A 57,201-nucleotide genomic window follows, 5' to 3' on the forward strand; every position below is an offset into this window, starting at 1 on the left:
AACCGGCCTGGGCTATAACGAACAAGCCACCAAGGACGCCTGGAAGCGAATCTTCGCCTTCTTCGAGACGCACTTGCGCTGACCCGGCGGACTGCAGCGCGGAGGTCATTCCGAGGGTCTGGTTCTCGCCCGGAATATCGATGAGTTCGGCTCCCGGCCTCATCGGCCTGGACTGCCGCAAGGCACTCCAGGAGCCGCCGGGTCATCCTGGGCCAGGACATGTTCTAGGCTGCCCGGGAGCGGCTGACAACGGCCAGGCACACAGCGCAGGCCGCCGCGAGCCCGCCGAGCATTGCCGGATAGCCGAGGCCGGTGCTGTCGTGGCAGATCGCCATGACCGCCGGGACGCCGAAGCCGAGGTAGCTGACCGCGTAGAAGACGGCGGTCAGTCCCGCCAGATCGTCGGGCCGGGCCATGCGCTCGATTTCGAGCAGGCCGGCGACCAGCCCGCTGCCGAAGCCCATGCCCAGGGCGATGGCGGTCAGCACGGTCAGCCACATGGTCAAGGTGGCGGAAGCCGCTGCGGCCAGCAGCATTCCGAGGATGACCAGGCTCAGCGCCAGTACCGGCAGGCGCAGGGATCCGGGCCGATCGATGCGGCGGGCGACGGATTGAATGCCGAAGCCGCAGCCCAGCGTGATGACGGTGATGAGCGCCGAGAACGCGATGGGCGCATTGTGAACCTTGGGCATCATGAGTGTCGGCATGATGGCATAGGCCACCGCGGACGAGGTGAACAGCCACAGGCACACCGGCAGCGCCACGGTCCGGAAGCGGTGGTGCGCGGCGACCGGGACCTCGAGGTCATCCCGCAGTCGACCCGGATTCGCCTGCGGCGCGATGGATTCCGGCGCGCGGAACACCAGCGCCGCCGCCACCAGGCACAGCGTCACATTGATCAGGTAGGCGAGGGTGTCCGGCCACGGCGCCCACTGCGCAAGCACCCCGGCCACACCCGCACCGACGCCGAAGCCGCCGGTGAGGCTCATGGCCGAGCGGCGCGCCCCGGTGCCGGAGGCGGTCGCGGCGGTGAAGGGCGGCTGCGACAGCTCCTTGAGCCAACTGCTGCCCACCGCCATGGCCAGGCCCAGCGCGATGCCGCACAGCACGCGCCCGGCGGAAAGCATGGGGACGGAAGCGGATCCGAAGGCCAGCAGGGTCGAGCCGGTGGCCGCGATGAAGGGCGCGGACCGCATGAGTGGGCGGCGGCCGTAGCGGTCCGACAGCGGCCCGCCGATGAGCAGCGCGGGGACGATGCCCAGTACGTATTCGAAAAGCAACAGGTCCACGGTGGTGACGGGCAGCCCGTCGCGCTTGTACATGACCAGCAGCGGGGTGAATTCGTTGCCGCCCCAGGCGATCGCGAAGATGGCGGTGGCTACGCCCAGCCACGCCTTGGGATGGGTGCCGATGCCGGTGGTGCGGGAACCGACGGCCGTCAGCGTCGCCATCACACTCCTCTCAGGGTCACGCCGTGCACGTCGGTGAGGTGCACGGCGAGTGCTTCGGCGAAACCGGCGGCGTCGGCGGCTTCGATCAGGTCGGCGAGCCGCGTGTGCTGCTCGATGATGTGGTGCGGGTTGGTCTCGCCCCGTTGCAGCGCAACGCTGTTCATGCGGCGCTGGCGCTCGCGCAGCGAGTCGTAGAAGCCGATGAGCAGCGGATTGTCGGCGGATACCACGTACTCGCGATGGAAATCGGCGTCCACGATGGCGAATTCGTCGAGGTCGCCCGCATCGGCCAGTTCGCGCTGGCGGTCCAGGGATTCGCGCAGCCGGGGGATCAGCCCCGCGCGGGCGATGCGGGTGAGCGCGTCGACCGCGCCAGTTTCCACGATGTAGCGGGCATGGATCACATGCTCGGCCTCATGTGAGGGCACCGGCACCACCAGCGCGCCGCGCTTGGGATAGAGCCGCATCCAGCCCTCGGTCTCGAGCCGCAGGAAGGCCTCGCGCACCGGGGTGCGGGAGGTGCCCAGCTCCGCGGCCATCTCGTTCTCGCTGACCAGCTCCCCACCCGCCAGGTCGCCGCTGAGGATGCGTTCCTTGATCTCGCGGTAGGCCCGCTCGGCGGCGGAAAGAGTCTTGGACACGACTTGCATACTAGAGGGGACATGGGATGATTTGCCCGGATGTGGCGGGTTTCACGCCAGGGCTGAAAGAGTTGCGCCGCGACCCTCTCACCCATGATGATTCACGTTGTTGGCAGCACGTCAGTAAGTTGCCCCATTTCCGGGACGAGGAGGTCCGCATGGCGAATGACGCCCCGCCGCTGAACGAAGTCGTGAACGGTGGTCTGGAATTCACGATTCCGATCGCGCACAAGATGGGGGTGCGGGCCGAGGAGGTGCGCCCCGGATTCGCCGCCACCACGGTGCCGGTCGAAGGAAATGGCAATCACTTCGGCGTCATGTACGCCGGTGTGCTGTTCACCGTCGCGGAGATCCTCGGCGGCGCGATCGCCATCGCCAGTTTCGACACCGCCAAGTACTTCCCCCTGGTGAAGGACCTGCAGATCTTCTTCCGCAAGCCCGCCGCCACCGATGTGCGCGCCGAGGCGTCGCTGTCGGAGGAGGAGATCGCGCGCATCACAGAGGAGGCCGACGCGAAGGGCAAGGCCGACTTCACCCTCGAGGCCGTGGTGACCGACGCCAACGGCGTGGTCGTGGCCGAAACCAAGGGTCTGTACCAGTTGCGCTCTCACGGCAAGTGAGCCGCTGAGCGGCCGAGTCCCGGGATTCCGGGACTCGGCCGCTCTCGCGGACCCGTCAGGCGATGATGATCCAGCCCTTGCAGCCGGTGCCGGCGCTGCCCGGCCACTCCGAACCGGAGATCTCGAAGGGGACGACCCCGGGCATCGGGGTGCCGAGGTCGATCTGGGTGGTCTGGGCGCCGTAGGTGTCGGGCAGCGGGGTGCGCTGGCCGTTCATGTCGATCTTGGCGTCATCGGTGAAGTTGTCGGAGGTGGTGATCTCCAGCGTGGTGGGCGTGAACGAATGGGCCAGCAGGACGGTCTGGCCGCACCGGCCCTTGGAGTAGTCGAGCGTGATCCGCTGCGGGGCCGCGTCGGCGGACGCCGGTGCGGCGAAAGCGCCGGAGACGGCGCAAGCGAGCGCGGCCAGGGTGATGCGGCGGAGATACACGGTCTTCACGAACAGAACCCCTTTCCTATGGTCACGGCTGTGGCTCCCCCTCGGTCGACGACGATCATGCCGTGACCGAGCCCCCGGCACGCGGCGGACGCGCGGAAGAATCCGGGCGGGTTGCGTGAGTCAGCGCAGGCGCAGCGCCTCGTCGAGGAAGGCGGGCAGCAGCGCGTTCGTGGCGAAGTCCGTCCCGGCGGCCGACGGATGGCCGGCCGCCGCGAGTCGGCGATCAGCCCGGCGGTGGATTCGCCGCCCGCGCCGACGAGTTGGACCGGGATGAGCACGGCCACCACGTCGGTGATCTCACCGGCCGCGCAGGCGCGGTCGGCCCGCCGAGCAGGTCGTCGCCCGGATCCTGTTGGGCGGCGGTGAACTTGGTGCGCAGATGGGCCGTCGCGCATGGGCTCACGGCTTCCCGGCCCGAATCGACGGTCGAGGACCATCTCGTCGTGAGATGGACGATGCGCGGTGTCCCGCTCCCGCACAGGGGTTTTGCTCGCTTTCCGGACTCGGAACCCTCCTCCCCGATAGCCGATTAGTATTGAACGACTACGCGATAACGCTGCTGGCCCAGGAGGCTCGGGTGATCGTGCGTGACCGGGAGTGGATGGGATGGGGAGCCGGGGCGGTGTTCTCGGCGGTCGTTCTGCTGGTGACGGTCTTCGCGCTGAACGGTCCGCCGGCGCGCGCTCTACCACCGGCTGCCCCCGACATCGTCGCCATCGACAGCGGCAGTCTGCACGGCGTATCGGCCCAGCACTACCGCCTCTTCAACGGGATTCCTTACGCCGCACCGCCGGTCGGCGCACTCCGCTGGCGGCCGCCCGCACCGGTATCACCGTGGACCGGCATCCGCGAGGCCCGCGACGCCGGGCCGAAGTGTGCGCAGGCCACGGGCGCGGGCGGGCTGCGCTCGACCGATGAGGACTGCCTCTACCTGAACGTCTGGACGCCGCGCACGCTGCCCGCCGACGGGCGGGGTCTGCCGGTCATGGTGTGGATTCACGGCGGCAGCCTGCAAACCGGCACCGGAAGCATGTACGGTGCGGCGCCTTTGGTATCGCAGCCCGACGGCGACAGCATCGTGGTCACCATCAACTACCGGCTCGGGACCTTCGGCTTCCTGGCCGCCTCGGCGCTGGACGAGGGTGCGGGCTCGGGGGACTACGGGCTGATGGATCAGCAGGCCGCGCTGCGCTGGGTCCAGCGCAATATCGCGGCATTCGGCGGTGATCCGGACCGGGTGACGGTGGATGGTGAATCCGCGGGCGGGATTTCGATCTGCGCGCAGATGGCCGCGCCCTCGTCGGCCGGGCTGTTCGCGGCGGCCATGATGCAGAGTGGCCCGTGCGCCGGGCAAGCCCTGCCGGAAGCGGAAGCCGAGGGCGATGCCTGGGCGTCCGGAGCCGGTTGCGCGGGAGCGGACGCCGCGGCATGCCTGCGCGGTCTTTCCGCGGATGTCCTCGTGGATCACGCGCCGGATTCGGCGAATGTGGTGTACGGCAATGACTTTCTCCCGCGCGATCCTGTCGCCGTGTTGAAAGCCGGTGGGATGGCGCATGTTCCGACCTTCATCGGTTCCAATCATGACGAGATGGCGCTGTGGGTGTGGATCAAGTACGGCAATCCGCTCGGCGCCGGGATGACGGCCGCGGATTACCCCAATCTGCTCACCACCCAGCTGAGCGGGGTGGATCAGGCACAGGTCGATCGGATCGTGGGGGAGTATCCCCTCGGTGACTACGCGCAGCCCGCGCTGGCGCTCACCCGGGCCTGGACCGACAAGGTCGTCTGCAATCTGGTCGACCAGGCCGGGCAATTCGGACGCCAGAACCCCACCTACATCTACGAATTCGACGATCGAGGCGCGTTGGCCCCGCCGAGCAACTTCCCCATGGGCGCCTACCACGCCGCGGAACTGCCCTCACTGTTCGACCTGGCGCAGGTCGGATGGCTGCTGCACGGCGCCATGACCCCGGACCAGCAACGCCTGCAGGACGAAATGCGGCGCTACTGGACGCGCTTCATCACGGCGGGCAGCGCCGACCCGCAAGGATTACCGGCCATTCCGCGATACAGCGAGTCCGCACCGGCTTTCCTGTCCTTCCGGCCCGCCGGCAACCAATTCTCCGAGGCCTTCGCCGCCGACCACCGGTGCGAATTCTGGAGCAGCCTAGCGCGGTAGCAGTCGTGGCCGTACATGATCCGCACCGATCGCCCCCGGCTGAGTGGGAATCAATTGTCCGACAGCGGCGGCGTTTTCAGTGTCGGCGGAGCCGCTGTGGGTGCGCGCGGTCAGCGTGGTGCGATCGAATCCGCGCCGTATACCGGCAGCGGCACCGGGCGTTTGGGTTCGCGCCGGTCACCGGAGGAGATGCCACGCAGGCGGCGCATCACCCACGGCCCCAGCGCGGTTGCCGCCCACTGGAACTCGGCCGCGAGCGAGCGCAGCGGCCCGTGCTCGGGCAGCGCGGGCGAGAGCGGGCGGGTCCAGGCATCGTCCGCGCCGGGCAGCCGCAGCGCCTCGGCCACAGCGTCCGCGATGCGCTGGTGGCCCAGCGGGCTGGCGTGCAGACGGTCCGGGTCCCACAGGCGCGGATCGGTCACCACGCGGTGATGGCCGATCTCGGCCACGAGCACCCCGTGCCGATGGGCCGCCGCCCGCAGCCGGTCATTGATCACGGCGATCCGGCCTCGAATCGGCCGTGCCAGCGGAATGGTCTCGGCGACATCGGGGAAAGTCAGCGTCGCCACCACCGCCCCGGCGGCGGTGAGCGCCGCGAACATGGCCTCGACATGCTCGGCGATCTCGTCCGGATCGAAATTCGGCCGCAGCAGATCGTTCATGCCGGCCAGGACGGTGGCGAGATCCGGGCGCAGTGCGAGCGCCGCGTCCAGCTGGTCGTCGCGGATCTGGTGGGCCAGCTTGCCGCGTACCGCCAGATTGGCATAGCGCAGTTCGGGATTGGTGACGGCGAGTCGCTCGGCCAGCCGGTCCGCCCAACCTCGCAGGCCGGTCAGGTCGTCGCCGTCGCCTACGCCCTCGGTCTGACTGTCGCCCAGCGCGACGTAGCGGGTGTACGTGCCATCGGTCATGGCGGATCGGCCTTTCGGTGACTGTTCGTGGATCATCCCAGGAAATCGGTCCGCGCGGGGCCCGGGCCGAACTCGTTCACGAGCCCGCCGCCTGGCGTTCCTCCGTCGCTGCCTCCCGTTCGATTTGCGCGACGGCCTCGGCCTGGATCTGCTCGAACTGTGCGGCCATCGCCTCGGCCAGCGCCTGCGCCCCGGAGAGCGGACGGACCATCACCATGAACTCGTCGATCCGGCCGTCGGCGTCGAAGTGCAGGAAGTCGCAACCGGTGATCCGCTTGCCCGCGACGGTGGCTTCGAAGACCAGCGCGTGATCGCCGCTGTCCGCCGCGCCGATCTCCTTGATGTAGCGGAAGTCCTCGAACACCCGCATGACACCTCGCAGGATGGCGGCGGTGATCGCCTTGCCGAGGTAGGGCTTGAAGGCGACCGGGCTGGTGAACTCCACGTTGTCGGCGAGCAGGGCCTCGATGGCCGCGGCGTCACGAGCCTCTACGGCTTTACGGAACGAATGCATGATCCCTCGCGTTTCATAGTCAAATCATTGCCTAAAGACCTCGAACAATATCGCGCTTCAGTTGAAAGTGTCCAGGACTGTGTTAATCAATAAATTGGCTATTTGGCCGTGGAGTGCTCGTTGCTCGCGGCGGTGTATCGCCGGGCCGATGGCTCATCGGGTGCGACATGGGCAGGCTGATGGCTCCATGGATCTGCCGGTCTTCCTGGCCCGCCGCGTCGGCGGCCCGGTCCGCCTCCACGTCGAGCACGTGCGCGCCCGGCTCCAGGATGCGGCCCGCGAACGGCGGGACCGCGCGGACTGACCTTCCGTGACAGTGGGGTGACGAATCGTGTCGATCGGCAAATCCCCAGGCACGTATGACTATTCGTGCCGTACGCACTCTCCTGCTGTGCCAGAGATGCCGAAGGTCTCCTGGTGATCTACCGATTTCGCTATCGTCCAGAGCGGGGATCGTGGAAGTGCGTCGGCAGTGTTTCCGAAGTTGGTTATCTGCCAGCATTGGCCCTTTCGCGGCCCCGGGGCCGTTCCATGTGCGGCCCAACCGGTCTCGCCTCCGCAACCAGGCGGGACCGAGCGTGAGATCGCCCGCAGTCCGGTGGGAGAGCCCGCAGACAACGTCCTCTCCCACCGGGTCTCTCGGACCGGAACCGCGTCGCGAAGGACAGCGGACCGGTTGTGAGGACCGGGCCGCAATGGGGTGTGTGGTTATTTCCCGACGATGCCGTACTGGGTGAGCAGCTCGCCGATCTCGTTGTTGCCGAGGCGCTTCGCCAGGCCGCGCCAGAGCAGGTCCGGACCCGGCAGATCGACCGGATCGCCGTCCCGCAGCCGGGTCATGGCGGCCAGCAGCGTGCGGACGTCGTAGGTGGAGTCGAAGACCTCCGGTACGCCGCGTTCGATGTCGAGGAGCTGGTAGGCGGCTTCCATACCGGTGCGGACCGAATACTCGGTGGTGAAGATGCAGTCGCGGCCGGTCTCGGCGAACTGACCGATGAAGGCGAAGTTCACCGAACCTCGCGGCACCACATCGGGGCGGTCACCGGCCTTGCGGGGCATGAAGAACGCGGTCACGTAGGGCATCATGACCGGCACGCACTGGGCCGAATTGGCGGCCAGGTCCGGAATCTCGGTCTCGGGAACGCCCAGGTGGTAGAGCCACTCCCGGGTGATCTCCTCGCCGGTGCACTCCTGCATGGTCTTCTTCACGTAGTCGCCCGGCTTGTCGACGAACAGCGAGTACACCCACACCACGATTTGATCCTTGGGCTGCTGCTTGAAGTGCGGCTGCCGGTTGACCGTCCAGCTCATCAGCCAGCTGGAGTCCTTCACCGTCACGATGCCGCCGGTGACGACCTTGCCGCTGAACGGATCTCGCTTGCAGATCTTCTGAATGTATTCGGGAATGCGCTGATCCAGCGTGGTGACCGTGGCCGATTCCCACTTGGTCTCCGGAATGTGCGAGCCGAAGACGTCAGGGTGCCCGAAGGCCTTGTCCTTGGCGGCGATCCGACGCCACAGATCCCAGGCGGGGGCCGGGCCGTCATTGACCTTGGCGGGCGTGTGGTGGTCGCCCTCATCGGAGTTCTCGGTCAGCGAGCCGATGGTCATCAGCAGCAGATCGTTCGGGCCCAGGTCCACGCCGCCCTCGACGCCCTCGCAGATCCAGTGAATCCTGGTGGCCTGCTTGCGATCCGCGGTGAGGTCGAAGTCGACATCGGTGACCGTGGTGTCGAATTTGAAGGTCACGCCCTGGTCCAGCAGCCAGCGGTACAGCGGCAGCACCAGCGACTCGTACTGGTTGTACTTGGTGAACTTCAGCGCCGAGAAGTCCGGTAGGCCGCCGATGTGGTGGATGAAGCGGTGTAGGTACAGCTTCATCTCGAGGGCGCTGTGCCACTCCTCGAAGGCGAACATGGTGCGCCAGTACATCCAGAAGTTGCTCTCGAAGAAGTCCTCGGAGAACACCTCGTTGATGCGCTTGCCCTCCATCTCCTCGCGGGTAGCGAGGAAGATCTTGGTGATGTCCTGCTGCGCCCTGTTGTTCAGCGTGAAGAGGTTCTTGGTCTGCGCGCTCTGGCCACGGTTGACGGTGGCGCGCTCGAGCGAGAAATTGGGATCGTCCTTGTTGAGCCAGTAGAACTCGTCGAGCACACTCGCGCCCTCGACCTCGAGGGACGGGATCGTGCGGTACAAGTCCCACAGACACTCGAAGTGATTCTCCATCTCGCGCCCACCGCGAATGACGAAGCCCTTCTTCGGTTTCTTGATGCCGTCGAGCGCGCCACCGGGTAGCTTCAGCTCTTCCAGAATGGTGATCTTTTCCCCGGGCATCTGCCCATCGCGGATGAGGAATGCCGCACCCGAGAGCGAGGCGAGACCCGAGCCGACGAACCAGGCCGTCTTCTCGTCGACGCCCGCCGGCTTGCGCGGCCGCGCGAAGGCTTCGTAATTGCCACTGCTGTAGAACATGCGAACTCCTATCCGTGAAATGACTGGAAGCCCGGGCTTCAGAGGTTTCGCCCCTGAAGCCCGCTCCCGAGAATCACGCCGTGTACTTGTAGAAACCCTCCCCGGTGGCGATGCCGAGTTTGCCCTGGTCGATGTAGTTGTCCTTGAGCCACTTGGCGATTCGCTGCGCGGATTCGTCGCCGTTGGCCAGGATGTTGTAGGGCGTGGTCAGGCCGATGATGTCGAGGATCTGGAACGGTCCCGCCGGGGCGCCGGTGCCGATGCGCCAGGTCTTGTCCACCGCGTCGGGCTCGGCGTAGCCACCCTCGGCCAGGTTCATGGCCGCGTTCAACAGCGGCACCAGCAGCGAGTTCAGGACGTAGCCGGCCTTCTCCTTGTGCAGCTCGATGGGCACCATGCCGATGGCGGTGGCGAAGTCCACGACGGCCCGGTAGACGGCCGGATCGGTCTCGGCGGTGCCCATGATCTCGGCGGTATTGAAGTGCCACACCTGATTCGCGAAGTGCAGCGCCAGGAACTTGTCCGGGCGGCCGGTGAAGTCCTTCATGGCGCTGGGCAGCAGCGTGGAGGAGTTGGTGGCGAAGATGGTGCGCTCGGGCGCGAGCTTGCCCAAACGCTCGTAGGTCTCCTGCTTGATGGTGAGCACCTCCGGCACCGCCTCGATCACCAGGTCGGCGTCGGCGACGGCCGCGCCCAGATCGGAGGTCAGCGTGATGTCCGCCGCGGTCGTCTCGGCCTTGCCGTCGTCCGCGCCCGGCACCACCTGACGGTAGGTGGCGGCCAGTTTGTCGAAACGGTCGCGCGCCGCGGTCAGGGCCTCGTCATTGATGTCGTAGGCGGTGACGGCGAATCCGTGGAACGCGGTCTGGAATGCGATCTGGGAACCCAGAACTCCGGTGCCGAGCACGGTGACTTTGCCGATCTCGATGCTCATTGTCATTGCCTCCCTGGGGATGTGAAGAATCCAGCGATAATCTGTGCGATCTGCGCCCGCAGATCCGCCATGGCGTCGTGGCCGGGACGGGTCCCGGTGGACGGTTGTACCAGTGCCAGGTGCAGGACGGCGAAGATGCTACGTCCGGCCACCCTGGCCCGCTCTTCCGAACGCTCCGAGCCGATTCCGTCGCGCCGCGCGTCGGCGACGAGCCGCTCGGCGATCATCGATTCCAGCCGTGCCACCAGCGCGAGCCCTGCGGAGCGGTACTTGTCGGTGGGCGAGCCGAACAACAACTCGCGCTGATAGACGATGGTGTTCTCGGGTTGTTGCGCGGCCGCCCGCAGCAGCGGCCGGATCATCGCGAACACCGCCTCGACGGTGTCGGTCCGCCGCCGCGCCGCCACGGCACCGTCCTCGAGTGCGGTCCGCAGTTCCTCGTTGTAAACCATGAGCAGCAGTTCGCCTTTGGACGCCGCGTACCGGAACAGCGTCCCCGCGGCGATATCCGCGCGATCGGAGATCTGCTGCGTGGTCGTGCCTTCGAATCCGTGTTCAGCGAACATCGCTGCGGCGGCCGCGAAGATGCGTGACTGCTTGTCGTGCATCTTCCGCTGCCGTCGGCTGACGTGCACCGATCTAGCCTGTGTGACCATCGGACACCTCCAACCCTGCGTTCAGAACTGAGTGGACTCAAAAATGAGCGTACTCCCGGTTATCGGAAGCGCAACCCGGGTGTCTGCGGCCGGGCGTATGTTGGTTGAATGGCCACGCATCTCACCCACTGGGGCGTTTTCGAGGCGAGTAGCGACGGCGACCGGCTCACGGCGGTGCGGCCTTGGCGCGATGATCCGGAACCCACCCCGCTGATCGGGAATGTGGCATCGTCCCAACATCATCCGGCGCGGATCGCGCAGCCCTATGTGCGAAAGGGCTGGCTGGAGAACGGTCCAGGGCCCGCGGCGCGTGGCGAGGACGAGTTCGTGCCGGTGTCGTGGGAGACCGCGCTGGATCTCCTGGCCGATGAATTGACCAGGGTGTATCGCGAATTCGGCCCGTCGGCGGTGTACGGCGGATCCTACGGCTGGGCCAGCGCCGGGCGATTCCATCACGCGCAGAGCCAGGTTCACCGCTTTCTGAATTGCCTCGGTGGTTATGTCTCGCACCGCAACAGCTACAGCCTGGGCGCGTCGACCGTGCTGCTGCCGCACATCCTCGCCGATATGGGCACGATCATGTCGCACGCCACGACGAAGTCCGTGCTGGCCGAGCATTCGAAGCTGGTGGTCTCGTTCGGGGGTCTGGCGCCGAAGAACGCGGCGGTGGCGCCGGGCGGGGTCTCCCGTCACAACGGCCGGGGCTGGATCGAGACGGCGCGGGGGAACGGCTGCCGGTTCGTCACCGTCAGTCCGCTGCGCGACGATATTCCGGCCGAGGCGCGGGCCGAATGGATCGCGTCCCGGCCCGGCACCGATACCGCCCTGATGCTGGCGCTGGCGCAGGTGCTCGACGCGGAAGGTCTGGCGGACAACGCTTTCCTCGATCGGTATACCGTCGGTTACGAGCGCTTCGCCGACTACCTGCGCGGAGCGGTCGATGGCGTCGTCAAGGATCCGGAGTGGGCCGAGCCGATCACAGGCGTTGCCGCGGAACGGATTCGAACGCTGGCCCGTGAGATGGCGGGCACCCGCACGCTGATCACGGTGAGCTGGTCGCTGCAACGCGCCCGATACGGGGAGCAGCCGCTATGGCTCGGCGTGGTCCTCGCTGCCATGCTCGGCCAGATCGGCGTGCCCGGTGGTGGATTCGGGCACGGCTACGGTTCGTCCGCGAATGTCGGTTTGGCCGTGCGACTCACGTCGCCGCCGCGCCTACCGCAGGGCGTCAATGGCGTCGACGATTTCATTCCGGTCGCGCGCATCGCGGATATGCTGCTGAACCCCGGCGCGCCTTACGAATACAACGGTGAGCACCGCGTGTATCCGAGTATCCGGCTGGTCTACTGGGCAGGCGGCAATCCCTTCCACCACCACCAGAATCTGGCCCGGCTGCGCAACGCGTTCGGCCGTCCGGACACCGTGGTGGTGCACGATCCGTTCTGGTCGGCGACGGCCCGGCACGCCGACATCGTGCTGCCCGCGACCATGACGATCGAACGTGACGACTACGGCTCCGGCGAGGGCGACCGCTTCCTGTTCCCGATGCCCGCCCTGACCCGCCCGCACGGTGAAGCCCGCGACGACTACTGGATGTTCGGTGAGCTGGCCGAAAGATTGGGCTTCGGAAAGGAATTCACCGAGGGTCGGACGACGCAGGAGTGGCTGCGCCACCTCTACGAGCAGTGGCGGGAGCGGCTGCGAAACCATGGCCACGAGGTGCCGGACTACGACTCGTTCTGGGCTGGGGAATCGATAGAGCTGCCCCTCGAGGCCGAGCAGCACATCGCGTTCGCGGATTTCCGCGCCGACCCGTCGGCGCATCCGCTCGGCACCCCGAGCGGCCGAATCGAGATCTTCTCCGAGACCATCGCGAGCTTCGGCTACGACGATTGCCCGGGCCACCCGGTCTGGCTCGAGCCCGACGAGTGGCTGGGCAGTCCGCTGGCGGCGCGGTTCCCTCTGCAGTTGGTGGCCAACCAGCCCCGAACCAAGCTGCACAGTCAGCTGGATATCGGCGCGCACAGCCAGTCCACGAAAATCTCCGGGCGCGAACCGGTCCGGCTGCATCCGGACGACGCCGCCGCACGCGGCCTCGGCTCGGGTGACATCGTCCGGATCTTCAATGACCGCGGCAGCTGCCTGGCCGGACTGGAAATCAGTGAAGCCGTACGGCCCGCGGTCGCGCAGTTGTCGACCGGAGCCTGGTACGACCCCGACCCCGACGACCCGACATTCTGCCGCCACGGAAACCCGAACGCGCTGACCGCCGATCGCGGTACCTCCCGCCTGAGCCAGGGCTGCACCGGCCAGCTGTCCCTGGTGGAGATCGAGCGCTACACCGGCCCGATCCCGCCGCTGACCGTCACCGGCCCGCCTGCGATCGCCGATTCCTGAGCTCGCCGATGACTCCGGGTGGGTCGGGGCATGGTGGCCCAGCCGCTCTGTGGGAGAAGAGGATATGGCTCGAGGCGGCGCCGGGCACCATCTCCAATAGCGTGGTGATTTTGGTGGTGGCGGGCATTCGCCACGGTTGATTCCACGTACATTCGCATGTGTCCCGCATCACTGGTCAGGAGCTGTCGCGGGGGTCAATGGATGGAGTCAACCTCGATGCAAACAAGTATCCGAGCCTGTTCGGCAGCGTTCGCGGTGATCTGCGGTGTGCTGTTCACCGGAGTCGGTACGCCACCGGCCTCGGCGAGTCTCCCCGATGTACCGGCGCCGGCGGGTCCGTGGGGGTCGTTCTATGATCCGCCCACGGAGTTGCCTGGCGAGGCGGCCGGAGACGTGATCCGCGAACAATCGTTCACGCCGGCCCTGTCGGTGCCCTCGGCCACGGGAGCTTTCCCCGGCACGGCTCGGCGCATCATGTACCGCAGTGTTGACGACGCCGGTCGCGCGATCGCTGTGACCGGCACCTACTTCGAGCCCAGCACTCCATGGCCGGGCCCGAGCCGGCCCCTGGTGTCGCTGGCATCGGGAACGATCGGCGAGGGGCGTCAGTGCGCGCCTTCGATCGCGCTGCAATCCGTGGTGCATTACAGCCCGCCGTTCGACCTGTCGATCGCCTACGAACAGCTGGCTGTCGATTACCTGCTGGGGCAGGGGATCGCGGTCGTTTTCACCGATTACGTCGGACTCGGGACCCCGGGTCCTCACCCCTACGGCAATCGTGCGGCCTCCGCGCGGGCGGTCATCGACGCGGCACGAGCCGCCCAGCGTCTTCCCGGAACCTCGCTGAGTCCAGATGGGCCGGTGGGTTTCTGGGGCTACTCCCAGGGTGGCCATGCCGCGGCGGCCGCTGCGGAATTGCAGCCGACCTACGCTCCGGAGCTGAACATGAAGGGCACCTACGCGGGAGCCCCGCCGGTGAAGCTGGACGACACGCTGGCCCTGGCGGAAGGGAGCACCCTCATCGGAGCTGTCGGTTACTTCCTCGACGGAGCGGTACGCACCAATCCGGAAATCGGTCCCGTGCTCGACCGCGTACTCAACGACCAGGGTCGAGCCATGATGAGCAGCACTGCCAACCAATGCATCGGTGAAACGCTGCTGAACTATTCGTTCCAGCACACCACGCAATGGACCAACACCGGCGAATCACTGGGCGCCGCGGTCACCAGCGACCCGATCGGGCGTCGCATCGTCGAGGAACAGGCCATCGGAAACCTGACCCCCGCGTCACCGATTCTGCTCGCCTCCAACGTCAACGACGACGCGGTCCCCTACAGCCGTGTGCACGACCTCGCGCAGACCTGGTGTGAGCGAGGAGTCCCGGTCACGCTCAGCACCATCGAGCTGCCACCGATCATTCCGGGGACCGCGGTCGGTCACGGGGTCCCCGAATTCGCCAACGTCCCGGCTGCCGCGGCATGGATGATCGATCGATTCAACGACGTCGGAATTCTTCATCAGATGAATTGCGAACAGAAGTAGTGATCGCCACAGTGGCAACGGATTCAGCGACCGCCACATTGGAGGTGAGCGCATCGACCGCCGCATCCCTCTATGCGGTCTCCGGTGTCGATCGTTTGCTCGACCTGGTCATGGACTTCGGCGAGTGACTCCCGTAATCGCGACCGCGACAACACCCCACCCGACCCGAGCAGAATAGGGCGGCGCCGCGCGCCGCCCTATTCTGCGGCAGCCCGCATCGCGTCTGCGTCTCGGTATCGGAGGGGCAGGCGAGTGGGAGGCGCGTCGGGTGTCCCGTTCGCGGTGAGGGCCTCGATGACGGTGCGGGCCGCATTGGACGGTGTGCGCTCGGCGGCATGGCCGACGCACAGTTTCCAGGGCAGCGGCCGGGGCGCGAAGTCGCAATAAGGCACGCCGGGGGAGAGCCGCGCGACGGACTTCGGGATGAGCGCCACCCCGAAGTCCTTGGCGGCCAGTTCCAATGCGAAGGCCTGGTCGGCCACCTCGATGACGGGATGGCGGCCGGAGAAGAGGTCGTCGGCGATGGTGCGGATGCCCCAGCCCGGCGGGAAGTCGATGAAGCGAACGCCATCCAGGTCGGCGGCCCGGAAGGGGCGGCCCGCCAGCGGATGACCGGGCGCGGTGCACAGCACGAGGGTCTCCTCGACGATGAGATGGGTGGTGATGCCGGGGAATTCGCTGCTCGTGCCCGCGAGCAGCGCCAGTTCGAGTGAATTGTCGCGCAGCCCGGCCACATTGCCCGCCATGCCGGAGATGCTCTGCCGCATTTGCAGGGTGACCGCCGGAAACCGCTGGTGCAGTTCGGCGATGATGCCCGCCAGGTCGAAATTGTGAACGTTCATGAGGTTGCCGATGACCACCTCGCCGCGGATCTCGCCGCGGGCCGCGTCGATGGCGTCCACGATGTCGCGGCGGGCGCGCAGCAGGGTGCGGGCGGGGGCGACCATGGCCCGGCCCGCCTCGGTCAGCTCCAGGGTGCGCGGGGTGCGGTCGAACAGGCGCACGCCGAGTTCGCGCTCGAGCTTGGCGACGCTGGTGGAGACGGCCGATTGCACCAGGTTCAGCGTCCGCGCCGCCGCGGTGAAGGACCGGTGGTCACAGCAGGCCAGGAAGCATTCGATCTGACGCAACTCCATGGACGGAGCCTACCGATTCCATCTTGTTCATAGATGGCAGTATCTAAAACCATCGCTTTTGTTGATTCGCTCGCGCGCCCACCATGAACTGGTGATCGATTCGATGACCGCCGCGCCCGCGCGGCCTGTGCGCGAGACCGCGCTGACCCGCACGACCGTGTTGGTGTTCGCCGTGACGGCGGGCTCGTCGGCGGCGGGCAACTACTATCTGCAACCCCTGCTGCACGAGGTCGCCGGGGATCTGCACATCTCCACCGCCACCGCGGCCCTGCTGGTCAGCGCGGCCCAGATCGGCTACCTGTGCGGCCTGGCCCTGCTGGTGCCGCTGGGCGATTTCCTGCACCGCCACCGTATGGTCCCGATGCTGCTGCTGGCCTCGGTTGCGGCCCTGCTGGTTTCGGCGTTCGCGCCGAACTTCGGCGTCCTGTTCGCGGGGGTGGCGGCCACCGGTGTGGCGGCCTCGGCGGCGCAGGTGGTGGTGCCCTGGGCCTCGGCGCTGGCCGATCCGGCGCGGCGCGGGCAGGTGGTCGGCACCGTGATGAGCGGACTGCTGCTGGGAATCCTGTTGTCGCGGGTGCTGTCCGGGGCGGTGGCGCAGCTGGGCGGCTGGCGGGCGGTGCTGCTGGTGGCGGCCGGATTGCAGGTGGTGATGGCGATCAGCGTGTACGCGCTCGCGCCCGCCACCCCGCGCGCCGCGACGGGGGAGAGCTATCCGCAGGTGCTGGCCTCGATCCTGGGCCTGATCCGCAGGCACGCGGTGCTGCGGCAGCGCATGATGCTGGGCTTCATTCTGATGGCCTGTTTTTCGGCGGTGTGGACGGCTATCGCCTTCCTGCTGTCCGGTTCCCGCGGAAGCGAGTACCACTATTCGGAATTCGCCATCGGCCTGTTCGGTCTGGCGGGTGTGGTCGGGGCGCTGGGCGCACCTGTGGTCGGGCGTTCGGCCGATCGCGGTCGGCTGCGCCGCGTCACCACGCTGACCTGGCTCGTGCTGCTGGCCGGCTGGGCGTTGATGGCCTGGGGCGCGCACAGCGTGGCGGCGCTCATCACCGCGCTGGTGATCTTCGACTTCGGTATCCAGGGCGCGCACCTGACCAATCAGAGCGCCATCTACACCCTCGATCCGGCCGCGCGCAGTCGCCTGACCACCGCCTATATGGTCACCTATTTCCTGGGCGGGGTCGTCGGTTCGGTGACGGCCGGTGCGGCCTACGAGGCGGGTGGCTGGTCGCTGGTGTGCGAAATCGGTGTCGTGGCAACGGTGCTGGGCCTGCTGCTGTGGGCGGTGTTCGCACTCCGCCCACAGCGCTCCGGGGTGCGTCAGTCCGCCATGGCCGCGGGCAGCTGATCGGACATGGTCACGGCCTCGGCGAGCAGGTCCGCCGTCGAGAGCAGCTGCTGCTCGGTGTGTTCGGAGGTGATGAAGAAGCGCAGTCGCTCCTTGCCCACCGGGACCGCCGGGGCCGAAATGGCCCCGGCGTACACGCCGCGCTGCAACAGGGTGGCCGAGACGAATCCGGCCCGGAGCTCACCCGGCACGATCACCGGTAGGATCGGAGTGCCCTGGGAGTCACCGAGATTCAGCTCCCGTTCCCGCAGCGCGGCATCGAAGAGGCGCGCGTTGTCCCACAGCCGGGTGACCCGCTCCGGCTCGGCCTCGAGCACATCCAGTCCGGCCAGCGCGGCGGCGATGCCCGAGGGCGCGGGCGCGCCGGTCAGCATGGCCACACCCGGCGCACTGGACTTCATCGCGCCGATGAGGTCGGAGTCGGCGGCGATGAAGCCGCCGACGCTGCCGAGCGCCTTGGACAGCGTGCCCATCCAGATGTCCACATCCGCCCCGGCCATGCCGAAGTGCTCGCGAATGCCGTGCCCTGTCGGGCCGAAGACGCCGAAGGAGTGCGCCTCGTCCACCATGACAGCGCAGTCGAATTCTCTTGCGATGGCGGCCAATTCGGCGACGCGGCCGACGGTGCCGTCCATGGAGTAGTGGCCTTCCACCACTACCAGCGCGCGGTCGAACCCGGAGCGGGACATCTTCAGCACCGACCGCAACGAGTCGGGGTCATTGTGCCGGAAATTGATCCGACGGCAGCCGGCCCACTGCGTGCCCGACACCACGCTGCCGTGGATCAGGCTGTCGCAGAAGGCCACATCGCCCTCGCGCAACAGGAAGCCGATGACGCCGGCATTGGTGAGGTAGCCGCTGGTGGTCACCATGGCGTCGCCGACGTCGTAGATCCCGGCCAGCCGCTGCTCGAGACGGCCGTACAGCGGGATCTCCCCGGAGACGATCCGGCTGGCCGACGCCGACGCGCCGTACTGGTCCAGCGCCTCCTTGGCGGCCCGCACCACCCCGGGATGGCTGGACAGCCCCAGATAGTTGTAGGCGCTGAAGTTCACCAGGTCGGTGTCCAACGCCCGGATCACGGTGTCGTTCGAGCCGGTTCGCGGCAGGAACAGCGGGTTCGGCATCCCGGACTGCTCGTAGACGGCCGCGATGGCGGACTGCTTCATCACGGCCGCGGCGACGTCGGGGTGGTCGGTGAACTGGCGGCCGGGACCGCGCCGCGGCCGGGCCGGACGGCTCGCCGCGACCGGCTTCGTCTCCTTGACGCCATTGCCGGCCGTAGTGCCGCCATTGCCGATCCCATTGCCCGCCAGCAGCTTTCGCGCCAGATCGCGTGCGGACTCGGTCATGCCGGCACCGCCTCGGCGCCGCCGACCAGAAGTTCGGCCGCGCGCGCTCCGGCCTGCTGGAGGGTGAAGGACCGCCCGACCTTCATCGACATCAGGTCCACGCCGAGCGTCTTGCTCACCAGCGCACCGAATTCCACCGCCATCAGCGAGTCCAGGCCCAGTTCCGGCACCGGCACGGTCAGATCGATGGAGTCGGCGTCGACACCCATGACCACGGCCAGCTGTTCGGCCAGCATGTGCGCCACCACGTCGGCGCGCTTCTGCTCGTCGAGTTCCCGCAGCGCCGCCACCAATTGCGAGGCGGCCGAATTATCCTGCACCGCGGCGGCGATGCGCTCGGCCGTGCGCCCGGTCATGCCGTACCAGGAGACCGTCGAGGCCACCCGCGACCAGTCGATCGGAATGATGGACGCCTGGTGGTGGATGCCGAGTTCCAGGGCCTTCTCCAGGTATTCGGCGCCCTCCTCCATATCGATCGGGTCGAACCCGGCGGTGCGCAGGTAGCGGGACACGTATTCGTCCTCGGCCATGCCGCCGCCGGACATATGACCCCAGCCGACGGCCAGCGCCGTGCCGCCCTCGCGCACCACCACGTCGGCGGTGGCGTTGAGCGCGAGATTGGCGGCGGTGTAGGCGTACTGGCCGATGCTGCCGAAGATGGTGCTGCCGGAGGAGAACAGCACGAACATGTCGAGTTCGGCGCCGGCGGCCTCGATGCCGTGCCGCAGTGCGATCACGCCCTCGACCTTGGGGCGATACACCGTGGCGAGGCTGTCGCGGCTCATATCGGGGACGCGCTTGTCGTCCAGCGTGCCCGCGGTGTGGAAGACGCCGCGCAGCGGGTGCTCCGCGGTGTGCGTCCGCGCGATGACCGCGGTCATGGCGTAGGCGTCGGTGACATCCACCCGCTCCTCGACCACCTCGACGCCCTGCTCCTGCCAGACGGCGAGCTGGGTGCGGGCGGCCTCGGTGGTCGCGCCGCCGCGCCCGAGCAGCGTGAGCCGCCGCGCGCCCCGGCCCACCAGCCAGCGGCCGATGGCCAGGCCGAAGGCGCCGAAGCCACCCGTGATCAGGTACTGCGCCGCCGGATCCACGGTGACCGCCGGAATCATCGGACGCACCCGCGGCGCTTCGGATTCCAGGCTGATCGCGATGCGGCCGAAGTGCGCCGACCGGGCCACGTCCTCGAACGCCCTGGCCACGTCCGCGGCGTCGTACAGCTCGTAGGGCAGGTACCGGTAGTGCCCGGACGCCAGCTTGTCGTGCACGCCCTGCACCAGCTCGCCGGTGGCCCGCCGCTTGAATGCCAGCATGCGGTCCAGGTCGAAGGAGTGGTAGGAGAGGTTCTTGTCGAAGTAACCCAGGTCGAGGACGCCGCCGCCGTAGATGTCGGCCTTGCCGATCTCGACGATGCGACCGAATTCGGCCACCGCCTTGAAGTTCCGGCGCAGGATCTCCCCGGGCGCGGTGCTGATCACCACGTCCGCGCCGCGGCCGCCGGTGAGGCCGAGGACGTCGTCGGCGAAGTTCAGTGAGCGGGAGTCCAGGGCGTAGTCCGCGCCCTGCGACAGGATGTAGGCGCGGCGCTCGTCACTGCTGGCGGTGCCGATCACGGTGGCGCCGTGCAGTTTCGCGATCTGCACGGCCGCCGAGCCGACGCCGCCCGCCGCGCCGTGCACCAGCACCACATCGCCCGCCCGCACCCGCGCCAGCTCCAGCAGCGAGTGCTCGGCGGTGGCGAAGGCCACGGTGCTGGTGCATTGGCCCACCTCGGTGCTGTCGGCGACCCGGGTGACCAGGTCGGCGTCGGTGGTGTGAAAGCGGGAGACCATGCCCTTGGAGGTGAGGAACACCCGGTCGCCCACGGCCAGATTGTCGACCTCCGAGCCGATTCGGACGACGACGGCGTCGGCCTCCATACCGGGTTCGGTGCCGTAGAAGGTGCCCGCCATCTCGCGCTCGCCGAGCACGCCGATGACCTTGAGCGGGTCCTTGTAACCGAGACCGATGGCCAGGATCCGCACCTCGACCTCGGTCGCCGCCGGCGCGCGCCGCTCGCAGCGCCTCCACGCCAGCCGCGACAGCACTCGCGACTTCGGCAGCTCCAGGCGGAAGTTCGCCTCCGGATCGGTGAGCGGCTCGGCCTGGTCCAGGGCCTCCAGCCGGTCGGGCAGGGTGGCGGCGACCACCGTCACCCAGCGCAGGCCGTTGCGCAGCACCACCTCGTCGGAGTGGTCGTAGGTGAAGGCGCCCGCAATGGCGAGCTCGGCGGCCAGATCCGCCTCGGCCACGTCGGGATCCACGTCGATGAGCCGCCAGCGCAGCCGCGACTGCTCGTTGAGCAGCACCCGGCGGGCGCCCGCCAGCGCCGCGTGGGACGGATTGGGCGCGGCGTCCTCGTCCGGGTGCGCGAAGGCGCGCTCGGTGACCAGGGAGACGTGCAGGGAACCGTCACCGGTCATGGGGATCTCGTCGCCACGCTGCTGCAGCCAGTCCTCGAGGAAGCCCTCGATCGTGACCGCCACCCGGCGCAGCGTCCAGAGCGCGTCCAGGTCGGTGTAGTCCGAGCCCGCCACCAGGACGATGTGTGTGCGTTCGACACCGCTCAATGCCACGATCTGCGCAAGCCGGTCGCGCACAACGGCTTCCAGATCCTCGCGGTTCGGGTCGCCGACCGCCAGCACCTCGCCGTGCGCCGTCGTGCCCGCGATGAACGAGGCGCGGGCGCCGACCTCGGCCGCGAGGTCGACGGCCAGCGTGTAGGCGGCGTCGGGGGAGGGCAGGCCGCTGATGTCCACGGGTTCCCGCATGTCCCAGCGGTCTTCGTAGAAGTAGTCAGTGAGCCGTTGCAGCGCACCGCGATCCGGGTTGATGGCGCCCAGCCGCAGACCGATGATCCGCATGACCACGTTCTGTTCGGCATCGAGCAGGTCGTAGTCGCAGGTGAGGTCTTCGGCGCTGTGCAGACGCGCCACCACCGTCACCTGATCGGGGATGGGCGCGAACACCCGCACGCCCTCCACCGCGACCGGGACCAGCGCGCCCCGTTCGGCATTCGGGGCGGCGGCCAGGACCGCTCCGAAGCACTGCACGGCCGCGTCGACCACCGCCGGGTGGACCAGATGGCCGCTGTCGCGGGCGATGCCGCCGTCCAGGGTGGCGACCACGGTATTGCCGGACACCCGCAGCTCGGTGGCGCGGCGGAAGGCCGGACCGTAGTCGAGGCCACGCGCGGCGAAGGCGGTGTAGTAGGCGTCCGGATCGATGGCCAGCATCTCATCGGTGTCCGGCAGGTCGGCCTTGGTGGGCTCGTACGTGCCTTCGACGAGGCGACCGGTGGCATTGATGGTCCAATTGGTGCTCGCGGGCTCCCGCGAGCGAATGGTGAACCGTCGTGTGGATTCCTCCACGTGCAGTTCCACCACCGGCGCCATGCCCTCGTCCACCACCAGCGGCGCGAGGAAGCGGACGTCCTCGACGGCCACCCGGGTCGATTCGGTGCGCAGCGCCGCCGCGCTCAGGGCGGCGTCCAGATAGGCCGCGCCGGGCAGGATGCGGGAGCCGCCCACCACATGGTCGGCCAACCACGGCAGATCGCCGACGCTCAGCTGGATGCGCCAGGCGGTGGTCGGGTCCTCCAACACCGGATCGCCGAGCATGCGGTACGTGCCGGGCGTGCCGTACTTGAGCTGCTGCATGCCGACCAGCTCGAGGCGCAGGCGAGTGCGCTGCCATGGGTAGCGTGGCAAATCGACATGCCGGGTGACCAGATCGCCGAAGAGGGCGTCGATATCCAGCACGCCCGCGGTGTACAGGCCGGCCACGGTCTGCCGGATGCTCTCGTCGTCGGCCTGCTTGCGGTTGAGAGTGGCGACGGTGGTGCCGGTCTCGCTCGCGCCGATGAGGATTTCGCGAATGTTCGCGCCCAGCACCGGATGCGGGCCGACCTCCAGGAAGACCCGGCTGCCCGCACCCACCAGCTCGGTGATGGCGTCGGCGAAGCGCACCGGCTGTCGGACATTGGCGCACCAGTACTCGGCGTCCCAGTCGCCCGCGGTGACCCGGGCGCCGGTGACGGTGGACCACAGCGGGATTCGCGGGTCGGCGAGCTCCAGATCGGCGAGCGCCGAGCGGAGCTCATCGAGGATGGGATCCATCAGATAGCTGTGATAGGGCACCTCGACCTGTAGTCGCCGCGCGAAAACGCCCTGCGCGGTGAGGGATTCGGCGATCTCGTCCAGCCGCTGCTCCTGGCCCGCCAGGGTGACCGCGCTCGGGCTGTTGATCGCGGCGATGCTGACCAGCTCGTCGCCCTCGATCAACGCCAGCGCCGCGGCCTGGGCCAGGCCGATGGCGAGCATGCCGCCCGACCCGGCCGTGGTGGCCTGCAACCGAGCGCGGTGATAGCTGACCAGCAGCGCGTCCCGCAGCGAGAGCATCCCGGTGACATAGGCGGCCGACACCTCGCCGACGCTGTGGCCGACCACGGCGGCGGGCCGGATCCCGAGTTCCTCGAGCAGCGCGACCAGCGCCACCTGGATCAGGAAGTTGGCGGGCTGGGCCACCGCGGTCGTGGTGACCCGCGACTCCTCCTCCGGCCGCAACAGCTCCTCGACGATGGACCAGCCCGCGATCTCTCGGAACACCGCGTCGATCCGCTCGGCCTCGGCGGCGAAAGCGCCTCCCGCGGTGAGCAGTTGGCGGCCCATGGCCCACCACTGCGGACCCATGCCGGTGAACACGAAAACCGGTTCGGGCGCCTTGCGGGCGATCACCTTGGCGGTGCGGCCCTCGCCATTGGCGAATTCGACCAGCGCCCGCACCAGGTCGGCGTCGTCACCGAAGCTCAGGCCAGCCCGCACGGCATGGTGCTGGCGGCGTGTCCACGCCGCCTCGGCCAGCCGCGCGGGTTCGGCCCCGGCCGCGATGAGTTCGGCGAAGCCGCGAGCCAATTCGCGGACGGCGGTGTCATTGCGCGCCGAGAGCGGCAGCACGCCATAGTGTCTGGGCTCGCGTCCGGGCGCGTCGGCCGCGACGTACTCCTGGAGGATCACGTGGGCATTGGTGCCGCCGTAGCCGAAGCCGTTGACCGCGACGGTCATTCGCGTATCGGATGCGACCGGCTGCGCCTCCAATTGCAGCGTCAGCCCCAGCTCTTCGAACGGGATATCCGGGTTGGGCTCGTTCAGCCAGCCCTGCGGCGCGATGGTGCGATGGGTGATGGCCAGCGCCGACTTGATGACGCTGGCGATGCCGGAGGCCGCCTCGGTGTGCCCGAGCTGCCCCTTCACCGAGCCCACGCCCAGCGGTTCGGTGCGGCCCTCGACCTGCCCGTAGGCGCGGCCGATGGCCCGCAGTTCCAGCGGGTCGCCCACCGGCGTGCCGGTGCCGTGCGCCTCGACGTAGGTGACCTCGTGCGGCGCGATACCCGCCCGCTCGGTCACCGTCCTGGCCAGTGCCTCCTGCAGATCGGCATTGGGGACGGTGATGGCGGTGGTACGCCCGTCCTGATTGGATCCGGTGGCCTTGACCACCGCGTAGATCCGGTCCCCGTCGCGCTCGGCGTCTTCGAGCTTCTTCAGCACCACCATGCCCGAGCCCTCACCGCGGCCGTAGCCGTCGGCGGCGGCGTCGAAGGGCTTGCTGCGGCCGTCGGCGGCCAGGAAGCCGCCCTTGCACATGGAGACGAACACCTCCGGTTGCAGCAGCAGCGTGACGCCGCCGGCCAAGGCCACCTCACAGTCGCCGTTCTCCAGCGCCTGGCAGGCCAGGTGGAAGGCCACCAGTGAGGACGAGCAGGCGGTGTCCACCGTGAGAGCGGGGCCGATCATGTTGAGCGCGTAGGCGATCCGATTGGAGATCATGGTGTACGACGCGCCCGCCGCGGTGTGCATGTCCACCCACGGCAGCGCCGCGTTGGTATTGGACATCGCCATCTGGTCAAGCGTGAAGGCCCCGACGTACACACCGATCGGCGCGCCCGAAACCCGGCCGGCGATGCCGGCGTCGTCCAGCGCTTCCCAGGCCACCTCGAGGACCAGCCGCTGCTGGGGGTCCATGGCCGCGGCCTCGCGCGGCGAGATGCCGAAGAAATCGGGGTCGAAGGCCCACGGATCGCCGGTCATGAAGGCGGCCCGCTTGGTGTACATGCGCCCCGGCGTGCGCTTGTCCGGGTCGTAGTACCGGCGGTAGTCCCACCGGTCGGACGGGATCTCCATGACCCCGTCGTCTTTGTTGATGATGAAGTCCCAGAACGATTCCGGTGAATCGATACCACCGGCGTAGCGGCACCCGATTCCGACAATGGCAATGTCAGACACTACGTCTCCTCGGCAAAACAGAACGAACCTGGTGATCCCCCCCGAGGAAATGCGGCCCGGCCCGACCCCGATCGGGTCCGAGCCCTCCACCGCATCCGTCAGCCTGCGCTGACCCGTGCTGCCGGTCGCAGCATGAAGTTCAGCTCCGGACCCTTACTCCCGATTCGGGTCCGGGCGGCCCGCTCGAAGCCGAAAGGCTCGTAGTAGCGGACGTTGTCGTCCTTGCAGATTCCGCACACCGCACGTCCGGCGGCGTCGGCGTCGGCGATCAATCGGGACGTGAGCGCGCGGCCCACACCCGCGCGCTGGGCCTGCGGATCGGCGCCCAGATAGACCATGTAGTCGTGCGGCTCGACGGGCGCGCTGCGGGCGATGGCGGCATCCACCTCGATCCCGCGCCGGGTCGCGCCCGGACCCATGGCCCAGAGCAGCTGGGGACCCGAAATCGCCTCCCGCCATGCGGGACTGCGGTACCCGTGTGGAATCCAGAGCAGCGCGCCGACGATTTTGTCGTCGACCAGTGCCACGGTGGCCGCGTCGGCGGGCAGGTAGCGGTGCTTGATGAGGATGCGAAGCATGCCCGGCGTGCGCCGGCGTCGTACTTCGGGATTGGGGAAGACGTAGTCCTCGATCGGATCGTCGGACTCGAAGGCCAGGGCGATGACCCGGACCATGTCTTCGATGTCGGCCTCCGTGGCGCGGCGAACGACCGGTGCACCCGACTGAACCAAAACTGTCCCTTACGTTTTCATGCCCGTGAACGCCCGACCACGATGACGGACAATCTGCCTGTCTGTTGTCCCTACCAGACGGTAACCGCATAGGCTACTTACGAGTAGGCTACTCGTACGTTACTGATCATGCGACCGATTGGTGTTGTGGCATAAAACGATTCGTCGGGGGATGGCCTGGCGCTGTGGGATGTCCTAGGGTTCGCGCGCGTAGAAGCGATATCTCTTCGTTTCACTCAGACGGCCCAGGGATCCCATAAAGTGGGAGCGTGGCCGCACTTCTCACCCAAGGGCAGACCGGCGAACTGGGCGTCGCGGACATCACCGTGACGGTGCACTTCAGCGCGGGTATCGATCTGGCCGCGCTGCTCCTCACCGATCGCGGCGCGGTCCGCGGCGATACGGATCTGATCTTCTACAACCAACCCACGGGGTCCGGTGTTCAGCTGGTGCCCGGGCAGAACGCCCTCGCGGTGAGCCTGTCCTCGGTGCCGCCGGGGGTAGCGCACATCCGCATCGTGGTCACCCTGGACGACCGCGACGGCCGCCTCGGCGACTATCCGGCCCCGCATGTCGGCATTGCCGACGAACGCGGAATCCCGTTGTACGAGTACGTGATCGATGGTCTCGGCAACGAGACCACCGTGGCGGCTGTGGACTTGGACCGCGGCGAGGAAGGATGGTACGCGCGCGCGGTCGGCTTCGGTCATCCTCGCGGTTTCGCGGCGCTGCTCGCCGATCACGGCGTGTCCATCAGCAACACGCCGCAGGCCTCGGCCGCCCCCGCCATCGCGCCCGTGCTGCGCGCCGGCGACACGGTGGCGCTGCGGCGGCAGGGCGCGGACCTGAGCTTGGTCAAGATGGGGCTGGGCTGGGATCCCGTTCACGTGCAGCACAAATGGGGCTCCCGGCCGGTCGAGATCGACCTGGACGCCTCGGCGCTGGTGTACGCCGGACACGATCTGGTCGACGTCGCGTACTACGGCCAGCTGGTCACCAAGGACGGGGCCATCCGGCACTCCGGCGACAACCTCACCGGTGAGGGCAAGGGCGACGACGAGGTCATCACCGTCGACCTGACCCGGGTCGGCTCGCACGTCACCACCATCGTCTTCGTCATCACCTCGTACGCGGGCCACACCTTCGAGAAGGTCCGCAATGCGTTCTGGCGCTTGATCGACGGCACCACCAGCACCGAGCTCACCCGGTCCAACCTGAGTTCGCGCGGTTCGCACACGGGCATGGTGGTGGCGAAAGTCCATCGCGAGGACGGCATCTGGAAGGTGCAGGCGCTGGGCCACCCGATCCAGGCGGGGCATCCGGTCGAGGCGGCCGCCCAGGTCGGCGGGTTCCTCTGAGCTGTCGGACCCGGCGCGTCGAGGGTGCCGCCGGGGCACGTCCATTTCGGGCGCGCCCCGGTCGTGTTCAGACCGTGATGAACCGGCCCAGCTGTGGCACGGCCTCACCGGGATGCTTGGCCTGGAAGCCCTCGCCGATGGCCTGGAGCTTCCATTCGCCGTCCGCGCGGAACACCTTGGCCATGGCGATGGCCGTGAACGGCATGCCCCCCGCCAGCGCGTAGCGGGCCAGCTCCGCCTGTGTGGTGTCGTCCACCAGCCGGCAGTAGGCATTGCTGACCTGCTCGAAGGTGTGGCCTTGATACGAGGTGACGATGAACAGCAGCGTATTGACCTGGCGCGGAACACGACTCAGATCCACCATGATCACCTCGTCGTCGCCCGCGGCCCCCTCGCCGGTGAGGTTGTCGCCGGAGTGCCGGATCGAACCGTCCTTCGACATCAGCTGCCCGTAGTAGGCGACATCCGCCAGATGCCGGTCGGCGAACATGGCCACCCAGGCGTCCAGGTCGATATTCACCGGCCGCCTCCCGAACAGCCCGCCCTGCTTGGCCGGATCCCACCCGAGCCCCATCCGAATCCGCGTCAGCGCGACCCCGCCCTCCTTGCGCAGGGTGACGCGCTGCCCCTTGGACAGGTTCACCGGACGCCCACGCGACAGCCCGACCTCACCGTTCGCCTGCGGCGGAGCCGGTGGCGCCAGCTGCTGCGACTGGTACGGCGAGTTCGGCGGTGGCTGAGTCGGATACGGCGAGTTCGGCGGCGGTTGAGTCGGATACGGCGAGTTCGGCGGCGGTTGAGTCGGATACGGCGAATTGGGCGTGATGTATGTCGGCTCGACAGGCGGCGGATAGGCGGAGGTCGGCGGCGGGGGAGGCGTGCGGCTCTCGACGGGGCGCGGCGTGTCCTCGACAGTGACCCCGTGGTCGGTGACCAGGGCGGCGAAGCCGCCCGCATAGCCCTGCCCGACCGCGCGCACTTTCCAGTTCCCGAAGCGCCGGTACAGCTCGACCGCGATCACGATGGATTCGCTCTGCAGGTCCTCGATCTTGTACTCGTAGAGCGGATTACCGGCCGGATCGGAGACCAGTGCGACCGGCGGCGCGATCCCGCCGAAGGTGGAGCCGGCGCCGTCGAGCGTGACCACCGCTCGGATCTGCGTAATGTCCGCGGGCACCTGCGCCAGCGACACCGCCAGTTCGGCGGGCCGGCCCGCCGCCTGGCTCCGCAACCGCACGCCCGGTCCCGCCGGCTGGTTGTAGAACACGAAATCCGAGTCCGAGCGCACCTTTCCCTGGTCGGTCACCAGCAGCGCGGACAAGTCGGCGGCCGCCGCGACCCGGACGGAGATCATCACCTCCGACGCGGCCAGCGGTCCGTTCTGACCCTTCACAAGCATTGTGGACAAGGCCGATCCTCCCGTATCGAGACGTCCACTTGCCACTGTAGGAGACCCCGGGGCCCTCAGCAGCCGAGCTGGTCGGCGAGATCCAGGAAATCCACGGCATTGATATCGAATTCGTCGGAGAACTCCGCATCCCCCAGGGCCGGATCCCCGTACTCCAGCGGCCGCGCGACGAATGCCGTCCGGAACCCGAGCTCCTTGGCCGCCCTGATGTCGTACTTGTGAGCGGCCACCATCATGATCTCCGCGGGCGCCAGCCCCAGATACCGCGCCGCGAGTCCATACGTCCGCGGATCAGGCTTGAAGGCCCCCACCATCTCGGCCGCGAAGATCGCATGCCAGGGCAGGTCCCCGTGCCGCGAAATCTCCACCACCGCACTGACATCCGCATTCGAAAGCGTCGCCAGCGTGAATCGGTTTCGCAGGCGGCGCAACCCCGGCACAGTGTCCGGCCACGGATCCAGCCGCGACCATGCCCGAGCCAACTCGTCGCGTTCCGCGGTCGCCAATGCGATGTCCCTGGCATCGAGCAAGGGGTCCAACGTCTTCCGGTACACCGAAGCCACGCTCACCCAAGGCCCATGCTCCGGCTGCTGGGATGTCTCCGCGAAATAGGCCGCCCGCCACTCGTCGACGAACCCGCCCCAGTCCTGTCCCGGAGCGAGATCCTCGGCGGCGGCCGCGGCGGCACGCCGAATCGTCGAATGAAAATCGGTAGCGGTCCCTTGCACGTCGAACAGCAGCGCCTTCGGGCTCAACACAGTCACAGCCAAAGGCTAGCTAGTCGTGACCTGATGGCGGCTGGTCAGCGACCCGCCCGCGCTGGAAGTCCTGATCACACCGCTCCGCGGTCGATCGCGGTATCAGATCCTCGGCCAATGCCCCGAGCCGGCCGGCCGGTCCACCTGTCGGGTAGATCCCGCCGACGCACTATTGGCGCGGCCGCGAGAGCCTCGAGCCGGGCCCGGTACAGCGGGGTGACGATCCCTGCCAGCTCGGTGACCGGGTCTGCCGCCGTCCTCGATCCCGGCGGCGTTCTGCCGTTCAATTCGGTCATCACAGTGTGTCCCTGACCTGCAGGGATTCCAGGAGAGGCGGAGCAGTGACCGAATTCGTGGAATTGGCCGGTGGCCGGATCGCGTACGACGTGCTCGGGGAGGGGCCGCTCGTGCTGTTGGCGCACGGCATCGGTGACCACCGTCAGGCGTACCGTGCCGTGGCGCCGCGGTTGGCGGCGGCGGGCTACCGGGTTGTCAATATGGATATCCGAGGGCATGGCCAGTCATCCATGGACTGGGTGTCGGAGACCGGGCGGGCGGCCATCAGCCGGACCGATGTGGCGCGGGATATGGTCGAGGTGATCAAGCATTTCGGCGGTCCGGCGATGATCGTCGGACATTCGATTTCCGGGGGCGCGGCGACGATCGCCGCTGCCACCGCACCGGAGTTGGTCGCGGGCGTAGTAGAGATCAACCCGTTCACACTGGTCCAAAAGTTCAGCATGTCGGGTTTCTGCCGGGTGCGCCGGTATCGGCAGGGGATGCTGCGGCTCGGTATGACCGCGGCGGGAAGCCTGCGCTGGTGGCTTCGCTACCTCGACCTGGCCTATCCGAGCAAGCCGGCCGACTATGCCGCGTACATGGCGGAATTGGCGGCCACGTTGCGGGAACCGGGGCGGATGGCGGAATTCATGAAGACCGGCAAGTCCACGCCGGCCGACGCGCAGGCGCAGTTGCCCAATGTCGCCTGCCCCGTGCTGGTGATCATGGGCACCTTGGACCCGGATTTCGTCGATCCGACGGCTGAGGGCGAAGCGGTCATCTCCGCGCTGCCGACAGGTATCGGGCAGCTCGCGACCATAGCGGGCGGCCACTATCTGCATTCGGAAAAGCCCGATGCCACAACCGAACTCATTGTCCGCTTTCTCGCAACCCAGGTGCCGGAACACCGGATCGGCTGACGCGGTATGTCCGCCTCGGGCGTGTGGCTCGCATGCAGGCGCGGTGCCGGTCCAGCGGGCACCCGCCATGTCCCGCGGCATCGGTACGTGTCGGACAGCGACCATAATGTCGACGTGTTTACGCGAACGGTCGTGGTGGTCGTCTATGACGGTTTCCAGCTGCTCGACCTGGCAGGTCCGCTGGATGTGCTGGCCACGGCCAACCACGCGGTCGGTGGTCCGGCCTATCGGCTGATCACGGCGTCGCCGGGTGGCCGGACGATCGACCTCGCGGGCGGGGCGAGTTTCGTTGCCGACCGAGCGCTGGAGGAGATGGCCGCCACCACCGAGGCGATCGACACCCTGCTGGTGGTCGGGGGCGCGGGGGCGTTCGTGCCGAAGACGTCGTCGGAGGTGGCGCAGCAGTTGCCCGCCCTCGCGCGGCGGTCCCAGCGGATCACCTCGGTGTGCGCAGGCGCGTTGGTGCTGGCCGCCGCGGGGCTGCTGGACGGGTATCGAGCCACCACGCACTGGGGCGCCTGCGATCATCTGGCCCGGGCGTTTCCACTGGTAAAGGTGGAGCCGGACCGGATTTTCGTTCACGACCGCAGTCGCTGGACATCGGCCGGAGTCAGCGCGGGCATCGATATGGCGCTGGCGTTGGTGGACGCCGATCTGGGCACGGAGATCGCGCAGCTCATCGCCCGGCAACTGGTGATTTTCGTCCGGCGGGCAGGTGGACAGGAGCAGTACAGCGCGCAGCTGCGAAGCCAGCCCGCCCGGACGCCGTCGATCCGGGCGGTGCAGCAATGGCTGCCCGAGCACCTGACCGGGGATCTGACGATCGCAGCGCTGGCCAGCCGGGCAGGGATGAGCGAACGCACCTTCGCTCGGACGTTCCGCGCCGAGACGGGCACCACTCCTGCGCAGTTCATCGAGACCTTGCGGCTGGAGGCGGCTCGTAGATTGCTGGAGAGCACCGACCTCACCGTTGACGCGATCGCTCGCACGGTCGGCTACAAGCATGGCAAGACGCTGCATCGGGTTATCTCGCGGCGGTTGTCGACCACCCCCGACCGCTACCGGCAGCACTTCGCCGCCACTGCCGTGCATTCCCAGCTCAATCCCACCTGAGGCCCTCCGCGGATCGTCCATTGGTCCGGTGTGGTCCGTCGATCAGTCGCTCGGGATCGATTGTTCGAATCCTGTTCAGCCGAATCCTATTAGCGGAATCGGCGTCGCGGTGAGTGGCTGCGCAGGAGCAGATAGCCGGATTTCACGGGGCGCGGTCAGGCGGCTGTCATCCGTCGCCTGCGTCGCATCCGGTGCGTTCGCGATCGTGTTCTCAATCAACTTGGAAAGGAAATTTGCAGTGGTACAGCAGGATCCAAAGATCAAGGCCATCAGCGAGTTTTTCGAGGCATACGGTCGTTACGACCTGGACGGCATGAAGGCCGTCCTGACCGATGACATCGCCTGGACAATCCCCGGCCATCACGCGCTGTCCGGCACCAAGCATGGGTGGAAGAAGTGCTCGCTTTCTTCGACCAGTTGGCGAAGGCGGGCATGAAGGCCGAGACCTTCTTCCTCGAGGCCAACGAGGAATACGTCGTCGACATCCATCGTGGCTATTCGACCAAGGGTGAAGGGGCGGTCGACACGATGTGGGCGCTGGTGTGGCACTTCAATGCTGACGGCAAGGTAGATCGAGTCGATAATCTGTCCCTCGACCAGCACCAGATGGACACGTATATCTGGAAGAACTTCTCCCTCGCGCCCCTGCCTACTCGGCTGGCCGTCGAATAGGCCGAAGCGGCTCGCCCGCAAACTGTCGGTTCGTCGGGCCGGCCAGGCGACAGCGCCCTGTCCGGCCCGATGATCGCAGTGCTTCGACTGAGCCAGGAGGCCGGGCCGACCATCCCGGTATGAGTTGTTTCCCATAGCTCCGTGTGTCCGGATCGCCTCTAGGCTGATCCCATGGAGACCGGCCGGGCCAGCAAGACAGCCTTGGCGACCGCGTACGCGCGCGCCTATCACCAGCTCTCGGGGGAGCCGCGGGTGTTCACCGATCCCCTGGCGGCCCGGATTCTGGGGCTGACCGCCGACCGGATCGCCGATGTGGACGCCGCGGTTTTGGACCGGCCGGGCGGGAACGACCCGCGGCGGCGGCTGCGGCGCTATTTCCTGGGCGCCCGGGCGCGGTTCGCCGAAGAGGTGGTGGCGCGGGCGGTCGCCGAGGGCACCGAGCAGGTGGTGATTCTGGGCGCGGGTCTCGATACCTTCGGATACCGGAATCCGCATCCCGGCCTGCGGGTGTTCGAGGTCGATCATCCCGACACCCAGGGGTGGAAGCGCGAGATGCTCGCACAAGCGGCTATCGAGATTCCCGAGTCGCTCACCTTCGTGCCGGTGGACTTCGAAACCGACACGCTGGCGGAGAGTTTGGCCGCCGCCGGTGTCGACCGGGAGAAGTCGGCCGTCTTCGTCTGGCTCGGCGTCGTCATGTATCTGACGCGGCCCGCCATCGAGGAAACCTTGCGATTCATCGTGGACCAGGGGCGGCCCGTGCATCTGGTTCTCGATTACCTGAGTGCGGGAACGACGGACGAGGAACGCGCGTACGTGCGGGCCCGGTCCGAACGGATCGCGGCGATGAACGAGCCCTGGCTGAGCTTCTTCGAAGCCGAGGAGATCGACAGCCTGCTGCGGTCGTTCGGTTTCGACACTGTCGAAGCCCGTTCACTGCCGGACCTGTTCGCGGAGTACCTCGGCGAACCGCTGGCCGACCTGTCCGCCGGGAACGGTCGCGCGCCCCTGTTGCACGCGAGCCGGTCGGCGGACTGAAGATTCACTGATGCAACGACCGTCGACCGGCGACCGGGGCGTGGCTCCTGGCCGCGGCGCGAAAGTGGTTGTCCAGTCACATGATTCCGCCGAGCTGGGTCGTGCTCGATGGGACTTGACCGACCAGCTGAAAACCGTATGCCCGCAGGTGCGCGGCCGCTGTCACCGGCGCCGCCGAGGCGCTGAGGCCGGCGACAACCCCGGTCCATGACATGTCGACCGCGTCGGTCCGGACGGCCCGCTCCTGGACGGGCTCCCGGGTGTGGGCGCTGCGGCGGGCGCGGGCGCCGCTCGCGCCGCACCTCGCGATCATGAGGGCGCAGCGTATGGACAAGCCGCACCCTGAAAATGAACGTAAGGTGAACAAAACTTGACCAATGCCTCGCGGCTGGGGAATAATCGCCGGTCTGTGCCTCGCGACCCGCGAGGTTCGTAATCGGTATCACGGCGCATGGGCGAGGAGGTGAGGGACGAATGAAGCACGGCGACAGTCCGTGTCCGAGACCGATTCGATCACTCTCACTGTTCCCGGCCAGCCGTTGCGGAACTGCTGTTCTGTAGTTCGGCGAGTCGGCATATCTCCTGAAGGAGGGCTGTCATGGCTTTCATCAACTTCACCCGTAACCCACTGACCGTGCTGTCGGTCCTCGGCGGGCGTTCCCGCTCCGCGCTGACCCCCCAGGAGCGGGCCAACCTGCGGTCCGCGCGGTCCCGTGCCGCGGTCTTCAGCGCCTCGCTCGGCGTACACAGCACCCGCTGAGTTCGGATCTCCTCGCCTGCTGTCCTGAATCATGCGGGACGGCAGGCGTTTTCGTTATTCGACGGGTGGATGCAGGCACGTGCGGAGTCGCAGGGAGTCTGAACCTTCCGCCCGCGGAAGGCTTCCGCCGGAAGGCATGCGTGGATCCCGTACCGGGATTCCGCAGGATCGTGCCGTGGCCCCGGTGCTTGCGCCGGGGCCGACGGCGTAGTCGCAGGAAGATCACCCGCGACCAGGTCGGCGCGGACCTGGAAACGGCCCCGCGCCGCCGCCCACAGGACTGATCAGCGCAGAGCCGCGCGCGCCCCGGCGGCCTCGAGTTTGATCCGGGCCGCCTCGGCGGAGTCCTTGTCGACCTTCTCGAGGACGGTCTTGGGCGCGGCCTCGACCAGGTCCTTGGCCTCCTTGAGACCGAGGCCGGGGATGATCTCGCGCATGGCCTTGATGACTTGAATCTTCTTGTCCCCGAAGGATTCCAGGACGAGGTCGAATTCGCTCTGCTCGTCCGCCGCCTCGACCGGGGCGGCGGACGCCACGGCTTGGACGGCCACCGGCGGTGCGGCGGTGACGCCGAATTCCTCCTCGAACGCCTTCAGGAACTCCGAAAGCTCCAGCAGCGTCATACCTTTGAACACGTCGAGCAATTCGACAATGGTCATCTTGGCCATGATGTACCCCTTGCAGCGCTGACCAGGCGATACGAACGATTCTAAGCGCGCGGGCCCGCCAAGGTGACCGGATATTCGCGTTCGTCGGGTGTCAGCTTGCGCGGCGTGCCTTCGTCGATGGCGACCAGCGTGGAAGTCGTGGAGAGATAGAGGTTTTCGGCGCAACGAACCTCGTGGACCGCGGGCTGAACGAGGTGGTGCCCAGACCCTCGACCGCGGAGGTGGCGGTGACCGGCGCGGTCCGGAACGGCAGCGGCATGCGATAGGTCAGGCGCCGGCCCGCCACCGCCACTCGCGAACCGGTGTCGGCAGCCGCCCCGCATTCACATCAAGTGTGCCGCCGTGGCAACCGCCGGGCCATCGTCCGCATGGCTGGATCTGCAAGGATCGTGTCATTGACGCCACGCAGCGGGGCCCGCAGGCTGAAGGCATGCGGGTGGTGCTGATCGTGGTCTTCGACGGATTCCAGCTGACGGATCTGGCCGGGCCCGCCGACGTGTTCACCGGTGCGGCCGTGCTCGGCGCGAATCCGGGATACCGGGTCGAACTGGCCGCGGCGCAGGCCGGTCCGGTGCGCTCGTCGTGCGGCATCGAGGTGACCGCCGCGCACGGGCTCGACACCTGGACCGGATCACTGGACACCTTGCTCGTGGTGGGCGGCATCGCCTTCTGGGCGGCGGCCGGTGACGCCGAGCTGGTCTCCGGGATCCGGCGGGTGGCCGCCGAGGCGGATCGGGTCGGCTCGGTCTGCTCGGGCACCTTCCTGCTGGCCCGGGCCGGACTGCTGGACGGCCGCCGCGCCACCACGCACTGGGCGGGTGGTGAGCTGCTGGCCCAGCAGTTTCCGGCCATCACCACCGAGCCCGACCGAATCTATGTGCGCGACGGGCCGATGTGGACCTCGGCCGGGGTGACCGCGGGGATCGACCTGGCGCTGGCCATCGTGGCCGCCGACCACGGACCGGACCTGGCGCGGGAGGTGGCGCGCTGGATGGTGGTGTATCTGCACCGCCCGGGCGGCCAGAGCCAGTTCAGCGCACCGCTGGCCGCGAACGCGCCGAAGCGCGATTCACTACGGGCGCTACAGATTTGGATGGAGGAGAACCCGCAGGCCGATCTGTCGCTGCGCGCCCTGGCCGAGCGGGTGGGCATGAGTACCCGGCACTTCTCCCGCGTTTTCGCCGGCGAGACCGGGACCACGCCCGCCCGCTATGTCGAACGGGTGCGCATCGCGGCGGCGCGCCGACTGCTGGAGACCACCGACCAACCCATGGACCGGGTCGCCGCCGCCGTCGGGCTCGGCAGCCCCGAGACCCTGTACCGAACCTTCCACCGCCACCTGGGTATACCGCCGGGCGAGTACCGCGCCCGGTTCACGAAATTCTGAAAGAGAGCGTGTCCCATGACATTCCAGATCGCCATCGTGCTCTATCCCGGCATGACCGTGCTGGACGCGATCGGGCCCTACGAGGTGCTGCGAATGATCCCGGACAGCGAAATGCGGTTCGTGTCCAATGAAGTCGGCCCGATCGTGTCCGACAGCGGCGTACTGGCGCTGGGCGCGACCCACACCTTCGCCGAGACGCCCACGCCGGACCTGGTGCTGGTGGGCGGCTCGGAGGCGGCGACCACGGAGGCCATGGCCAACCGCGAGCTCATCGACTGGCTGCGCGCGGTGCACCCGAATACGCAGTGGACCACCTCGGTCTGCTCCGGCGCCTTGATCCTGGCCGCCGCCGACATCCTGCGCGGTCATCCGGCCACTACGCACTGGGCGGCGCAGCCCGCGCTGGCCGCCTTCGGGGCCGAGTCGCGCCCGCACGATCGCATCGTGCACAGCGGCAAGATCGCCACCGCCGCAGGCGTTTCCGCCGGAATCGACCTCGGGCTGTGGCTGGTCGGCACGATCGCGGGGGAGGAGGTCGCACAGATGACCCAGCTGTACATCGAATACGACCCGCACCCGCCGTACGACACCGGCCACCCGGACAAGGCTCCCGCCGATCTGCTGCGTAAGACCCGCCTGGAGGCGACCAAGCGTTCCGCCAAGCCCCGCGTTCCGCTCGATCTGGCCACCGCCTTCTGGCACCTGACCCTCAACCGCATCAGGGAACGCACCGCCGCCAAGCGCTGAATCTTCGTATCGTCGAGAGGATGCCGAGCTGCTCGGCCATCCGCCCGGCTGCGCGAAGCGCTGGCCACACGCGTTGATTCCACGGTCTGAAGTCTCCGGTGCGCCCGCGCTCGTAGATGCAGCGGCTGTGACAGGCCTGCGACCGGATCGGTGAAAGCAGTGTTCCAATCCAGCGATTCGGTCGCATCGTGGCGCTCGAAGGTCTGTCCGCGTGATTCCGCGTGCACGAGCGTCTCGATGGCCGTGCGGGCGATGGTGGCACGGCTGACCCGGCCGTCGCCGGATCTCCCTGCTCCAGCCGGACACGGGTGGCGGGCGGGTCGATCAGCCGGCCGGGGCGGCTGTGCCGCCGAGGACCGGGTACCTCAGAGTTGTTGATCTTGCCGGTGAAATTGCCGGGCGTCGAGCGATGAATTTTCGTCGGCGCGGCGGTCTACATTCGTGAACAGACGTTCGAATTGTCCGTCGAGTCAAAAGAGTTGATCTTCATGACCGTATTCGCCATCTATGGGGCCACCGGTCACACCGGTCGCCTTGTCGCCGCCGATCTCACCGCACGGGGGAAGGAAGTGGTGGTGTCCGGGCGGGATCCGGATGCCCTTGCCGGGTTGGGTTATTCGCGGGTGATGCCCGCGGCGCTGGATGATCCGGGAGCTTTGCGGGCGGTGGCGGAGGTCGCCGACGTGATCATTCATTGCGCGGGGCCCTTTGCCGCCACCGGTCTGCCGGTGGCGACGGCTGCCGTCGAAGGTGGTTGCCACTATGTCGATCACGCGGTGGAGGTGCATCACGTGAAGCGGCTGTTCGACGGTTTTCAGGAGCCCGCGCAGCGAGCGGGGATCACGATGCTGCCGAGCGTGAGTTTCTATGGGGGACTGGGCGATCTGCTGGCCGGAGCGGTCGCGCGCGGCGTTCCCGATATCGACCGGATCACGGTGGCCTACAACGTCACCCGGTGGATGATGACCCACGGCGCGGTGGAGACGGCGCGGCTGCTGTTCGCCGACACCGATCGCATCGGCTACGAGAACGGCGAGCAGCGGTACGGGTTCGTGGAGCCTCGGCAGGCGATCTTCGCCTTCCCGCCGCCGGTGGGGCCGCGGCCCATGATCGCGCCCGTGCCGTTCCCGGAGCCGGTCACGGTGCCCCGGCACACCCGCACGAGGGCGGTGGAGGCGCAGCTGACCTCGCGTACCTTCGCGGAGGAGCAGGCCTTCACCAGTGAGCAGGTCGATCCCGCCGCGCGCGCCGGTAGCGAATTCATGATCGCCGCACAGGTTCTCGCGGCCTCCCGTTCCGCGGCCGGGACGCTGACCGGGCGGGATCTCTGGTCGGCCGCCGCGCTGGCCTCGGTCGAGGCCGCCGTGCGGCTCACCGAGGGCGGAGCAGAGAGCGGAGTCGCCAGTCCCGGTGAGGCGTTCGACGCCGTCGATTTCCTGACCACCCTCGCCGAGCGCGGGGCTTTCGACCTCCAGTTGCCGGCCGAGGCGTGAGGAGCAGCGCAATGGAACCCATTCTCGTCACCGGCGCGGCCGGTGGAAGCCAGGGCGGCACCGGCCGGCGAGTCGCCGAGACACTGCTGCACGCGGGCCTGCCGGTGCGCGCCTTCGTGCACAGCGACGACGGCCGCGCGGCAGCGCTGAAGGATCTCGGTGCCGAGGTCGTGGTCGGTGATCTGCGCGAGATCACCTCGGTGACGCCCGCTCTCCAGGGCGTGCGCCGCGCCTACTTCACCTACCCGGTGACCGCCGGAATGATGGACGCCGCAGCGGTTCTCGCCGCCGTCGCACGACAGAGCGGCCTGGAGCGCGTGGTCGCGACCTCGCAGCTGGGGTCCGATCCGCAGGCGGGCACCCCCCACATGCGGCGGCACTGGGTGGCCGAACAGGTGCTGGACAATGCCGGGATCGGCGCGGTCCATCTCCGCGCGGCGGTGTTCTACGAGAACCTCCGCGTGGCCATCGGCGACCGCGGTGAGCTCGCGCTGCCGCTCGGATCCCCCGATACCGTCCTACCGCTTATCGCGGGCGAAGACGTGGCCGGGGTCGGGGCGGGCGTGCTGCGCGCCGAGGGGCCGGCGGATCCGGTGCTGTGGCTGGCGGGCGAGATCATGACCGTCGGCGAGGTGGCCGAATTGTTCGGCGTCCCTTACCGGAACGTCGATCCGGCCGAGTGGTCCGAGTGGGCCATGACGGTCTACCGCGACGAGGTGGCCGTCGAACACCTGACCCATCTGTGGACCATGTTCGCCGCCATCGGATCCGGTCACGAGTTGTTCCGCGTGACCGAATCCATCGAGCGGTTCACCGGCCACCCGCCGATCACCCTGCGCGAGTTCGTCACCGCGGGGTGAGGAAGTCCTCCAGGAAATTGCCCAGGCGCTCGGCCCGGGCGGCGATGCTGCGATTCGATTGCAGGTAATCGTCGATGCCTTGCTCCTGGGCATCTTTCAGGTATCCGGGCAGCGGCTGCTGGATCTCGGTATCGATGGCCTGCGCCAGCAGCTGTTCCATGCTGTCCCGCAGCGGATTTCCGCTCGCCGCCTGGTTGTCCAGCTCCAGGCGGCCGTTCTCGGTGGAGTAGTCGTAGAGCTCGAACTCCTGCTCGGCCGACGAATCGATCTGCACGCGGCCGTCCACCCACTTGGAGTAGGAGGCGAACTTGGCCTCGGCCGTGCGCACCATGGCCACATGGCCGGGTGCGTTGTGGTCGAAGAGGATCGCGGCCTCCTCGATGGTGGACTCGTCGGTGGTGTGCGCGATCCAGGGACGTCCGGCCGCGGAAGCATTGCGGCACACCGCCGCCAGGTCCAGGCGTCCGCGCAGATGCTCGTAGCGGTCCTCGGAGCGCCAGTCCGCGCCGCCGGTGGCGATGGTCAGCAGCAGGGGTGCGAGGTCCACGCTGGAGGTGAGTTGCGTTCTGGCGCTGGTGGAACCAGTCGGGCTCAGATATCCGCGTGGGTCGTGCACATACAGCGGCACTCGCACGGCCTCGTCGTAGGCGCCGCCGCCCTTGCCGTGCAACCCGTGCGATCCGGCGTAATCGCCGTGATCGGAGGTGAATACGATGACCGTATTGGCCGCGACCTCCGGTCGCGAGTACAGCGTGTCGAGCACCCGGCCGATCTGCTCGTCGACCTGTTGTTGCAACCATAAGTACAGGTTGCGCATATCGATCCAGGCCTGTGTCGCCTCCGGGGTGCCGTAGGGCGCGAGCCCGAAGGCGACCACCGACGCCTGCACCAGCGCCATCTGCAGCCGCGGCTTGGCCGAAAGCTGTTCCAGCGACTCGAAATTGTCCGGCAGCTGATCCACCCAGCGCGGAATGTCGAGGTTGGCCTGGTCGCGGCGGGTCCAGCGTGGCCAGTACTGGATATCGTGCGGATTCACCAGCGACACCGTGGTGCACCACGGCGAGCCGCCGGAATCGTGCTCGAACCAGTCCACGAAGTCGTCGACGATCTTCGGATCGGCCTGTAGCCCCTGTCCGGGAGCGCCGTTCGGCGATGGATACGTGCCGCCCGCGAACCCGTACGCCTCCAGCGCCCCCGGCGTCCGATCCGGGTAGTGCCCCAGATGCCACTTGCCCCACCAGGTCGACTCGTAGCCGTGCTCGCGCAACATGGAGCCCCAGGTGGGAAAGCGCGGGGACAGCGTGGATTCCGAGACCACCATGCAGCCGGTCTGATGGCTGTAGAGCCCGGTCACCAGCGCGCCGCGGGAGGCGGTGCAGTCATTGGCGGCGGTGTAGTGCTGCTCGAACGAGACGCTGCCGTGCCGGATGCGGGCCAGATTGGGCAGTAGTTGGTCCAGGGTCGGCTGGTCCGGGAACCAGACGGGCGCGCGCATCTCGTCGACGATGACGACGAGAATGTTGGGCCGGGCCGGATCCGTATCGGCCCGGGCCCGGGGTGCGGGTCCGGTCGCGTTGGCGGCTACCGCCGCGGTCACCGATGCCGCTGCTCCTGTCAGGAATCCGCGTCTGCCGAACAAGGGGCCTCCTACTGCCGAATGTGGCGATTACCGGGCAGCGTAGGACAGTTCCGGAGCCCGATCATCACGCCCGCGCGGGACACGCCGTCCCCCGTTCGGGGGATGGCGCGGCTGCCTCACCGCGGTCAGCTCGTGGACAGGACCCGGAGAAAGTGCTCGACCTCATGCTGGACCGCGGACCGCCCGGGTCCGAGGTATCGGCGTGGGTCGGACAGGCTCGGGTGCTCGACCAGGACCGACCGGACGGCATCTGCGAGCACGATGTTCAGCCGGGTGGCGATATTGATCTTCGCCATGCCGTGCCGGACGGCCGCGCGCAGACCGGGGTCGGAGACGCCCGAGGAGCCGTGCAGCACCAGCGGGACCGGGAGTTTCGCGGCCAGGGCGGCGATCAGGCCGTCGTCCAGGAGAGCATCGCGAGTGTGCATGGCATGGGCGGAGCCGACGGCCACGGCCAGAGCGTCCACGCCGGTGGCCGAGACGAAGGCGACCGCCTCGTCCGGATCGGTGCGGACGCCCGGGGTGTGCGCGCCGTTCTTGCCGCCGATCGCGCCGAGCTCGGCTTCGATGTGCGCGCCGCGGTCGTGGCACCAGCGCGCGACGGCGGCGGTGGCCTCGACATTGGCGGCGTAGTCGAGGGCGGAGCCGTCGTACATGACCGACGTGATGCCGATATCCACTGCCTCCGTAATCAATTCGCGGGACGTGGCGTGGTCGAGATGGACGGCCAGCGCGGCGGGGCTGTCGGCCGCCAGGTGCAGGCAGGCGCGGGCCAGCGGCTTCAGGCCGCCGTGGTAGCGGACGGTGTTCTCCGAAATCTGGAGTACCGCCGGACGATTCGCCGACTCGGCGGCGGCCACGATGGCCTCGGCGTGCTCGAGGGTGATGACATTGAACGCGCCCAGGCCGCCGGGCTGGGCGGCCGCGACCAGATCGGGCATCGGGACCGCTGTCATGGCCGGGGCTCCCGGGCCAGCGCGGTGACCTGGACGGCGGGGGTCAGACGGTCGCGCAGGGGCAGGTCGATCTCGCCCGCCACCGGCATCACCACGGCCGCCGCCGATGTCGCGACGGCGTCGATCAGCAGGGCGGGCCAGTCGATCTCGTCGGTGGCCGCCAGCGTACGGATCACGGCGGCCGCGGCGGCATCGCCCGCGCCGGTCGGGTTGCCCGCCAGGGGTTCGGGAAGCCAGGCCGACCAGGCTCCGGACGCGGTCGCGGCGACCATTCCCGCGCGGCCGCGCGTGGCGACCACGGCGCGGACCCCAGCCTTCAGCAGCGGTCGGGCGGCGGCGGCCACGGCCTGCGGCGTCTCGGCGACCACTCCGGTGAGGCGTTCCAGCTCATCCTGATTGGGCATGAGGACAATGTCCGCAATCGTGGCGGCGCGTTTCAGCGCGGGACCGTCGACATCGCACACGGTCGGCACGCCCGCCGCCACCGCGATGCGGGCGAGCTCGGCGGGCACCGCGTCGTCGACGCCGCCGGGCAGCGATCCGGACACCACCACTCCGCGCAGCTCGGGCAGCAGGAAGGCGATGCGATCCAGCAAGCGGTCCACGGCGTGCGGTTCGTGCACGTACGCGCCCGGCTCCCACAGTCCGGTGGCGGTGCCGTCGCGGGACTCGCTGATCACCACGGTACGGCGGACCCGGGGCAGGGCGGGCACGAAGTCGGCCGGAAACTCCGCGGCGGCCGCCGCGGCGAAGGTGTGGTCGGCGAATCCCGTGGCGTGGACGAAGCTTCCGAGCTGGCACAGGATACGGGTGACATTGATGCCCTTGCCGCCCAGGCGTTGCTCCACCGACAGCACGCGTTGAGCGCGGCCGCGTTCGAGGCGTTCGAGACGGTAGGTCAGGTCGTAGGCCGGGTTCATGGTCACGGTGAGGATCACGCCAGCCACCGTCCGCGACGCAGCACCCGGCGCAGGCCCAGGTCCTCATCGAGCACCACGGCGTCGGCGTACATGCCCGGCCGCAGGTCGCCGACCTCGTCCAGACCGGCCGCGTCCGCGGGTGTCGCGGTGACCGCCGCGATCGCATCGGGCAGGGGGACACCGCATTGCCGCACCGCCCAGCGCAGGCAGTGCAGCAGCGTCGCGGTGCCGCCCGCCAGGGAGCCGTCCGCGACCCGGGCCACGCCCTCGGTCACGGTCACCGGACGCGGACCCAGCTGATACTGCCCGTCCGGCATGCCGGCGGCCTGCATGGCGTCGGTGACCAGCGCGACGCGGTCGAGAGCGGTGGCGAAAACCAGTGCGCCGAAACCGGAATCGACGTGCACGCCATCCCCGATGACCTCCACGAAGGCCTGCCGCTGCGCCGCCGCGACCAGGCCCGCCGCCACCGGACCGGACGCGCGATGATGCAGTGGCGGCATGCCGTTGGCGAGATGGGTGACCAGGGTGCCGCATCCTTGCGGACTCAGCGCCGCGCGGAAGCAGGCGAAACTCGAATCGCTGTGCCCGACGGCCACCACCACGCCGCTATCGGCCAATTGTTTAGCGGCGGTGTCGAATCCGGTGCGTTCCGGGGCCAGCGTCATGACCCGCAGCTGTCCGTCGGCGGCGCGGAGCAGCCGGTCGATGAGGTCTGGATCCGGATCGGTGAGATATCTGAGATCGTGTGCGCCGCAACGGGTCCGGGATAGAAACGGACCCTCGATGTGGATCCCGGCTATCGTCCCGTCGGCGGCGAGGGTCCGCAGCACGCTCGTCTGGGCGACCATGGTGTCGGGTGCGGCCGTCACGATTGCGGCGAGCACGCTGGTCGAGCCCTGCCGGTGGTGGAAGGCGGCTGCCGCGCGCGCCTCCGCCGGATCCTCGGTGTCGAAGCGGTGCCCGAAACCGCCGTGAGTGTGGATGTCCACCAATCCGGGGATGATGGTGCCCGAGTACTCCGGCGGCAGTTCGCGATGGGTCGTGGCCCATTCTGTGGCCGGCCGCACCGCGGCCACCCGCTCGCCGCGCACGGTGACCACGCCGTCCTCCAGCACGCCCGCCCGGGTCACCACCCGGCCGCGCACGTCGAGCCCACGCCGGCCGCTCACCGCAATGACCCCGTCCGGGCCAGGTGGGCGGCGCCGATCAGCCCGGCGCGAATACCGAACTCGCCCAGCGTGACCCGGGGGACCGGGACCACGCGGAGCAGCGCGGTCAGGCGGGCGTGCAGGCCCTCGCTGAGGACGGCGCCGGCACGGGCCAGGCCACCGCCGAGGACGATCAGTTCCGGGCAGCTCGCGTGCAGGACGCCGAGCAGGCTCTCGGCCAGGGCCGCGACGGCATCGTCCACCACCGCTCTGGCTTCGGGATCGGTGTCGAGGGCGGCGAAAACATCCTCCGCGCCGGCGATTTCGTGGCCGGTGCGCGTGGTGTAGGCACGAGTGATGGCCGGTCCCGACGCGACCGTCTCCACGCAGCCGGTATTGCCGCACGGGCAGGGCAGGCCGTCGCGGTGGCGCACCGGGATGTGGCCGTACTCCCCGGCCTGGGCGGCCCCCGTCGACCGGGGGGCGCGCACCAGCCGCCCGCCCACCGACAGGGTGCCGCTGATACCGGTACCGAGGATCAGGACGCAGACATCGTCGAGTCCTCGGCCCGCGCCGTAGCGCCATTCGGCCCAGCCCGCCACGGTCACATCGTGATCGATGAGCACCGGCAGGCTCCAGCCGTCGGCGAAACGAGCTCCCACCTTCGTATTCCGCCAGCCGAGATTGCTGCTGAAGACGGCGATGCCGCGCTCGGAATCGACCAGGCCGGGCAGGATGACCGCGGCCCGGACCACCCGGGCCCGCTCGGGCGGCGGCAGCGTCGCCAGCAGGTCGCCGCCGAGTCGTTCGATCGCGTCGAAGGCGGTCTCGCCGTGCGGTGTCCCGACGGTCGCCGCGCACAATACGGCCCCGCTCGCGTCGGTGATCTCGCCCTTGGTGGTGCCGCCGCCGACGTCCACGGCGAGCACCAGATCCGTTGCTGCGTCAGCCATCACGGCACACCCATCAGCTCAGGATGACCGATCGCGCGAGGTTGCGTGGGTGATCGGGGTCCAATCCCAGGTCGGCGGCCCGCAGCGCACACAGCCGGTGCACGCGGACCAGCTCGGCCATGGGATCGACGCCGCGATGCTCGATATGCGCTCCGGTGGCGCGAAGGTCGTCGGTGAGGCCGGGCGGGAGCGGACCCAGCGCCCAGACCGCCCGACCGGGCTCGGCAATGCTGATCGGCCCGTGCCGGTACTCGGTGGCCAGGTAGGACTCGGTCCAGAAGCGGCAGGACTCGCGCAGCTTCAGCGCGGCCTCGTCGGCGAGCGCGGCGGCGAAACCCATTCCCACGAAACTGATCTGTTCGGCATGCCGGACATTCGCCAGCGTCTCGGCGGCGTTCTCGGCCAGCGCGACCCGGGCCTGCCCGACCACCGGGCGCAGATCCTCGCCGAGATGCCAGCGCAGCAGGGCCAGCGTCGTTGTGGCGAAACGCGTTTGGATCACCGAGTGCTCGTCCACCTCGTCGAGCAGGATCGGATCGGCCAGATCCAGGACCGGCGTTCCGGCGCTGGAGCAGAGCACCGTGCGCGGAATGTCCTCGGGCAGGGTGGATATGGCGTCCAGTACCTCGGTGGTGGTGCCGGAGCGGCAGATCACCAGGTAGCGGTCGTAGGAGCGGGCGAGCCGCGGTTCGCCCGCGGGCCAGGCGTCGGTGAGCCCCTGCCCGTCGGATTCGCGGAGTGCGGCGAAGGCGCGGGCCATGAACAGCGAGGTGCCGCAACCGAGGACGGCAACCCGTTCACCCGAGACCGGCAGCAGGTGGCGGTGGGCGGCGGCGGTGGCCTCGGCACGAGCCCAGTCATCGGGCTGGGTGGCCACTTCGGCGGCCAGATGGCTTGCGGGAATGGAGATTCGATCGGCCTCGGGCAGCACGTACCCAGGATCAACCCGGTGATCGTTCGTGTCAATTTTCCCGGTCAAACAATCACATTCGAGCAGAGTCCGCGTTAGATTCGGACATACCGAATCGTTCTCTTCATCATCCGCGATTCGCGTCGCGGGGTGTGCAGATTGAGGAGCCCTTGTCGTGAAACGTCCACTGCGCGGCGCGCTTTCCTCGATGGCCCTGCTGACCGGCCTGGTGCTGACGGTGTCCTCCTGCGGCTTCGGTGGGAGCAAGTCCGACGACTCGGACCCGAACACGCTCACCTTCCTCGCGCCGACCTACAGCGACGGGACCAGGTCCGCATGGGACGCCATCATCGCCGACTTCGAGAAGGCGAATCCAGACGTCAAGGTCAAACTCTCGATGGAGTCGTGGGATTCGATCAATGACGTCGTGCGCACCAAGTTGCAGTCCAAGGGCACCACGCCCGACATCCTGAATATCGACGCCTATTCGACCTTCGCCACCGACGGCCAGCTGTATCCGGCCACCGACATCGTGGACGCCGCCGTGATCGGCGATATCCAGCCCGGGTTCGCCGAGAACGCCTCCATCAGCGGAACCCAGTGGGCGCTACCGCTGTTCGCTTCCACCCGCACGCTGTTCTACAACACCGACTTGTTCGCCAAGGCGGGTATCGGCGAACCGCCCAAGACCTGGGCCGAGCTGACCGACGACGCCAAGAAGATCCAGGCCCTCGGCGGCGTCTCCGGATACGGGCTGCCGCTGGGCAGCGAGGAGTCCCAGGGCGAGACTTCCATCTGGACCTTCGGCGCGGGTGGCAACTGGTCCGACGGGGACAAGATCACTGTCGACACGCCGCAGAACCTCGAGGGCGTGCGCGCCATGAAGGCCATCGTGGATGCCGGTGTGACCGAGCCGAATCCGGGCGCCACCAACCGGCTCGACGTCATCAACGCGTTCATCCAGGGCAAGATCGGCATGATCGAGGGGCTGCCGCCGACCATCTCGCAGATCGCCGCCAAGAACCCGGGTTTGAAGTACGGCACCGCGCCTTCGCCGACCAAGACCGGCGAGCCGTCCACGCTGGGGGTGGCCGACCACCTGATGGCGTTCAAGAAGGACGGGAACAAGGCCGCAACCATCAAGAAGTTCCTCAGCTATTTCTACTCCGCCGCCGTCTACGCCAAGTTCGTCAGCAGCGAGCATTTCATTCCGGTCACCACCAGCGGCGCGACGGCGCTGGCCGACGATCCGGTCACCAAGGCGTTCGCGGCCACACTGCCGGTGGCCAAGTTCTATCCGAGCAACAACCCGAAATGGGGCGCAGCACAGGGTGCCATCCGGCAGCAGATGGGCACGATCGCACAGGGCAGCGACCCGGCCTCGGTGCTGCAGAAGATTCAGCAGGCGGCGAGTTGAGGGGCGTCGCCTCCCATCGATCCACGGCCACGCTGCGCGCGTTGCCGTGGATCGGCCCTGTGGTGGTGCTGATAGCCGCGGTGGTGGCCTTCCCGGCCGGGTACATGTTCTGGACCTCGACCCGGGACCTGAGCGCCTACGGCCAGGACCGCGGCCCGGCCGGATTCGCCAACTTCCGCAGGCTGTTCGGCATCGACGAATTGCCCGCGATCCTGGCGCACACCGTGGTGTGGGTGGTGGCGGTCGTGGTGATCACGCTGGTGCTGTCGGCGGGACTGGCGCAGTTCCTGAACAAGGACTTCCCGGGGCGGACGGCGGTGCGGCTGGCCATCCTGGTGCCGTGGGCGGCCTCGGTGGTCATGACCACCACCATCTTCGACTACATGCTGGATCCGAATGTGGGCATCGCCAATCGTTTCCTGGTCGATATCGGGGTGCTGGACCGGGGTTTCGGGTTCACCAAGGAGCCGGGACCGGCGTTCCTGGTGGCCATCGGGGTGGCGGTGTTCGTGTCCGTTCCGTTCACGACCTACACGATTCTGGCCGGGCTGCAATCGATTCCGTCGGATATCGACGAGGCGGGGCGGGTGGACGGCGCGAATTCTCGGCAGCGCTATCTGTATCTGACACTGCCGCAACTGCGTCCGGCCATGGCGGTGGCGACCGTCATCAACATCATCAACTCGTTCAATTCGCTGCCGATCCTGCAGGTGCTGACGGGCAGCATCGCGGGCTACTCCGCCGACACGACGACCACTCTGACTTTCAAGCTGATTCGGCAGAATCAGCAAATCGCCACGGCAGCCGCCATGAGCGTGCTGAACTTCGTTCTCATTCTGCTGATCATCGCGATCTACGTGAAGCTGATCCGACCCGTCGGTGAGGAAGCGAGATGAGGTCGCGGCGGCGGTGGGGGCTCACGGCCGTGGGCGTGGTGCTGGCCGCGGTGTTCCTACTGCCGTATGCGGTGATGGTGCTGGGATCGCTGAAGCCGCGCGCGGAGATTCTGAGGATTCCGCCGACCTATCTGCCGAGGCAGTGGCGGCCGGACAACTACGCCACCGTGTGGCACACGCCGGAGACGCCGCTGCCGTTCAATCTGGTCAGCACCATCGTGATTTCGGTGTTCGGGACGCTGCTGGTGCTGGTCGTGGCCATTCCGGCCGCGTATTACACAGCGCGGCGGCGGTTTCCGGGCAAGGCGTTGTTCTTGGGTCTGGTGCTGATCACCCAGATGCTGCAACCGACCGTGCTGGTCACAGGCTTGCTGCGGGAGTTCTTCACCCTCGGCATCAATGACACCTGGGCGGCCATGATCCTGGTCGACGGCGCGTTCAATCTGTCGTTCGCGGTGTGGATCCTGCACAGCTTCTTCGCCGGGGTGCCGGTCGAGGTGGAGGAGGCCGCGCAGCTGGACGGGCTCAACCGCCGGCAGATCCTGACCCGGGTGAGCCTGCCGCTGGTATGGCCGGGCATCGTCACCGCCACCGTGTTCGCCTTCGTGTCCTGTTGGAACGAATTCGCCGCCAGCCTGGTCATTCTCACCACGCCGGAGAATCAGCCGCTGTCGGTGGCGCTCACCAAGTTCGTCGGCCAGTACGACGTGGCTTGGCAATATGTCTTCGCCATCTCTACCGTCGGCATCGTGCCCGTCGTGATTCTCTTCGCGCTCATCGAGAAGCGCCTCGTCGCCGGCCTCACCGCCGGCAGCGTCAAATGACCGCTCCCGCCGACCGTTCCCGGCGCTGGAATCGCCTGCTGGAGCTGCTGTCCGAGGCCGGCCGACTCTCGGTCGAGGAGACCGCCGCCCGCCTCGGCGCGTCCCCCGCCACCATTCGCCGCGACTTCACCGCCCTGGCCGACCAGGGCCTCGCCACCCGCACCCACGGCGGCGTGGTCGCCACCGCCGTCGCCTACGACCTCCCCGCCCGCTACCGCGGCACCGCCGACGAAGCCAAACAACGCGTCGCGGAACACGCTGCGGCCCTGATAGATCCGGCCGAAGTGGTCGCCCTCAACGGCGGCACCACCACCACAGCGGTGGCCCGAGCCCTGGCCGCTCGCCCCGACCTCCCCACCTCGGCGGACCATGAGCTCACCATCGTCACCAATGCCCTCAACATCGCCGCCGAACTGGTCCTCCGCCCCCACCTTCGCACCATCTGCCTCGGTGGCCTGGCCCGCCGCGAATCCTACGAACTGCATGGGCCCCTGGCTGCCCTCGCCCTGTCCGAATTACGCTTGGACACCGTGATTCTCGGCGTCGGCGCCATTTCCGCCGAGGGCGGCGCCCAATGCCGCCATCTGGATGAAGCAGGCATCAACGCCGAAATGGTCCGCCGCGCTCAGCGTGTGATCGCGGTAGCCACCGCCGACAAGCTCGGCCGCACCGCCCTGGCCCGCATCTGCCCGATCGACTCCATCCACATCCTGGTCACCGATCGTGACGCCGACCCGTCCGCCCTCGTACCCGTTCGCGACGCGGGCGTCGACGTCCATCTGGTCTGATCGCGGCCGAATCAGTTGGGGCGCAGCACGACCAGGCCCGGGACCGTGGTGAGGTACCGGGTCAGGGGGGTGTCGACGACCTGGTCGTTTGCGGACAGGGAGGAGGCGTTGCGGAACATCGGGCCGTTCGGGGTGCTGATGAAGATGCCTACGTGGGAGACGTCGAGACCGGCTTCGGTGGTGTAGGCGCCGAGGTAGTCGCCGGTGTGGAGATTGCCGATGACGGCGTTGTCGAAGGAGCCGCTGGGGACATAGGTGATGTCGCGGTCGACCACCGGGAGGCCCGGGAGGTAGGTGGTGCCATCGCCTTTCGCATTGAGGTGCTTGGTGACGGTGACCGCGGCCGGGGTGAGGGTGGCGGTGATATCGGTGGCGGCGACGCGGTTGACCGCGGCCCAGTCGGTGAAGAAGTGCTTGCGCCGCGGGAACTCGACCCGGCCGTCCGCGTAGCGGGTGGCGACCAGGTTCTGGATGAAGTCCGCGCGGGTGGTGGAGCGGCTCAGGGCCTCCACGTAGTCGAGGTAGGTGAAGCAGTCGACCCGGCGGAAATCGATGACCAGCTGTTCGGGTCGGGTGGCGGAGCCGATGAGCATGTTCGCGCCGTAGGGGGTGCCGAGGAAGTGGCCGGAGAGTTGGGCGATCGCGTCGGTCCGGGGGCCCGAGATCGAGTTGCGCAGGGCGAGGAGCTCGTCCAGCTGCCGCGAGGTGGTCTCGTCCAGGTTCGGGTCGGCGGGGGTGGCCGTGGCCTGGGAGGCCAGCAGGGCCAGGGCGGAGACGAGTGTGACCAGCGTCAGCAGGATCCGGGTGACTGTGCGCAAAACTCCTCCATCCGAACGAGACGTTCAGATCGAACCTAGCAGCGGGATTCTGTCCCAGACAATCTTTCCGCTGCGCTGATCGTGATCCTGCCGCGCCATACCGGACGTGCTCACCGCCTCGGGCTGCGAGGTGAAACCGGGCCGGACATCCTCACGGCGTGATGCGATTCGTGACCACCGTCGAGCGCTGACCGGAGTCAGCCGAGCAGACCGCCCAGGAGGCCGCCGGACTGTCCGGCCTCCTGGCCGCCGCCGGTGCCGCCGATGAGGCCGCCGGGCGGCAGCTCGGAAGGCTGCACGATCACGAAGCCGCGGCCGGAGAAGGACAGGGTCAGGCCCTCGCCGGTGCTGCGGCCGATCAGACGGCCGAAGCCGAAGGAGTCATTGCGTTTGATCCCGGTCTGCAGGCTGGAGGACCAGGCCACCGCGGCCTGCGGGTCGGCATAGGTCGGCTGGTCGACATTCAAAACCACGGGCTGGCCGTGCGTGGTGATGGCGATCCGGCCGCGACCGCTGAAGACACAGTTGAAGAAGCCCGCGTTGCTCGCGAAACCGGCTGCGCCCTGCACCCTTTGGATGTTGTAGGACAACGAGGAATCGAAGGCGAGGACGTTCGCGCCATTGATGGTCAGTCCGTCGGTGCCGTCCAGGTCCACGATGTGCACATCCGAGGCGGCATTGGCCAGGAACAGATCGCCGCGCCCCGACACCTGCATGAGCGGCACGCCCTCACCGGTGAGCCGATGCTGGATCGCCCGGCCGATGCCGCCGGATCCGAGCGCTTTGAAGTGCAGATCTCCCTGGTAGGCCACCATCGATCCGGCCCGGGCCAGGGTCTCGCCGTCGACTGCGACGCGGATCATCTTGCTGCCCTGCTTCTGAATGCCGTAACCGGTGACCTCGGCATGATTCGGATGGAACAGCTCGCTCTGCACGGACGGAGCTCCTTGTGGTGCGTAGTTATTCGGGACCGGGGCCGCGGGCGGATGGGAAGGCGGCGCGAAAGACCGCGGGGCCGTGGGTATCTGTTGCGGTGCGGCCGGTGGTGGCGGCGCGGGTACCGGCGGCCGGAATCCCTGGGCGGGCAGTGCGGGCGGCAACGGTGTCTGCGCCGCGGCGGGATTGGGTCGCGTCGGAGGGTATTGCGCGGGTTGCGGCAGCGGCTGCTGGGCGGGTTGTGGCGCGAGGGCGTGCGCCGGAAGCGTCGGTGCGGGTGCCGGTTGCGCCGGCACCGGCGGCTCGGGTTCGTCGTCGATATTCACACCGAAAGCCGCGGCCAATCCGGCGAGCCCGTCGTCGTACCCTTGGCCGACCGCGCGTACTTTCCATCCGTCGCCGCGCCGGTAGATCTCGACGCACACCACGGCCGCCTCGCTGGTCAGGCCGTTCATGGGGAAAGTCAGTGTGCCCGCCGCGGATCCGACGGTGGCGGTGAGCGTTCCCGCCCCGGCGAAGGTGGCGGGCCCGCTGCCGTCGAGGCTGGCGGTGATGGCGACCCGTTCCACCTCGGCGGGCAGCGCCGAGGTCTGGACATCCACCATGTCCCCGGTCCCGCGTCCGTGCCGGTACACCACACCGGGACCGACCGGTTGGTTGAAGAAAATGAAGTCCCCGTCCGACCGCACCCGTCCATCCGCCCCCAGCAGCAGCGCGGACACATCCACTGCGCTGGAACAGGTTACGGTCACCGTCATCCGGTCAGCGGGCGCGGGCCGATTCTCCCCGCGGGCCAGCGCTGTCACCACAGCCTCTCACCGGAGGCGCGGACCTGCTCGGGCGATAGACGATTCACAGCCTCCAGTCTCCCCAAACTCCGGATCAAAGGCCATCCGGGTATTCCCCCAGATGTTGCCGTCTCACTCGCCCGGGCGGGGAGTGAGACGGCAACATGTCGTTTCCGTCCCGGGATGCGCCGGATCACACGCGATCGCGGCGGCTGGTCGCCAAGGCGTCACTCAAGATGGTGCGGGGGATGGCGCTGCGGAAAACTACGATCGCGGATGCCGCGCTGGATCGGATCGCCGAATGCGGGCGGCTGGATATGGTGGCGAATCCGGCTCATCCGTTGTCCTACACCGGAGATCCTGCCCGTTGGCGGCGATGCATGAGCGCGGTGAGAGCGGCCGTGTCGGTGGTGCGGGAACCGCCCGCGAAGGCCAGCGTGGCCAGTGCGCGTTCGGCCGCCTCGGGATGGCCCGCACCGCAGGCGTCGGTCACCACGAGAGGGAGGTAGCCGAGATCGGTGGCATGCCGCACCGTGGGCTCGATGCCGACCTCCATGGCGATGCCCGCGACGGCGAAGGCCCCGATACCCAAGTCCCGCAGAGCGATATCGAGCGGTGTCCCGGCGAAGGCCGACATGGTGATCTTGTCGAAGACGACCTCGTCCGGACCGGGTGACAGTTCGGGCACCAGCTGGTACTGCGGCGAGCCCTGCGCGAAGGCGGTCCGCACCTCGGCCGGATCATCCACGTGCTGCCACTCCATGGCCGTGCGCAATTGCGAGATCCCCGCCGCGGCCGGGGGAATGGACAGGTGCCGGGTGTAGAAGACGCGGAAACCGTTCGCCCGAGCGGCATCCCGCAGCTCCACGCAGGACTTGACGATGTCCGCACCGTCGGCGAGCTGTCCGACGATGCCGACCTGCATGTCGTAGATCAGCAGCGCCATGTGCTCCGGATGGCAGGCGTCCTCGACCGTCTGGGGAATGGTCAGACCGTAGGCTTGTCGCATGACGGCCTCAGCGGGTGCGGTCGTAGGGTTCCGCGACATCCACCGAGGCGTCCATGAGCGCCTCGATCGGCAGTGGCGCGGTCACGGGCACATAGGTCCACTCCAGGAAGCCCTTCTTGGTCAGCGGAAAGTCGTTCACGTACCGCTGCGCCTCCTCGACGCTGTCCACCTCGAACACGATGACCACCCCCGGCTCGTCGGCACGGGCATAGTTCTCCCGCACGATCCCCGCCTTCCACAGCCGCCACACATTGGCGACTTCCTCGGGCAGATGCGGGGTGATGGTCTCCAGCGTGACGCCGGGCTTGAATCGATCGAATGTAATGACCTTCATGGGAATTCATGAAAGTCCCCTGATTACAGTGTTACAAGAACGCACTTTTCGGTAAGTACCGGAGGGGAGATGCCCGCGAAGCGCTATTACTGCCCGGTCGAGGTGACCGTCGACCTGATCGGCGGCAAATGGAAGCCGGTCATTCTCGCTCACCTCAAGGAAGGGGTGCGCCGGTACGGCGAGCTGCGTCGGCTCATGCCGGATACCAGCGAGAAGATGCTGATCCAGCAGTTGCGGGAACTGGAATCCGACGGCCTGGTGCGGCGCACGATGTTTCCCACCGTCCCGCCGCGGGTGGAGTACGACCTCACCGAGGAGGGCCGGAGTCTGGTCCCGGTGCTGACCGCGCTCTACGAATGGGGTGAGAAGCGGAGCGCCCGAACGGGTCTCGTCATCCAGGCGCCGTGAGCGGCTCCGCTTCCACGGGTGATCAGGCGGCGCGGTCGGTGCGCTCCGGTCCTCTACCGTCCGCCTCGCACTGCGCCCGGTGCATGGCGCAGCGGTACTTCGGCCCCGGCTTGACGTAGGCGGGGTCCAGCCGCTGGGCGAAGGTGAGGTTGTCACGCCGCCAGCAATCGATGCACACCGGCTCAGTCATGGCGTCCTCCTCGGTTCTCGCTCGCGAAAGGTATGCGCGAGAGGGATTCCCACTATGAGCCAGTTTCGGATATAGCGCCGGACACTCTTCCATAACGGATGCGGCCAGATAGCCGACCGGTCGGTTGCCTATGGGGTGACGCGAGTGCGCCGGAGGGAGTAGATCAGGCCGCCCGCAATGACCACGTAGACGATGACGTAGCAGTTCAACAGGATCTGGGCGATCGGCCACGACGGGGGGAACAGGAACCAGCCGACCACCACCCAGCGATCGGTCCAATGGTAGGCCCAGGCGCCGGTGGCCAGGTAGAGGAAACCCGCTGCCGACCACCAGCGAAGGTCCGAGGCCGCGCGGTGGACCAGGTACACGAACAGCGGCAGGAACCACACCCAGTGGTGGTTCCAGGAGAACGGGGAGACCGCGCAGGAGGTCAGGCCCGCGACGGTCACGGTGAGCAGCTTCTCGCCGCGGTTGTGGAGCGCCGCGGCCAGCAGCAGACCGCCGATGGCGACCGGGGTGGCGATCAGCAGCCACAGCCATTGCGGCACTTGATGACCCGAGAGATGGGCGACGACGCCGCGCAGAGACTGATTGGCGGGCTGTGTATCCGGGGCTATGCGGTCGGACTGGAAGAACGTCTTGGTCCAGTACTGCTTGGAATCCGAGGGGAGGACGGCGCCCGCGACGACGATCGTCATGACGAAGGTGGTGGCCGCCACCACGGCCGCCCGCCACTGCCGCAGCACCAGCAACTGCGTCACGAAATACAGCGGCACCAGCTTGATGCCCGCGGCCACGCCGATGCCGACGCCCCGTGATCGGCTGTGTTCCGGGCGCGAGAAATCCCAGAGGATCAATGCCATCAGGACCAGATTGATCTGGCCGTAGTACAGCGTCGTGCGGATCGGCTCCAGGAACATGCAGGTCGCCGCAACCAGCGCGCTGATCCCGGCGAGCCGCCAGGTGACGCGGTAGCCGAGTACGCGCCAGCACAACAGGACACACGCGTAGAGCACGCAAATGTTCAGCGCCAGCCAGGAATTCGTGACGTATTCCCAGGGCACCGCCAGGATCGGCAGGAAGATCAGCGTGGAGAACGGCGTATAGGTGTAGGACAGGCCGCGATGCGTGGTCTCGGTGTAGAGCGGATGGCCGTGGTAGAGCTTCCAGGCGCCGTCCCGGTAGACGTGGACATCGAAGCCGCCCACCAGGAATCCCACCTGGTCCAGCCACGGATCCACCGTCGTGAAGATCAGTACCAGCGACAGCGCCGCGCCGAAGACCAGCACGAACGGCGTCGTCCTGCTCCACGCCGGCGGCGGCCCACTGGAATCGGCAATGACAGCAGGGTCATTCGTCCTTGCACCGATCAACACCAAACCCACCTCAGATGTGCGATACACCCTGGCGGGCTCGATAAACGCTGAACACGAACGCTTCAGCCCGCCCGCCTTGACGCTGCCGGCCACCGGCCGGGCCGACCCGCGCGCTGCGGTGCGCGGTATCGGATCCTCAGCACCCTACCGCCCGCCGCGGGCGGTTCGGTCACATGCCCGACCGCGTGGTCTGGTGTGATAGTAAGCGCGCATTGGCGACGATGGCGTTGGCCAGCGCCTGCTCCGGGTCGGACGGCCGGGTGCGGCGGTGCATGAGCATGAAGTCCAGATCACCCAATTCGGCCAGCTCGGGATCGGTGAGCGGAACCAGCCCGTCGGGCAGGACGGCGCCGCGTGCGCGATCACCTCGAGCCCCGCCGGCGGCCCGCAGGCCGAGCAGGTTGTCGCTGATATAGATGACCCCGCACGTCCGGCCCGCGTGTCGCAGCGCCCGTAGCGCCAGTTGCCGGGTCGGGCTCGGCTCCGGATAGCTGGCCGGGTCGTCGAATTCCGTTGCGGCCGAACGTCCCGCCCACACCAGCCGGTCCCGCCGCAGCAGGGCGCGTGCCGTTCAACCGGCACCGTCTGCGTCGAAGCGCCCAGCGGCGCAGCGGAATTGGTGTGACCGCTCAGGCCGCGCGGAGCCGCAGGGCGGCGAGCGGGATGAAGCCCGGGGCGTCGGTGGTGGCGGCGCCGTCGGTCCCGGTCATCCGTCGCAGCATGGCGATCGCGATCCGCTCGCCCTGGGCCTTGGCGCGATCGGCGTTCGGCCCGGAATAGCGTCCGTCCACCGCGGCGTGCCAGAGCTGCACCCAGCGTCCGAAATGCTCGGCGGTCAAGGGCCGCGCCGCGTGCAGCCGGGCGTGCGGCGCCAGCGCATTGCGTCGGTAGTCCGTCGTACGGAACAGCGCGCGTTCCCAGAAATCGCCGATCCGGGGCAGGTGCTCTTCCAGATCGGTCCCCGCGATCTCGGTGAAGAACGAGCCGATCAGCGGATCAGCGAACGCCTCGACATAGAACCGCCGCAGCAGCTCGTCGAGATCCGGCCGATCGGAGATATCACGTCGATCACCCATCCCTCCACGCTAGCGCGCAACGATCGCCGTGCTCACCGCGGCGGGCGTGACGTCTATTACCCGAATGGCCCGGGTATTTCGCCGAAGGTCGCGAACCCGGCGCCGAGGGCGGCGGGATCGATTTCGGGTTTACGGGAGGGCGCGAAAAGCGCATGTGCGCGGGAAGCCTCCTGGAAACGTGAACAACGTCCCGAATGGGCCGCGGTCGCGGCCCGGATGATGGCACGGGAAATACCTGTCCGCAGGAGATTGTCCGATTGTCCAGCGGGTTCGGCGTGCCTCCCGACCGCCTTCGTATCTTCCTACAGAATCCCACGGTGAGCGGGGTCTCATGTTGACCGACTATCGCGCCGGGACGTAGGTTCGGGGCCTCGTAACCCGTGGTCACGGACAGGAGGCGACCGGATGTCCACCAACTCCGACCTGCGTCGTCTCGCCCACCGCACGGTGTGGGTGCCCGGGCGCGTCGCGCACGGCTGCTGAGACCTGGCTTTCTCGACGAGCGGAATTGATCCGCCGACACTGGATAGTGCACTCGACGAAGAAAGCAGCCTGAAATGGCAATTTTCATGACGGTGAACGGGAAAGCCACGCCGATTTGTCCGGCCGCGACGCATACCTCCCTGCTGGATTTTCTCCGGGAGCAGGGACTCACCGGGTGTAAGGAGGGTTGCGCGGAAGGCGAATGCGGCGCGTGTTCGGTGCTGG

53 protein-coding genes (2 of these 53 running past the window's edge) are annotated in these 57,201 nt (G+C 68.0%); 23 read left to right on the plus strand and 30 right to left on the minus strand.

Features of this window, described 5'->3' with window-relative positions; all coding sequences use genetic code 11:
- A protein-coding gene (locus GLP40_RS24825; RefSeq protein ID WP_328290615.1) for a dienelactone hydrolase family protein crosses the window boundary here: on the plus strand, positions 1 to 82 show its final stretch. Its footprint begins 608 nt before the window's first position; only the last 82 of its 690 coding nucleotides appear in the window; its start codon lies off the left edge, out of view; the stop codon is at positions 80 to 82.
- A 142-nt stretch (positions 83 to 224) separates the two neighbouring features.
- On the opposite strand, the gene GLP40_RS24830 is transcribed toward GLP40_RS24825, so the two are convergent.
- Positions 225 to 1,451 (minus strand): MFS transporter, encoded by a 1,227-nt coding sequence (locus GLP40_RS24830; protein ID WP_154790410.1) that lies wholly within the window; start codon positions 1,449 to 1,451, stop codon positions 225 to 227.
- A complete protein-coding gene (locus tag GLP40_RS24835) occupies positions 1,451 to 2,101 on the minus strand; it encodes a GntR family transcriptional regulator (protein ID WP_154790411.1) in 651 nt (216 codons plus the stop codon). The genes GLP40_RS24830 and GLP40_RS24835 overlap by 1 nt, the downstream gene beginning before the upstream one ends.
- Positions 2,102 to 2,250: 149 nt before the next feature.
- On the opposite strand from GLP40_RS24835, the gene GLP40_RS24840 reads away from it, so the two are divergent.
- Positions 2,251 to 2,712, plus strand: a complete 462-nt coding sequence (locus tag GLP40_RS24840) for a PaaI family thioesterase (RefSeq protein WP_154790412.1) — start codon at positions 2,251 to 2,253, stop codon at positions 2,710 to 2,712.
- 55 nt (positions 2,713 to 2,767) lie between these two features.
- Here GLP40_RS24840 and GLP40_RS24845 read toward each other — a convergent pair whose 3' ends face one another.
- Entirely contained in the window at positions 2,768 to 3,151 is a 384-nt protein-coding gene (locus GLP40_RS24845) for a hypothetical protein (protein WP_154790413.1), read from the minus strand.
- Between the two features lie 535 nt (positions 3,152 to 3,686).
- Between GLP40_RS24845 and GLP40_RS24850 the strand changes: the two genes are divergently transcribed.
- A complete protein-coding gene (locus GLP40_RS24850) occupies positions 3,687 to 5,330 on the plus strand; it encodes a carboxylesterase/lipase family protein (RefSeq protein ID WP_196054776.1) in 1,644 nt (547 codons plus the stop codon).
- A gap of 110 nt (positions 5,331 to 5,440) precedes the next feature.
- Here GLP40_RS24850 and GLP40_RS24855 read toward each other — a convergent pair whose 3' ends face one another.
- From GLP40_RS24855 to GLP40_RS24875, 5 genes are all read right to left on the minus strand, one after another.
- Positions 5,441 to 6,241, minus strand: a complete 801-nt coding sequence (locus tag GLP40_RS24855) for an SGNH/GDSL hydrolase family protein (protein ID WP_154790415.1) — start codon at positions 6,239 to 6,241, stop codon at positions 5,441 to 5,443.
- A 76-nt stretch (positions 6,242 to 6,317) separates the two neighbouring features.
- The gene (locus GLP40_RS24860; protein WP_154790416.1) at positions 6,318 to 6,755 is read right to left on the minus strand and encodes a nuclear transport factor 2 family protein; all 438 of its coding nucleotides are present in this window, start codon (positions 6,753 to 6,755) and stop codon (positions 6,318 to 6,320) included.
- A 708-nt stretch (positions 6,756 to 7,463) separates the two neighbouring features.
- Positions 7,464 to 9,227 (minus strand): oleate hydratase, encoded by a 1,764-nt coding sequence (locus GLP40_RS24865; protein ID WP_154790417.1) that lies wholly within the window; start codon positions 9,225 to 9,227, stop codon positions 7,464 to 7,466.
- Between the two features lie 73 nt (positions 9,228 to 9,300).
- On the minus strand, positions 9,301 to 10,161 hold the full coding sequence (locus GLP40_RS24870) for a 3-hydroxyacyl-CoA dehydrogenase (RefSeq protein WP_154790418.1): 861 nt from the start codon (positions 10,159 to 10,161) through the stop codon (positions 9,301 to 9,303).
- A 2-nt stretch (positions 10,162 to 10,163) separates the two neighbouring features.
- Positions 10,164 to 10,817 (minus strand): TetR/AcrR family transcriptional regulator, encoded by a 654-nt coding sequence (locus GLP40_RS24875; protein ID WP_230329897.1) that lies wholly within the window; start codon positions 10,815 to 10,817, stop codon positions 10,164 to 10,166.
- A gap of 108 nt (positions 10,818 to 10,925) precedes the next feature.
- On the opposite strand from GLP40_RS24875, the gene GLP40_RS24880 reads away from it, so the two are divergent.
- On the plus strand, positions 10,926 to 13,214 hold the full coding sequence (locus GLP40_RS24880; protein ID WP_154790419.1) for a molybdopterin-dependent oxidoreductase: 2,289 nt from the start codon (positions 10,926 to 10,928) through the stop codon (positions 13,212 to 13,214).
- A 216-nt stretch (positions 13,215 to 13,430) separates the two neighbouring features.
- Positions 13,431 to 14,756, plus strand: coding sequence for a lipase family protein (locus GLP40_RS24885; protein WP_196054777.1), 1,326 nt, complete (start codon positions 13,431 to 13,433; stop codon positions 14,754 to 14,756).
- 197 nt (positions 14,757 to 14,953) lie between these two features.
- Here GLP40_RS24885 and GLP40_RS24890 read toward each other — a convergent pair whose 3' ends face one another.
- Positions 14,954 to 15,892 (minus strand): LysR family transcriptional regulator, encoded by a 939-nt coding sequence (locus GLP40_RS24890; RefSeq protein ID WP_154790421.1) that lies wholly within the window; start codon positions 15,890 to 15,892, stop codon positions 14,954 to 14,956.
- 91 nt (positions 15,893 to 15,983) lie between these two features.
- Here GLP40_RS24890 and GLP40_RS24895 point away from each other — a divergent pair, with 91 nt between their 5' ends.
- A complete protein-coding gene (locus GLP40_RS24895; protein ID WP_328290616.1) occupies positions 15,984 to 17,240 on the plus strand; it encodes an MFS transporter in 1,257 nt (418 codons plus the stop codon).
- On the opposite strand, the gene GLP40_RS24900 is transcribed toward GLP40_RS24895, so the two are convergent.
- The 3 genes from GLP40_RS24900 to GLP40_RS24910 form a co-directional block, all read right to left on the minus strand.
- The gene (locus GLP40_RS24900) at positions 17,213 to 18,592 is read right to left on the minus strand and encodes an aminotransferase class I/II-fold pyridoxal phosphate-dependent enzyme (RefSeq protein WP_154790422.1); all 1,380 of its coding nucleotides are present in this window, start codon (positions 18,590 to 18,592) and stop codon (positions 17,213 to 17,215) included. The genes GLP40_RS24895 and GLP40_RS24900 overlap by 28 nt on opposite strands.
- Positions 18,589 to 24,912 (minus strand): SDR family NAD(P)-dependent oxidoreductase, encoded by a 6,324-nt coding sequence (locus tag GLP40_RS24905; protein WP_328290617.1) that lies wholly within the window; start codon positions 24,910 to 24,912, stop codon positions 18,589 to 18,591. The genes GLP40_RS24900 and GLP40_RS24905 overlap by 4 nt, the downstream gene beginning before the upstream one ends.
- 98 nt (positions 24,913 to 25,010) lie before the next feature.
- Positions 25,011 to 25,643, minus strand: a complete 633-nt coding sequence (locus GLP40_RS24910; protein WP_230329898.1) for a GNAT family N-acetyltransferase — start codon at positions 25,641 to 25,643, stop codon at positions 25,011 to 25,013.
- 269 nt (positions 25,644 to 25,912) lie between these two features.
- Between GLP40_RS24910 and GLP40_RS24915 the strand changes: the two genes are divergently transcribed.
- Positions 25,913 to 27,001, plus strand: a complete 1,089-nt coding sequence (locus GLP40_RS24915; RefSeq protein WP_328290618.1) for a TerD family protein — start codon at positions 25,913 to 25,915, stop codon at positions 26,999 to 27,001.
- A 67-nt stretch (positions 27,002 to 27,068) separates the two neighbouring features.
- On the opposite strand, the gene GLP40_RS24920 is transcribed toward GLP40_RS24915, so the two are convergent.
- Both GLP40_RS24920 and GLP40_RS24925 read right to left on the minus strand, forming a co-directional pair.
- Positions 27,069 to 28,409 carry a TerD family protein gene (locus tag GLP40_RS24920; RefSeq protein ID WP_154790423.1) on the minus strand — a complete coding sequence of 447 codons (1,341 nt, stop codon included), beginning with the start codon at positions 28,407 to 28,409 and terminating at the stop codon, positions 27,069 to 27,071.
- Between the two features lie 56 nt (positions 28,410 to 28,465).
- On the minus strand, positions 28,466 to 29,173 hold the full coding sequence (locus GLP40_RS24925) for a haloacid dehalogenase type II (protein WP_328290619.1): 708 nt from the start codon (positions 29,171 to 29,173) through the stop codon (positions 28,466 to 28,468).
- A 335-nt stretch (positions 29,174 to 29,508) separates the two neighbouring features.
- On the opposite strand from GLP40_RS24925, the gene GLP40_RS24930 reads away from it, so the two are divergent.
- The 5 genes from GLP40_RS24930 to GLP40_RS24950 all read left to right on the plus strand — a co-directional run bounded on the left by GLP40_RS24930 (position 29,509) and on the right by GLP40_RS24950 (position 33,189).
- Complete coding sequence (locus GLP40_RS24930) at positions 29,509 to 30,366, plus strand: alpha/beta fold hydrolase (protein ID WP_328290620.1); 858 nt, start codon at positions 29,509 to 29,511, stop codon at positions 30,364 to 30,366.
- Between the two features lie 114 nt (positions 30,367 to 30,480).
- Positions 30,481 to 31,479 (plus strand): GlxA family transcriptional regulator, encoded by a 999-nt coding sequence (locus tag GLP40_RS24935; RefSeq protein ID WP_328290621.1) that lies wholly within the window; start codon positions 30,481 to 30,483, stop codon positions 31,477 to 31,479.
- A 28-nt stretch (positions 31,480 to 31,507) separates the two neighbouring features.
- Positions 31,508 to 31,915, plus strand: coding sequence for a nuclear transport factor 2 family protein (locus GLP40_RS24940; protein WP_154790425.1), 408 nt, complete (start codon positions 31,508 to 31,510; stop codon positions 31,913 to 31,915).
- A complete protein-coding gene (locus tag GLP40_RS24945) occupies positions 31,876 to 32,151 on the plus strand; it encodes a hypothetical protein (RefSeq protein ID WP_154790426.1) in 276 nt (91 codons plus the stop codon). Before GLP40_RS24940 ends, GLP40_RS24945 begins: the two co-directional genes overlap by 40 nt.
- A gap of 171 nt (positions 32,152 to 32,322) precedes the next feature.
- A complete protein-coding gene (locus GLP40_RS24950) occupies positions 32,323 to 33,189 on the plus strand; it encodes a class I SAM-dependent methyltransferase (RefSeq protein ID WP_154790427.1) in 867 nt (288 codons plus the stop codon).
- 76 nt (positions 33,190 to 33,265) lie between these two features.
- On the opposite strand, the gene GLP40_RS24955 is transcribed toward GLP40_RS24950, so the two are convergent.
- On the minus strand, positions 33,266 to 33,502 hold the full coding sequence (locus tag GLP40_RS24955) for a hypothetical protein (protein ID WP_154790428.1): 237 nt from the start codon (positions 33,500 to 33,502) through the stop codon (positions 33,266 to 33,268).
- 285 nt (positions 33,503 to 33,787) lie between these two features.
- On the opposite strand from GLP40_RS24955, the gene GLP40_RS24960 reads away from it, so the two are divergent.
- Complete coding sequence (locus tag GLP40_RS24960) at positions 33,788 to 33,949, plus strand: hypothetical protein (protein ID WP_154790429.1); 162 nt, start codon at positions 33,788 to 33,790, stop codon at positions 33,947 to 33,949.
- 284 nt (positions 33,950 to 34,233) lie between these two features.
- Here GLP40_RS24960 and rplL read toward each other — a convergent pair whose 3' ends face one another.
- Entirely contained in the window at positions 34,234 to 34,617 is a 384-nt protein-coding gene (gene rplL, locus GLP40_RS24965) for a 50S ribosomal protein L7/L12 (protein ID WP_154790430.1), read from the minus strand.
- 430 nt (positions 34,618 to 35,047) lie between these two features.
- Here rplL and GLP40_RS24970 point away from each other — a divergent pair, with 430 nt between their 5' ends.
- From GLP40_RS24970 to GLP40_RS24985, 4 genes are all read left to right on the plus strand, one after another.
- Positions 35,048 to 36,004, plus strand: coding sequence for a GlxA family transcriptional regulator (locus GLP40_RS24970; RefSeq protein WP_154790431.1), 957 nt, complete (start codon positions 35,048 to 35,050; stop codon positions 36,002 to 36,004).
- Between the two features lie 15 nt (positions 36,005 to 36,019).
- Positions 36,020 to 36,751 (plus strand): DJ-1/PfpI family protein, encoded by a 732-nt coding sequence (locus GLP40_RS24975; RefSeq protein ID WP_154790432.1) that lies wholly within the window; start codon positions 36,020 to 36,022, stop codon positions 36,749 to 36,751.
- Between the two features lie 488 nt (positions 36,752 to 37,239).
- Complete coding sequence (locus tag GLP40_RS24980; protein WP_154790433.1) at positions 37,240 to 38,244, plus strand: saccharopine dehydrogenase NADP-binding domain-containing protein; 1,005 nt, start codon at positions 37,240 to 37,242, stop codon at positions 38,242 to 38,244.
- Positions 38,245 to 38,255: 11 nt separating this feature from the next.
- A complete protein-coding gene (locus GLP40_RS24985; RefSeq protein ID WP_154790434.1) occupies positions 38,256 to 39,104 on the plus strand; it encodes an NAD(P)H-binding protein in 849 nt (282 codons plus the stop codon).
- Here GLP40_RS24985 and GLP40_RS24990 read toward each other — a convergent pair.
- The 6 genes from GLP40_RS24990 to GLP40_RS25015 all read right to left on the minus strand — a co-directional run bounded on the left by GLP40_RS24990 (position 39,091) and on the right by GLP40_RS25015 (position 45,654).
- The gene (locus GLP40_RS24990) at positions 39,091 to 40,701 is read right to left on the minus strand and encodes a sulfatase-like hydrolase/transferase (protein WP_328290622.1); all 1,611 of its coding nucleotides are present in this window, start codon (positions 40,699 to 40,701) and stop codon (positions 39,091 to 39,093) included. The two genes, GLP40_RS24985 and GLP40_RS24990, sit on opposite strands and share 14 nt — an antisense overlap.
- Before the next feature lie 167 nt (positions 40,702 to 40,868).
- Complete coding sequence (locus GLP40_RS24995; RefSeq protein ID WP_154790436.1) at positions 40,869 to 41,699, minus strand: class II fructose-bisphosphate aldolase; 831 nt, start codon at positions 41,697 to 41,699, stop codon at positions 40,869 to 40,871.
- Complete coding sequence (locus tag GLP40_RS25000) at positions 41,696 to 42,637, minus strand: 1-phosphofructokinase family hexose kinase (RefSeq protein WP_328290623.1); 942 nt, start codon at positions 42,635 to 42,637, stop codon at positions 41,696 to 41,698. Before GLP40_RS25000 ends, GLP40_RS24995 begins: the two co-directional genes overlap by 4 nt.
- Positions 42,634 to 43,791, minus strand: coding sequence for an N-acetylglucosamine-6-phosphate deacetylase (locus tag GLP40_RS25005; RefSeq protein ID WP_328290624.1), 1,158 nt, complete (start codon positions 43,789 to 43,791; stop codon positions 42,634 to 42,636). Before GLP40_RS25005 ends, GLP40_RS25000 begins: the two co-directional genes overlap by 4 nt.
- Positions 43,788 to 44,723, minus strand: coding sequence for an ROK family protein (locus GLP40_RS25010; protein WP_154790437.1), 936 nt, complete (start codon positions 44,721 to 44,723; stop codon positions 43,788 to 43,790). Before GLP40_RS25010 ends, GLP40_RS25005 begins: the two co-directional genes overlap by 4 nt.
- Positions 44,724 to 44,736: 13 nt before the next feature.
- On the minus strand, positions 44,737 to 45,654 hold the full coding sequence (locus GLP40_RS25015) for an SIS domain-containing protein (RefSeq protein WP_328290625.1): 918 nt from the start codon (positions 45,652 to 45,654) through the stop codon (positions 44,737 to 44,739).
- A 154-nt stretch (positions 45,655 to 45,808) separates the two neighbouring features.
- Here GLP40_RS25015 and GLP40_RS25020 point away from each other — a divergent pair, with 154 nt between their 5' ends.
- From GLP40_RS25020 to GLP40_RS25035, 4 genes are read left to right on the plus strand one after another with little or no spacing between them, the layout of a single operon-like run.
- On the plus strand, positions 45,809 to 47,050 hold the full coding sequence (locus GLP40_RS25020; RefSeq protein WP_328290626.1) for an extracellular solute-binding protein: 1,242 nt from the start codon (positions 45,809 to 45,811) through the stop codon (positions 47,048 to 47,050).
- Between the two features lie 59 nt (positions 47,051 to 47,109).
- The gene (locus GLP40_RS25025; protein WP_328290627.1) at positions 47,110 to 47,946 is read left to right on the plus strand and encodes a carbohydrate ABC transporter permease; all 837 of its coding nucleotides are present in this window, start codon (positions 47,110 to 47,112) and stop codon (positions 47,944 to 47,946) included.
- Positions 47,943 to 48,770 carry a carbohydrate ABC transporter permease gene (locus GLP40_RS25030; protein WP_154790439.1) on the plus strand — a complete coding sequence of 276 codons (828 nt, stop codon included), beginning with the start codon at positions 47,943 to 47,945 and terminating at the stop codon, positions 48,768 to 48,770. Before GLP40_RS25025 ends, GLP40_RS25030 begins: the two co-directional genes overlap by 4 nt.
- The gene (locus GLP40_RS25035) at positions 48,767 to 49,558 is read left to right on the plus strand and encodes a DeoR/GlpR family DNA-binding transcription regulator (protein ID WP_154790440.1); all 792 of its coding nucleotides are present in this window, start codon (positions 48,767 to 48,769) and stop codon (positions 49,556 to 49,558) included. The genes GLP40_RS25030 and GLP40_RS25035 overlap by 4 nt, the downstream gene beginning before the upstream one ends.
- A gap of 11 nt (positions 49,559 to 49,569) precedes the next feature.
- Here GLP40_RS25035 and GLP40_RS25040 read toward each other — a convergent pair whose 3' ends face one another.
- The 4 genes from GLP40_RS25040 to GLP40_RS25055 form a co-directional block, all read right to left on the minus strand.
- The gene (locus GLP40_RS25040; RefSeq protein WP_154790441.1) at positions 49,570 to 50,376 is read right to left on the minus strand and encodes a DUF1460 domain-containing protein; all 807 of its coding nucleotides are present in this window, start codon (positions 50,374 to 50,376) and stop codon (positions 49,570 to 49,572) included.
- A gap of 197 nt (positions 50,377 to 50,573) precedes the next feature.
- The gene (locus GLP40_RS25045) at positions 50,574 to 52,070 is read right to left on the minus strand and encodes an AIM24 family protein (RefSeq protein ID WP_154790442.1); all 1,497 of its coding nucleotides are present in this window, start codon (positions 52,068 to 52,070) and stop codon (positions 50,574 to 50,576) included.
- Between the two features lie 376 nt (positions 52,071 to 52,446).
- Positions 52,447 to 53,109, minus strand: a complete 663-nt coding sequence (locus GLP40_RS25050; protein ID WP_154790443.1) for a cysteine hydrolase family protein — start codon at positions 53,107 to 53,109, stop codon at positions 52,447 to 52,449.
- 7 nt (positions 53,110 to 53,116) lie between these two features.
- A complete protein-coding gene (locus GLP40_RS25055) occupies positions 53,117 to 53,443 on the minus strand; it encodes a YciI family protein (RefSeq protein ID WP_154790444.1) in 327 nt (108 codons plus the stop codon).
- A 69-nt stretch (positions 53,444 to 53,512) separates the two neighbouring features.
- On the opposite strand from GLP40_RS25055, the gene GLP40_RS25060 reads away from it, so the two are divergent.
- Positions 53,513 to 53,851: a winged helix-turn-helix transcriptional regulator gene (locus GLP40_RS25060; protein WP_154790445.1), complete on the plus strand. Its 339-nt coding sequence runs from the start codon at positions 53,513 to 53,515 to the stop codon at positions 53,849 to 53,851.
- Between the two features lie 22 nt (positions 53,852 to 53,873).
- Here GLP40_RS25060 and GLP40_RS25065 read toward each other — a convergent pair whose 3' ends face one another.
- The 4 genes from GLP40_RS25065 to GLP40_RS25080 form a co-directional block, all read right to left on the minus strand.
- A complete protein-coding gene (locus GLP40_RS25065) occupies positions 53,874 to 54,041 on the minus strand; it encodes a hypothetical protein (protein WP_154790446.1) in 168 nt (55 codons plus the stop codon).
- 128 nt (positions 54,042 to 54,169) lie between these two features.
- A complete protein-coding gene (locus GLP40_RS25070) occupies positions 54,170 to 55,330 on the minus strand; it encodes a glycosyltransferase 87 family protein (protein ID WP_328290628.1) in 1,161 nt (386 codons plus the stop codon).
- Positions 55,331 to 55,586: 256 nt separating this feature from the next.
- Positions 55,587 to 55,955, minus strand: coding sequence for a type 2 periplasmic-binding domain-containing protein (locus tag GLP40_RS25075; RefSeq protein WP_154790447.1), 369 nt, complete (start codon positions 55,953 to 55,955; stop codon positions 55,587 to 55,589).
- Between the two features lie 91 nt (positions 55,956 to 56,046).
- Entirely contained in the window at positions 56,047 to 56,493 is a 447-nt protein-coding gene (locus tag GLP40_RS25080; RefSeq protein ID WP_154790448.1) for a group III truncated hemoglobin, read from the minus strand.
- Between the two features lie 557 nt (positions 56,494 to 57,050).
- Between GLP40_RS25080 and GLP40_RS25085 the strand changes: the two genes are divergently transcribed.
- Positions 57,051 to 57,201, plus strand: partial view of a xanthine dehydrogenase small subunit gene (locus GLP40_RS25085; protein WP_154790449.1) — the start only. 1,301 nt of this gene lie beyond the right edge of the window; only the first 151 of its 1,452 coding nucleotides appear in the window; its start codon is at positions 57,051 to 57,053; its stop codon lies beyond the right edge, outside the window.

Source organism: Nocardia aurantiaca, from assembly GCF_009708175.1.
GTDB lineage: Bacteria > Actinomycetota > Actinomycetes > Mycobacteriales > Mycobacteriaceae > Nocardia > Nocardia aurantiaca.

What these genes read in the sequence shown, in the direction of transcription:
- GLP40_RS24860 (WP_154790416.1), bottom strand. Translation starts at nt 6,755, where the DNA reads ATGCATTCGTTCCGTAAAGCCGTAGAGGCTCGTGACGCCGCGGCCATC.
- GLP40_RS24855 (WP_154790415.1), bottom strand. Translation starts at nt 6,241, where the DNA reads ATGACCGATGGCACGTACACCCGCTACGTCGCGCTGGGCGACAGTCAG.
- GLP40_RS25035 (WP_154790440.1), top strand. Translation starts at nt 48,767, where the DNA reads ATGACCGCTCCCGCCGACCGTTCCCGGCGCTGGAATCGCCTGCTGGAG.
- GLP40_RS24950 (WP_154790427.1), top strand. Translation starts at nt 32,323, where the DNA reads ATGGAGACCGGCCGGGCCAGCAAGACAGCCTTGGCGACCGCGTACGCG.
- GLP40_RS25080 (WP_154790448.1), bottom strand. Translation starts at nt 56,493, where the DNA reads ATGGGTGATCGACGTGATATCTCCGATCGGCCGGATCTCGACGAGCTG.
- GLP40_RS25010 (WP_154790437.1), bottom strand. Translation starts at nt 44,723, where the DNA reads ATGGCTGACGCAGCAACGGATCTGGTGCTCGCCGTGGACGTCGGCGGC.
- GLP40_RS25060 (WP_154790445.1), top strand. Translation starts at nt 53,513, where the DNA reads ATGCCCGCGAAGCGCTATTACTGCCCGGTCGAGGTGACCGTCGACCTG.
- GLP40_RS24900 (WP_154790422.1), bottom strand. Translation starts at nt 18,592, where the DNA reads ATGACCGAGTCCGCACGCGATCTGGCGCGAAAGCTGCTGGCGGGCAAT.
- GLP40_RS25050 (WP_154790443.1), bottom strand. Translation starts at nt 53,109, where the DNA reads ATGCGACAAGCCTACGGTCTGACCATTCCCCAGACGGTCGAGGACGCC.
- GLP40_RS24985 (WP_154790434.1), top strand. Translation starts at nt 38,256, where the DNA reads ATGGAACCCATTCTCGTCACCGGCGCGGCCGGTGGAAGCCAGGGCGGC.
- GLP40_RS25030 (WP_154790439.1), top strand. Translation starts at nt 47,943, where the DNA reads ATGAGGTCGCGGCGGCGGTGGGGGCTCACGGCCGTGGGCGTGGTGCTG.
- GLP40_RS25065 (WP_154790446.1), bottom strand. Translation starts at nt 54,041, where the DNA reads ATGACTGAGCCGGTGTGCATCGATTGCTGGCGGCGTGACAACCTCACC.
- GLP40_RS24975 (WP_154790432.1), top strand. Translation starts at nt 36,020, where the DNA reads ATGACATTCCAGATCGCCATCGTGCTCTATCCCGGCATGACCGTGCTG.
- GLP40_RS24870 (WP_154790418.1), bottom strand. Translation starts at nt 10,161, where the DNA reads ATGAGCATCGAGATCGGCAAAGTCACCGTGCTCGGCACCGGAGTTCTG.
- GLP40_RS25045 (WP_154790442.1), bottom strand. Translation starts at nt 52,070, where the DNA reads ATGACGGTGACCGTAACCTGTTCCAGCGCAGTGGATGTGTCCGCGCTG.
- GLP40_RS25055 (WP_154790444.1), bottom strand. Translation starts at nt 53,443, where the DNA reads ATGAAGGTCATTACATTCGATCGATTCAAGCCCGGCGTCACGCTGGAG.
- GLP40_RS24955 (WP_154790428.1), bottom strand. Translation starts at nt 33,502, where the DNA reads ATGATCGCGAGGTGCGGCGCGAGCGGCGCCCGCGCCCGCCGCAGCGCC.
- GLP40_RS24875 (WP_230329897.1), bottom strand. Translation starts at nt 10,817, where the DNA reads ATGGTCACACAGGCTAGATCGGTGCACGTCAGCCGACGGCAGCGGAAG.
- GLP40_RS24885 (WP_196054777.1), top strand. Translation starts at nt 13,431, where the DNA reads ATGCAAACAAGTATCCGAGCCTGTTCGGCAGCGTTCGCGGTGATCTGC.
- GLP40_RS24835 (WP_154790411.1), bottom strand. Translation starts at nt 2,101, where the DNA reads ATGCAAGTCGTGTCCAAGACTCTTTCCGCCGCCGAGCGGGCCTACCGC.
- GLP40_RS24880 (WP_154790419.1), top strand. Translation starts at nt 10,926, where the DNA reads ATGGCCACGCATCTCACCCACTGGGGCGTTTTCGAGGCGAGTAGCGAC.
- GLP40_RS24890 (WP_154790421.1), bottom strand. Translation starts at nt 15,892, where the DNA reads ATGGAGTTGCGTCAGATCGAATGCTTCCTGGCCTGCTGTGACCACCGG.
- GLP40_RS24970 (WP_154790431.1), top strand. Translation starts at nt 35,048, where the DNA reads ATGCGGGTGGTGCTGATCGTGGTCTTCGACGGATTCCAGCTGACGGAT.
- GLP40_RS24840 (WP_154790412.1), top strand. Translation starts at nt 2,251, where the DNA reads ATGGCGAATGACGCCCCGCCGCTGAACGAAGTCGTGAACGGTGGTCTG.
- GLP40_RS24865 (WP_154790417.1), bottom strand. Translation starts at nt 9,227, where the DNA reads ATGTTCTACAGCAGTGGCAATTACGAAGCCTTCGCGCGGCCGCGCAAG.
- rplL (WP_154790430.1), bottom strand. Translation starts at nt 34,617, where the DNA reads ATGGCCAAGATGACCATTGTCGAATTGCTCGACGTGTTCAAAGGTATG.
- GLP40_RS24980 (WP_154790433.1), top strand. Translation starts at nt 37,240, where the DNA reads ATGACCGTATTCGCCATCTATGGGGCCACCGGTCACACCGGTCGCCTT.
- GLP40_RS24960 (WP_154790429.1), top strand. Translation starts at nt 33,788, where the DNA reads ATGGCTTTCATCAACTTCACCCGTAACCCACTGACCGTGCTGTCGGTC.
- GLP40_RS24995 (WP_154790436.1), bottom strand. Translation starts at nt 41,699, where the DNA reads ATGACAGCGGTCCCGATGCCCGATCTGGTCGCGGCCGCCCAGCCCGGC.
- GLP40_RS24830 (WP_154790410.1), bottom strand. Translation starts at nt 1,451, where the DNA reads ATGGCGACGCTGACGGCCGTCGGTTCCCGCACCACCGGCATCGGCACC.